The organism is Streptomyces sp. URMC 126, assembly GCF_051386555.1.
Taxonomy (GTDB): Bacteria; Actinomycetota; Actinomycetes; order Streptomycetales; family Streptomycetaceae; genus Streptomyces.
The window spans coordinates 1-41,960 of the sequence record NZ_JBPQTX010000021.1; the positions used below are offsets into that span (position 1 = coordinate 1).

At 73.5% G+C, this 41,960-nt stretch carries 23 protein-coding genes and 1 pseudogene; 17 read left to right on the forward strand and 7 right to left on the reverse strand.

What is annotated here, in order from left to right; translation table 11 throughout:
* Window positions 1-81 precede the first annotated feature (81 nt).
* Entirely contained in the window at window positions 82-1,413 is a 1,332-nt protein-coding gene (locus tag ACSNOK_RS04585) for a cytochrome P450 family protein (protein ID WP_436779274.1), read from the forward strand.
* 110 nt (window positions 1,414-1,523) lie between these two features.
* Window positions 1,524-2,483, forward strand: coding sequence for an L-tyrosine/L-tryptophan isonitrile synthase family protein (locus tag ACSNOK_RS04590; RefSeq protein WP_436779254.1), 960 nt, complete (start codon window positions 1,524-1,526; stop codon window positions 2,481-2,483).
* A 123-nt stretch (window positions 2,484-2,606) separates the two neighbouring features.
* Here ACSNOK_RS04590 and ACSNOK_RS04595 read toward each other — a convergent pair whose 3' ends face one another.
* Both ACSNOK_RS04595 and ACSNOK_RS04600 read right to left on the reverse strand, forming a co-directional pair.
* Window positions 2,607-3,491: an ABC transporter permease gene (locus tag ACSNOK_RS04595; RefSeq protein WP_436779255.1), complete on the reverse strand. Its 885-nt coding sequence runs from the start codon at window positions 3,489-3,491 to the stop codon at window positions 2,607-2,609.
* Complete coding sequence (locus ACSNOK_RS04600; RefSeq protein WP_436779256.1) at window positions 3,488-4,495, reverse strand: ATP-binding cassette domain-containing protein; 1,008 nt, start codon at window positions 4,493-4,495, stop codon at window positions 3,488-3,490. Before ACSNOK_RS04600 ends, ACSNOK_RS04595 begins: the two co-directional genes overlap by 4 nt.
* Window positions 4,496-4,766: 271 nt before the next feature.
* Here ACSNOK_RS04600 and ACSNOK_RS04605 point away from each other — a divergent pair, with 271 nt between their 5' ends.
* Entirely contained in the window at window positions 4,767-5,108 is a 342-nt protein-coding gene (locus ACSNOK_RS04605) for a PadR family transcriptional regulator (RefSeq protein WP_436779257.1), read from the forward strand.
* Complete coding sequence (locus ACSNOK_RS04610; protein WP_436779258.1) at window positions 5,105-5,851, forward strand: permease prefix domain 1-containing protein; 747 nt, start codon at window positions 5,105-5,107, stop codon at window positions 5,849-5,851. Before ACSNOK_RS04605 ends, ACSNOK_RS04610 begins: the two co-directional genes overlap by 4 nt.
* Before the next feature lie 104 nt (window positions 5,852-5,955).
* Here the strand turns inward: ACSNOK_RS04610 and ACSNOK_RS04615 are convergent, their stop codons facing one another.
* Window positions 5,956-10,410, reverse strand: coding sequence for a hypothetical protein (locus ACSNOK_RS04615; protein WP_436779259.1), 4,455 nt, complete (start codon window positions 10,408-10,410; stop codon window positions 5,956-5,958).
* 333 nt (window positions 10,411-10,743) lie between these two features.
* Window positions 10,744-11,208: a DUF2690 domain-containing protein gene (locus ACSNOK_RS04620; RefSeq protein WP_436779260.1), complete on the reverse strand. Its 465-nt coding sequence runs from the start codon at window positions 11,206-11,208 to the stop codon at window positions 10,744-10,746.
* Between the two features lie 294 nt (window positions 11,209-11,502).
* Here ACSNOK_RS04620 and ACSNOK_RS04625 point away from each other — a divergent pair, with 294 nt between their 5' ends.
* On the forward strand, window positions 11,503-12,897 hold the full coding sequence (locus tag ACSNOK_RS04625; protein WP_436779261.1) for an NAD(P)/FAD-dependent oxidoreductase: 1,395 nt from the start codon (window positions 11,503-11,505) through the stop codon (window positions 12,895-12,897).
* A 55-nt stretch (window positions 12,898-12,952) separates the two neighbouring features.
* On the opposite strand, the gene ACSNOK_RS04630 is transcribed toward ACSNOK_RS04625, so the two are convergent.
* On the reverse strand, window positions 12,953-14,089 hold the full coding sequence (locus tag ACSNOK_RS04630) for a questin oxidase family protein (RefSeq protein WP_436779262.1): 1,137 nt from the start codon (window positions 14,087-14,089) through the stop codon (window positions 12,953-12,955).
* A 397-nt stretch (window positions 14,090-14,486) separates the two neighbouring features.
* Here ACSNOK_RS04630 and ACSNOK_RS04635 point away from each other — a divergent pair, with 397 nt between their 5' ends.
* From ACSNOK_RS04635 to ACSNOK_RS04680, 10 genes are all read left to right on the forward strand, one after another.
* A complete protein-coding gene (locus ACSNOK_RS04635; RefSeq protein ID WP_436779263.1) occupies window positions 14,487-15,746 on the forward strand; it encodes an MFS transporter in 1,260 nt (419 codons plus the stop codon).
* Window positions 15,747-15,815: 69 nt separating this feature from the next.
* On the forward strand, window positions 15,816-17,123 hold the full coding sequence (locus ACSNOK_RS04640) for a non-ribosomal peptide synthetase (RefSeq protein WP_436779264.1): 1,308 nt from the start codon (window positions 15,816-15,818) through the stop codon (window positions 17,121-17,123).
* Window positions 17,124-17,266: 143 nt separating this feature from the next.
* Window positions 17,267-20,374 (forward strand): non-ribosomal peptide synthetase, encoded by a 3,108-nt coding sequence (locus ACSNOK_RS04645; RefSeq protein ID WP_436779265.1) that lies wholly within the window; start codon window positions 17,267-17,269, stop codon window positions 20,372-20,374.
* Complete coding sequence (locus tag ACSNOK_RS04650) at window positions 20,371-21,528, forward strand: acyl-CoA dehydrogenase family protein (protein ID WP_436779266.1); 1,158 nt, start codon at window positions 20,371-20,373, stop codon at window positions 21,526-21,528. The genes ACSNOK_RS04645 and ACSNOK_RS04650 overlap by 4 nt, the downstream gene beginning before the upstream one ends.
* 53 nt (window positions 21,529-21,581) lie before the next feature.
* The gene (locus tag ACSNOK_RS04655) at window positions 21,582-25,313 is read left to right on the forward strand and encodes an amino acid adenylation domain-containing protein (protein WP_436779267.1); all 3,732 of its coding nucleotides are present in this window, start codon (window positions 21,582-21,584) and stop codon (window positions 25,311-25,313) included.
* Window positions 25,310-27,919, forward strand: coding sequence for a condensation domain-containing protein (locus ACSNOK_RS04660; protein ID WP_436779268.1), 2,610 nt, complete (start codon window positions 25,310-25,312; stop codon window positions 27,917-27,919). The genes ACSNOK_RS04655 and ACSNOK_RS04660 overlap by 4 nt, the downstream gene beginning before the upstream one ends.
* Window positions 27,920-28,577: 658 nt before the next feature.
* Window positions 28,578-28,811 (forward strand): DUF5988 family protein, encoded by a 234-nt coding sequence (locus tag ACSNOK_RS04665; protein WP_436779275.1) that lies wholly within the window; start codon window positions 28,578-28,580, stop codon window positions 28,809-28,811.
* 14 nt (window positions 28,812-28,825) lie between these two features.
* Entirely contained in the window at window positions 28,826-34,246 is a 5,421-nt protein-coding gene (locus ACSNOK_RS04670; protein WP_436779269.1) for an SDR family NAD(P)-dependent oxidoreductase, read from the forward strand.
* 70 nt (window positions 34,247-34,316) lie between these two features.
* Window positions 34,317-35,669: an FAD-dependent oxidoreductase gene (locus ACSNOK_RS04675; protein WP_436779270.1), complete on the forward strand. Its 1,353-nt coding sequence runs from the start codon at window positions 34,317-34,319 to the stop codon at window positions 35,667-35,669.
* Window positions 35,670-35,730: 61 nt separating this feature from the next.
* Entirely contained in the window at window positions 35,731-36,699 is a 969-nt protein-coding gene (locus tag ACSNOK_RS04680) for a spirocyclase AveC family protein (RefSeq protein WP_436779271.1), read from the forward strand.
* 89 nt (window positions 36,700-36,788) lie between these two features.
* Here ACSNOK_RS04680 and ACSNOK_RS04685 read toward each other — a convergent pair whose 3' ends face one another.
* Window positions 36,789-37,496: an SDR family NAD(P)-dependent oxidoreductase gene (locus ACSNOK_RS04685; RefSeq protein ID WP_436779272.1), complete on the reverse strand. Its 708-nt coding sequence runs from the start codon at window positions 37,494-37,496 to the stop codon at window positions 36,789-36,791.
* Window positions 37,497-37,781: 285 nt separating this feature from the next.
* On the opposite strand from ACSNOK_RS04685, the gene ACSNOK_RS04690 reads away from it, so the two are divergent.
* Together ACSNOK_RS04690 and ACSNOK_RS04695 are read left to right on the forward strand one after the other, a co-directional pair.
* Window positions 37,782-39,188 (forward strand): family 2B encapsulin nanocompartment shell protein, encoded by a 1,407-nt coding sequence (locus ACSNOK_RS04690; protein ID WP_436779273.1) that lies wholly within the window; start codon window positions 37,782-37,784, stop codon window positions 39,186-39,188.
* Window positions 39,189-39,432: 244 nt separating this feature from the next.
* Window positions 39,433-41,562, forward strand: a pseudogene (locus ACSNOK_RS04695) (terpene synthase family protein); the annotation flags it as partial.
* 54 nt (window positions 41,563-41,616) lie between these two features.
* Here the strand turns inward: ACSNOK_RS04695 and ACSNOK_RS04700 are convergent.
* A complete protein-coding gene (locus ACSNOK_RS04700; RefSeq protein WP_436779276.1) occupies window positions 41,617-41,853 on the reverse strand; it encodes a hypothetical protein in 237 nt (78 codons plus the stop codon).
* Window positions 41,854-41,960: the final 107 nt, after the last annotated feature.

Consider the following 41,960-nt stretch of genomic DNA (forward strand, 5'->3'; position numbering starts at 1 on the left):
AGAGACAGCCCCAATGACCCCGCCGACCCCTCCTCCCACACCGTTTCCGGCGGGGACCGGCCGAAGCCGGAGCGGGCGCCCCTGCCGGACCCCGTGCCGCTCTACGGCGAGGCGTACAAGACCGACCCCTATCCGCTGTACACGCGCCTCCGCGAAGAGGGCCCCCTGCACCGGGTGCACTTCCCCAGCGGCGTCCACGCCTGGCTGGTGACCGGCTACGACGCGGCCCAGCAGGCGCTCACCGACGACCGGTTCGGGAAGAACCACGACCTCGGGAACGACGCCTGGCGGGCCAAGGCCGCCATCATGCCGGAGCCGCAGCACTCCCAGCTCCAGGTGCACCTCCTGCACCAGGACCCGCCGAAGCACACCCACATGCGCCGGATGGTCACCGACGCCTTCGCGCCCCGCGCCGTCGAGCGCCTCCGTCCGCGCGTCCAGGAGATCGCCGACGAACTCCTCGACGCCGGCCTCGCCGCCGGGGCGAGCGAAGGCGCCGGAGCGGGCGAGGGCGCGGGGGAGGCCGGCGGGCGGGCCTTCTTCGACGCCGTCGAGGGCTTCGCCGCGCACTTCCCCTTCCGCGTCCTGGCCGAGGTCATCGGCCTGCCCGACGAACTGGCCCGGGACTTCGACCGCGACTGGGGCAAGGTCGTCCAGCCCGTCGGCCCGAGCGACCCGCAGCGCCCGCGGTACGAGGGGCGGCTGCGCGCCCTGCAGACGTACATAGCCCGCGTCACCGAGGCCAAGCGCCGCGAGCCCGGCGACGACCTTCTGACCGCCCTCGTCGCCGCGCACGACGCCGGCTCGCTGACCACCGAGGAGACCGACTCGATCGTCTTCCAGCTGCTGGTCGCCGGACAGGAGCCCGTCACCAACCAGATCACCACCGCGCTGGTGGCCCTCCTCCGCCACCCCGAGCAGCTGGAGCGGCTCCGGAGCTCCCTCGCCGAGGAGGACGGGGGCCAGGCCACGCTCGCCCGCGCCGTGGAGGAACTGCTGCGCTACGACAGCGCCTTCGAGCTGACCACCTGGCGCTTCTTCGCCGAGGACACCGAGTTCCACGGCCGGACCGTGCCCGCCGGCGACTCCGTCATCGTCTCCCTCAGCGCGGCCAACCGGGACCCGCGGCGGTTCCCGGACCCGGACACCCTCGACCTCGGCCGCAAGCCCAACCCGCACCTCGCGTTCGGCCACGGCATCCACTTCTGCCCCGGAGCCGCCCTGGCCCGCATCGAGCTGCAGACCGCGCTGCGGACGCTGCTCACCCGCCTCCCCGACCTCCGGCTGGAGGCCGCCCCCGGCGAACTGCCCTGGGTCCACGCGGTCCTCGCCCGTGGGGTGAACCGGCTGCCGCTCAGCTACGCCCGGGACGCGGGACCGGACGCGGCGCCGCGCTGCCCCGTCCGCCACTGACCACCACCGCACCAACCACCCGCACCACCAGGACCACCCGACAACCCACCCATGGCCCGTGACGGCGATCCCGCCCCGGGCCGCCTTTTCACCAGGAAGCGAGACCACCCATGCCCGCCACCACCCCGTCGGCCACCGAGACCCTCACCGACACCGCCCACGCCGTCCTCTCCCTGCTCCTGCCCCACCGCCGGACCACCGAGCCGGACCCGGAGAACGACACCACCCACGACTTCCCGCATCAGATCCGTCAGATATCCCACCACCTGGAACGCCGGGAGCCCATCCTCTTCTCGCTGCCCGGCTTCCCCTGCAAGTCGCCGAACACCGCCAAGGTGATCAGCCACCTTCCCGACGAGGGCGAGCGGCTCGCGCTGCACTTCCTGCAGGAGCTCTGCACCCGTATCGAGAAGGTCTATTCGCCCGGCGCGCGGGTCCTCATCTGCTCGGACGGCCACATCTTCGGTGACGTCATCGGCGTCCCGGACGAGCACATCGACGCGTACGGCGACGCCCTGCGCACGATGATCGAGGAGGAGGGCCTGGACCACCTGGGCACCTTCGACCTGCGCGACGTGTACGGCCCCGACCTGGACTACGACGAGAAGCGCCGCATGACGGCCGAGCGGTACGCGCCCACCGTCGAGCAGCTGCGCGCGGAGGTGAAGACCGACGAGTCCACCCTGCGCATGTACCGCGGCATCACGCGCTTCCTCGTCGAGGACACCCCGGACTGGACGGGCAGCAAGGCCGCCCTCCAGCGCCAGTCCCGGCAGCGCGCCTACCACGTCATCGCCCGCAGCCGGGCCTGGGCCAGCCTGATCGCGGACTACCACCAGGACACCGTCCGGCTGTCCATCCACCCGCAGAACCGCAACGAGGCCAAGTACGGCATCAAGTTCCTCGACACCAACAACCCCTGGACCACCCCCTGGCACGCGACCCTGCTGGAGCACCCCGACGGGTTCCAGCTGCTCCCCCACACCCAGGCCGCCGAACTGGGCGAGCCCGTGCGGGACAAGGGGCGGATCACCCACTACCGGACCGCCGCGCCCATGCCGCGGGTGTAGCACGGGGTCCGGGCCCGGCGGCGGCCCAAGCGGGGGCGGGGCGGGCGCCGGGTGTGCGCCCGCCCCTGCCCCGGGCCGGGCGGCGGGCGCGTCCCGCCGTCCGCCCGGGGTCCCGGGCGGACGCTACTTGCGGGCGTAGAGCCGCATCGTGACCGGGCCGAAGACCAGGACGAACAGGGCCGACCAGCCCAGCGTCCAGGCGATGTGCGCCGACGGCGTACCGCCTTCCGTCAGGCCGCGCACCGCGCTGCACAGGTGGGTCAGCGGGCTGTTGTTGACGAACGCCTGGAGCCAGCCCGGCATGGTGCGCGGTTCGACGAAGACGTTGCTCAGGAAGGTCAGCGGGAAGATGACCGCCATCGACACGGCGATCACCGCCTTCTCGGTGCGCAGCAGCAGGCCGAACATCGTCCACAGCCACGAGAAGCAGAAGCTGAACAGGAGCAGCAGCGCCACCCCGCCCACCACGCCGCCGGCCCCGCCGTGCGGCCGGTAGCCCATCACCAGACCGATGGCCAGCATCATCACCGAGGCCAGGACGTACCGCAGCATGTCGCCGAGCAGGTAGCCCACCATGACCGAGGGGCGCCACACGGGCAGGCTGCGGAAGCGGTCCAGGACGCCCTTGGCGATGTCGGTGTTGACGGCCATCCCCGTGTACATGGTGATCATCACGACGGACGTCACCATGATCCCGGGCAGCAGGTACTGGAGGTACGCGCTGGTCGAGCCGGCCAGCGCGCCGCCGAACAGGTACGTGTACATCAGCACCAGCATCACGGGGAACGCCGTGACGTCGAAGAGCTGCTCGGGCACGTGTTTGATGCGCAGCACGGCCCGCCAGCCGAACGCCAGGGACGTCGTCAACGCGCCGGGGCGCGGCGGGCGTTCGCCCGCGACCAGCGCGCCGATCAGCGCGTTCGCCCCGGGTCCGGGCGCTTCGGCCGCGTCCGTTCCGGTGCCCGCGCCGGATTCCGACCCCGTCCCGGGGCCCGTCACCGTGGTCATACCCCCACCTTCCCCGGCAGCCGGCCGGCGCCGGAGCCGTCGTCCGTCAGCGTGAGGAACACCTCGTCCAGGCTGGGCTGGCCGAGGGAGAAGGACTCCACGCCGATGCCCGCCCGGGCCAGTTCGGCCAGGGCCCTGGACGCCTGTTCGGCCGCGGCCGTGCCGCCGCCGCCCAGGCGGACCGTGAGGGCCACAGGGTCGTCCTCCCGCTGGGTCACCCCGGCGAGGCAGGCGTCCAGTACGCCGGCGGCCCGGTCCCGGCATCCGGCGTCCTCCAGGCGGACGTGGACCGAGCCCGCGCCGACGGACGCCTTGAGCTCCGCCTTGGTCCCTTCGGCGATCACCCGTCCGCGGTCGAACACCGCGATGCGGGAGGCCAGCCGGTCGGCCTCGTCCAGGTACTGGGTGGTCAGCAGCACGGTGGTGCCGTGCGCCACGACGGCGCGCACCATCTCCCACACCTGGTTGCGGCTCCGGGGGTCGAGCCCGGTGGTGGGCTCGTCGAGGAAGAGCAGGTCGGGCCGGCTCACCAGAGAGGCGGCGATGTCGAGCCGGCGCCGCATCCCGCCCGAGTAGCCCTTGACCTGCCGGCCGCCGGCCTCGCTCAGGCCGAAGCCCTCCAGCAGCGCCGCCGCCCGCCGCCGCGCGCCCCGGGCCCCGTAGCCGAGCAGCTTTCCCAGCAGTACGAGGTTCTCCGTGCCGGTCAGGTCGTCGTCGAGGGAGGCGAACTGGCCGGTGAGGGACACCCGGGCGCGTACCCCCTCGGCGTCCCGCACCACATCGCGGCCGAACACCCGTACCTCGCCGCCGTCCGGGCGGAGCAGGGTCGCCAGGATCCTCACGAACGTGGTCTTGCCGGCCCCGTTGGGGCCCAGCACCCCGTAGACGCCTCCGGTGGGGACCGTGAGGTCGACGCCGTCCACGGCCCGCACCCCTCCCCCGAACTCCTTCACGAGCCCCGCTACTTCGACCGCCGCACCACTGCTCGGCGCCACCGCGGCCACCCCCCTTCCGTCTGCAGCACCCCTCCCGGACTCCCGCGCTCCGCGCAGCTTCATCCCCTCCTTCCGGCCGCCGGGCCATGCGAAGGCCGGCCCGGCCCAACCTGCCCGGCCGCGCCCGGCCAGGCAAGTGTTCGAGCGGTGATCAACACCGTTGATCCCAGGGGAGGTTCAGCGGGCTCCGGCGTCTTCCGCACCCTACACCCCCACGTGTCAATATGTTGGCTGGAAATACATAGCACACCGACAAGTCGCCTGAGTAGCCTGTCTACTTATGAGGCAGAACGCTGTACGGGGACATCTCGACGGGCTGCTGCTCGCCGTGCTGGAGACCGGCCCGCTCCACGGGTACGCGATCATCACGGCGGTCCAGCAGCGCAGCAACGGCATGCTGGAGCTCCGCACCGGCACCATCTACCCGGCGCTCAACCGCCTGGAGCGGCTGGGATTCCTGCGGAGCACCTGGGAGGCGGACGGCGAGCGGCGGCGGCGGCGCTACGAGCTCACGGACGCGGGCCGGCAGACGCTGGCGGCCGAGCGGACCGCCTGGCGCGAGTTCACCACGGCGATCGGCTCCGTGCTCAACCCCGTCGCGCGCCCCGGGCTCGCCTCGTGATCCCCGACAGCCCGGCGGACCGGCTCGCGGAGGGCCCGGAGGCCCCCGGGGCCGGCGCGTCCGCCGTTCTCCGCAAGGCCGGTGATCCCGTCGAGGAGCACTTGGCCGCCCTCGGCGCGGCGCTCCACGGCCCGCCCGCCGCCAAGGCGCGCCTGCTGGAGGAGTTGCGCGGCGGCCTGCAGGACGCCGTGGCCGCGCACGTCCAGGCGGGCGTGGACCGGGAGCGGGCGGCGGAGCTCGCCGTCCGCGAGTGCGGGGCCGTCGACGAGCTCCTCCCCGCCTGTCAGCACGAACTGACCATCGCCCAGGTCCGGCAGACCGCCCGCGCCACCGCGGCCGCCACCCCGCTCCTCGTCGCCGCCTGGTACCTTCTCCACACCACCGCCCCTTCCGGCGCCTGGCACCTCTCCCACACCGCGCATCTGCTGGCCACCCGGCTCACCACCTTCACCGCGCTCGCCGCGTTCCTCGCCTTCGCGGCGATCGCTCTGACCGGCACCCTGGCCCGCTGGATACCGACCCCGTCCCGGCTCCCCCGCACGGTGGCCTGGACGAGCACGGGGGTCACCGCGTCGATGGCGGTGTGCACCCTGGCTCTCGCCACCACCATGCCGCTCACCGGCCACTGGCCGCTGACCACCCTGGCGACCCTGCTCACCGCCGCGTCCCACGCCGTCACCGCGGGCCCGGCCCGGGCCAGCCGGCTCTGCGCGCGGCTGCCGGTCCCGGCCCTCCGCCCCTGACGACGGCGGTTCCGAGGGCAACGCGAAGAGGGGAGGGAGACCGGACCCTCGGGTCCGGCTCCCTCCCCTCAGCGGGATGTCATCTCACCGTGCCGGTCTCCCGGTCACCGGGTGAGGTTGACCTTGAACTGCTGCTCCGGCTCGTCGCAGTGGGCGACCTTGTCCGGCCGGTTACCGGGTCCGTCACCGAAGACCGGGACCGGGGCGTCCACGCCCCACGGGTTGCCTCCGCTGCCCCGCGTCCCCACGCTGCACCAGGCGTAGGCGTTGCCGTTGGGCGCGGTGGCGGGGAAGTTGGAGAAGTTCTTCCAGTCGCCGATGTTGATCCGCTGGTTGGACGGGCGGCCCAGGTTGTCCGTCATGCGGTCGTCGACGTACAGGTAGAGGTCGGGCATGTAGGACTGGTAGACGATGCCGTCGGACGGGTTGGCGTCCTTGTTCTTCAGGTAGTGCGTCGGCTTGACGGACCCGTCGGCGCAGAACGCGGCCGCGACGTCCTGCCAGATCGGCGGCGCGTTGCCGATCATGGAACCCCACATGTTGTTGTTCCACGAGCCGCTGTTCTTGAAGAACATCGAGTAGACGTCCCCGGCGAACCGCCGCACCGCGTGGTTGGTCTCCGTGTTGTCGTTGATCTGGTCGACCCACTTCTTGACGTTGTCGTTGACCGACTTGTGGCCGATCATCGCGCGGTAGCCGTGCACACCGCCGCCGACCGCGCGGAAGTCCACGCACTGCTTGGCGTCGTCGAGGCGCGCGGCGCGGAAGTGGGGGAAGTACGCCTGCCCGGGAGTGTCCCCGTCCTCATAGGGGCGGGAGTACTTGACGTTGCCGTACTCCAGCGCGTCCTGCGTGCTGTAGTCGATGTCCGGGGCGGGGATGCCGTAGTCCGCCTCGATCGCCTTCATGATCTTCGTGACGAAGTAGGGCAGGTGGGCGTTGCCGACGCGGTTCCGGTAGTCGGACCCCACGCTGCCGTCGACGATCTTCCCGTCCTCGCCGACCACGAAGGTCACGCTGACATCGGACTTGATCTTGTAGCTGTTCGGGTCCTTGAACATCTCGGACGCCGGCTTGGACGCGTCGGGACGCTGCGGGTTCGCCATGGCCATCCAGATCGGAATGGACATCGCGGGGACGGAACCGTCGGCGTTCGGCTTCCAGCCGCCCGCCTTGATGTCCTTCGCCCACTTCTCGGCCTCGTCGTACGTCTTCTGGCCCGTGCACTCGCCCACGGCCTTGGCTTCCTTGCAGCGGGCCTCGTAGGTGAGGCCGAACGCCTCGACGCCGTTGCCGTTGTTGTTCCACAGCGGGCCCCGCTCGGCGAGCCCCAGGCCCCACTCGTAGAGCGACTTCATCGACCGGACGGGCGTCTCCAGCGACGTCACCGGGGAGTTGGAGTTCAGCTCCTGGTTCGGGTCGAAGACCGCCGCGGCGGTCAGGGAGCGGCGGACGAACTTGCCCTTGATCGGCTTGAAGGCCACGGAGTTCCAGGCGACGTCCTCGTCGGCGGTGCCGCCCTTCGCGTAGTTCGTCAGCTTCACCTTGGGCGTGGAGGTGAACTTGTAGGCGCCCAGCGGCACCCACTTGCCGTTGTTGGCGTTCTGGTCCACGACCCGCTCGTACGGGCCGCCGACCGCGCCGCTGATGACGTACGTGGCCCGCTCGGTCTGGGCCCCGGTGTCGGGGATGTACGCGTAGACGGCGGCGATGTCGTACGTCTTGCCCGCCGTCCACTCGCCCTCGATCGTCATGCGGTTGCCGTCGCCGCCGAGGTGGTCGTCGTCACGGGTGTGGGTGTACCAGAAGTGACCCCCGTGGCCGCCGCCGATCGAGTGCAGGTCGGCCTTCGCCTCGTAGTGCTTGTCCCAGTCGGGGTGGAAGGTGAACTCGAACTTGCCCGTCGACGACGCCTTCCCGCAGCTCGACCACGTCTCCGTGCCGGCCGGGATCGAGGCGACGACGTCCGCGCCGCCCGGCGCCCCGCCGCACACCGGCTCACCGTTCTTCAGCCGGTAGCCGCGGCCGGGTTCCTCGCGCAGGGTGACGTACTTGATCTTCTCGTTGCCGCACGAGTCCTTGCAGTCGGCCTTCCAGGTGGCGTTCGCCTGGGTCCACCAGAACTGCCGGTAGCACGCCTCGTCCGGGCAGTCGACCGGGTTGCCGGGGTTGCAGCCGTTGTTCTTGTTGCAGAAGGTGTCCAGCGGGGGGCTGACGCGGGAACGGCTCTGGACGCTGAGCCACCAGGCCGGCTGGAAGCCCGCGGTGGAGTAGCCGGACTCGCCCTTCCAGCCCTGCTTGCCGTCCGTGTCATAGGAGAAGCCGGTGTCGATGGACCAGGCGGCCCAGCCCATCACCTTCTCCTCGTACGGCCAGTTCTGCGGGTGCGCCGCGTCGGTGATGTTCTTGGCGTTCAGGGAGGTGTCCATGAAGGGGTGGTCCCAGGCGCCCTCCTTGTACATGGGGTTCGCCGGGTTGTTGTACCAGCCCAGGCCCCAGCGGCCGCCGTTCTTGCCCGCCTCCGACTTCGGGTTGAAGCCGAGGTTGTAGTTCCAGACGGCGGTGAACCAGTTCTCCACGCGGGACGGGTCGTCGTTGTTGACCGTGATCTTCTGGCCGTCCTTGTGGACCTCGTTCCACTTGTCGGCGAGGATCTTCATCGAGGCCGCGATGTTGGTGGCGTAGTCGACCGCGATGATCTTCTGGAGCTTGGGGTCGAGGCTCGTCTCGGTCTTCTGGCCGGTGGCCTTGTCCGTCTTCTCGTGCCCCTTCATGCGCATGCCGTCCGTGACCTGGCCCACGCCGTAGCCGCAGTCGGACTTGTCCCAGTTGATGCGCCAGTAGCCGAGCAGGGTGTCCTTGGTGTTGTGGCCGTAGTAACCGTCCACGGCGGCCAGCGGGTTGCCCATCTGGCCGGGGATGGCCCCGGACTCGGCCTGCCACATGTTGGACTCCTGGGCCAGGATGCCGAGGAGGACGTTGGCCGGGATCCGGCCGCCGCCGTTCAGCGACGGGAGGGGGAACAGCCCCTGCGGGTCGATCGTCCCCAGCCCGGCCTGGTCACGGTAGCCGCCCTGGCGGATCCACTTGCCGCGCAGCTCGCCGCGGACGGCCATGTCCGCCGCCCACTCGACCTGGTTCGGCGTCGGCTGCAGCGCCTGGACGCTCATGTCGTTGCGGGAGACCGAGCACCAGCGGTCGGTGTCGGTCGGATCGTGCGAGACGGGCGCGGGCGCGGGGGCGGGCGCCTTCACCGCAGGCCCGCCGGCCAGCGTCCGCGGCTGGGTGCCGCCGGTCAGCGCGGGCGAGAGGCCCTCCTTGAGGCGCGGCTGCGCCGACGCCACCCGCTGCTCCACCTTGTCGCCCGTGGGCGTGGCGGTCGAGGTGACGGTCAGCGTGGTGGCGGCGTCCGCCACCCCTGGCGCCTTGCCGGAACGGGACCGCACGCCCGCCTCCGGCTCGTTCGCCTTGTCGAAGCTCTTCCCGCCGCCCTTGATGCGGGTCAGACCGGCGCGGACGCCAGGGGTGAGCACGGGGTCAACGGCGAGGCGGCCGAGCGACGAGACGTCGGTGTCGGCCGGCGCGTCGATCCGGGTGATCCCGCTCCCCTCGGTCTTCACGTCCTTGGGGCTGCCGGTGAGGAAGGCACGGCCCTGCGCGCCCTGTACCAGGTCGAGGTCGCCCAGGGGACCGGTGGCCACCGTGCGCGGTGCGCCCTGTCCGCCGGCCACCTTCACCTGCGCCGTCTTCGTGCCCTTGCGGTCCATGAAGCCGACCCTGCCGTCGGCCAGGGGGCGGATGTCGAAGGGGACGCTGTCGCCCTTGGCGAGCCGGCTGGTCTTCCCCCGGCCGTCGATCCGCACGAGGTCGCTGCCGAGACCGGCGACGACGCCGTCCTTGACGGGGGCGGCCGACGACACCTGCCCGCGCACCTCACCCGTCTTCAGGACCGTCTTGCCGGACGTGTCCACGGTGATCACGCGGGTCTTCGTCCGCGACAGGTCGTTCATGTCGCGGTACTGGGTGAAGGCGGCCGTGTGGGTGGTGGTGTTGCAGGTGGGGTCGAAGTACGCGAGCGTCGCCGTGAACGGCAGCTTCGTCACCGCGCCCGTCGTGGTGTTCACGATCGCCGTGAACGCGCCGCCCTGCATCAGGTCGGGCTTGTTGGTGAAGGCGCGCGGGGCGTACACGGCGGCGACATGGGAGTCGTCCATGACGCACTGGTTGCCGATCCACGTATCGGCGGGCATGCCCGGCTCGTTGAGGACGGCGGCCGTCTTCCACGCGTAGGCCCGGCCCGACTCCGCGGCGAGGATGCGCAGGCCGGCCGAGTCGGCGGCGGCGGTGACGGCCTGGTCCTTCGAGGTCTTCCAGTCCTTGCCGAGGTGCTCGTCGGGGTCGGCGACCGCCCCCGAGTCCGCCGGCGCGCCGACGGGCTTCGTCTCGGCGGGCGGGGCGTCCGGTGCGGCGAGCGCCGCACTGCTCTGTATCAGCCCGGCCAGGACGGCGGCGGCCGCAAGCCCCGCGATCCCGGCACGGGCCGGTCTGAACGATGTCAACTCTTCCGTCTTTCTTCGCAGTGGGCACGCGACGGAAGGGAGTAATGATGCGCGATGCACCGTATCCGCGCCTCCCCCTGGCGTCGGTGCGACGGCGGACCGGCCGCGAGGGCGCGTCCGCCGAGTGATCGCGCTCATCTAAGACCGGAATAAAGCCCTTGCGCAAGAGGGAATTTGAGGGGCTGGAGCGCACACCAGACATTCCGGTGCGCTTCTTTCGCCGAGTGTTGTCGAAGAGAAAACGGAGAGCGGCCGGGCCGCGTCGCACACGCCGGCCCGGCCGCTCTCGCTCCGCCCGATATCAACCGGCGTCCGGAGCGGAACCCGGGGACATTACCCCCACTTGTTGGTGCACTGGACGCCGTAGGGCGCGCCGCTGTCCTTCTTGAAGCCGACGCAGGCACGGTAGGAGTAGTCGTTGCCGCCGAGCATGTTCGACCAGTCCGACTCGTTGTACTTGCCCGGGGTGTCGACGCTCAGCGAACGGACCAGCTTGCCGTGCGTGTCGTACTTCTCGATCGTGGCGTAGGAGTCGTAGTAGGACGGGGTGGCCTTCTGCGTCGTACGGACCCAGGCGGCGCGGCACTTGTTGGACCAGCGCAGTTCGGCGACCCGGCCGTTGTTGTTCACGGTGCCGTGACCGACGGCGTCGTCCTCGCAACCGGTGCTCTTGGGGCCCTTGTTGTCGCAGGCGGTTCCGTAGCAGCCCGCCGCGTAGGAGGTGCCGGCGAGCGGGATCAGGCCGAGGACGACGGTCGCGGCGGAAACGGCGGCGACACGAGAAGCAATCTTGAACATGGGTTACCTTTGCGTGCGTTGACGTGGGTCACGAAGGACCCGCAGGCGCGACAGCCGGAGGGAAATACGCGAATCCGGCTCGATGTACGCTCGCCACGACCACAAACCCCCCGGCTCGTGAAATCACCGGCACGTATGCTGGATCAGGGTCATGTGGCGGCGCTGATCAATATAGGGTCCCCCGACACCACTGTCCACCATGGACATGACCATCCAGTCGTCAACTACTGTGCCGCCACGGACCGCACGGCGTCCGAGGACTACCTTCGCCGCCGAGCGAGCACACGTCAGACCATGACGACGCATACGACCACCACGGAGGCGGCCCGCACGGCGGACCGCCCGCGGATCCTGATCGTCGGCGGCGGGTTCGCCGGAGTGGAGTGCGCCCGGCGGCTCGAACGCCGGCTCAAACCCCATGAAGCGCTGATCACTCTGGTCACGCCTTTCGACTACCAGCTCTACCTGCCGCTTCTGCCCCAGGTGGCCTCGGGTGTTCTCACCCCGCAGTCGGTGGCGGTCTCGCTCCGCCGCGGGCTGCGCCGGACGCGGATGCTGCCGGGGGGCGCCATCGGGGTGGACGCGGCGGCCAAGGTCTGCGTCGTACGGAAGATCACCGACGAGGTGGTGAACGAGCCGTACGACCTCATCGTGCTGGCACCGGGCAGCATCACCCGGACGTTCGACATCCCCGGCCTGGCCGAGCAGGCCCGGGGCATGAAGACCCTGGCCGAGGCCGCCTACCTGCGTGACCACGTCATCGCCCAGCTGGACCTGGCCGACGCCGCCACCGACGCCGCGGAACGCGAGGCACGGCTGCGCTTCGTCGTGGTCGGCGGCGGCTACGCCGGCACGGAGACGGCCGCCTGCCTGCAACGGATCACCACGGCGGCCTGCCGGCGCTACCCGCGGCTCGATCCCCGCGACATCCACTGGCACATCGTGGACAAGGCCCCCAAGCTGATGCCCGAACTCGGCGACCGGCTGGGCGCCGAGGCGGCGCGCACCCTGCGGCGGCGGGGCATCGAGGTCTCGCTGGGCGTCTCGGTGGCCAAGGCCACGGAGGACCGGGTGACGCTCACGGACGGCCGGGAGCTGCCGTGCCGGACGCTGATCTGGACGGCCGGGGTGGCCGCCAGCCCGCTGGTCGGCACGCTGGGCGCCGAGACCGTCAAGGGGCGGCTGGCCGTCACCGACCGGATGACGCTGCCCGGCTTCGACGGCGTCTTCGCCCTCGGCGACGCGGCGGCCGTGCCGGACCGCGCCAAGGGCGACGGCGCCGTCTGCCCGCCCACGGCCCAGCACGCCCAGCGCCAGGGCCGGGTGGCGGCCGACAACGTGGTGGCGTCGCTGCGCGGCGAGCCGCTGCGCCCGTACGTCCACAAGGACCTGGGCCTGGTCGTGGACCTCGGCGGCAAGGACGCCGTCTCCAAGCCGCTCGGGGTGCAGCTGACGGGCCTGCCGGCGCAGGCGGTGGCCCGCGGCTACCACCTGCTCGCCCTGCGCACCAACGTCGCCAAGGTCCGGACGGCGACCAACTGGCTGCTGAACGCGGCGGCCGGCGACGACTACGTCCGTACCGGCTTCCAGAGCCGCCGCCCGGCCACGCTGCGGGACTTCGAGTACACGGACGTCTATCTGACGCCCGAGGAGATCCGCGCCTACACGGCGTCCGCCGCCCGGGGCTGACGGCGGACGGGCCGCCGCCCGGGGGCCGGGTGCCCGGCCCGCGAGCGGCGGCGGGTCAGGTCCCGGGCCGCAGCGTGCTCGCGCCGCCGCCCGCGTCCAGGCGGGGGATCCGCCGCTGGGCGACGGCCGCGGCGGCGAGGTAACGCAGGTCGGGCCGCAGGGCGTACTCGCGCAGACAGGCCTCGGTCAGCTTGATGACGTGCTCGTCGCCGTGTTCGGCGGCCCGGGCGGCCAGTTCCCCGGTCGCCGGCAGGTCCGGCACCTCCTCGCGCCACGCCGTCGTGCCCTCGCCCCGCCGGTCGGTGGTCAGCGCCAGCAGGAAGGCGGAGTGCACCTGCCAGAGCCGGGCCAGCGTCGGCCCGTGCAGCGCGTGCGGCAGGTGCGGCAGCACCAGGCGGGCGGCGGCCGGGGCGGTGACGCCGTGCACCAGCGGCACCGGGTACACCTCGGGGTGCCCGAGGTAGACGTCGGCGAACTGGACGGTCATCTCGGTGAGCAGGCGGGACGCCTCCTCCGGCGCCAGCCACTCCAGCGCCTCCCCGTAGACCGGAAGGTCGCCCAGGGCCGCGAACCGGCCGCCGACCACCCGGGCGTTCAGCGCCCCCTCCGCGGGCGTGCGCGGCAGGGCGGCGACGGCGGTGGGGACGGTGTACGTCCCCGCGAGGCGCGGCGAGCCGGGCAGCTCGGTGTAGCGGGCCGCCCAGTAGGCGAGCCCGCGGGCGAGTTCGCGGTGCTGGTACGCCGTCGGCCGGTCGCCCGCAGCGTAGAGGCCGCGCACGGCGTGCGCGGTGCGGATCAGACCGTGGGTCAGCCCCGCGAACAGCCCGGGGAGCAGCCGGGGCCACCAGCGGGCGAGCACGTCCCGCCAGGGCGCCTCGGCCAGTTCGCGGGTGAACAGGCCCTCCCAGTCGCCGGCCCGGTGGAAGGCGCCGAGGGCGGGCCGCCAGGAGCTCTCGTCGGTGTCGAGGGGGAAGCGCTCGGACGGTGGCTCGTGGTGCTCCATGGCCTTGCGGTACCGGACGACCCAGCGGGCCACCTCGTCCCCGTGGCCGAGCAGGGCGAGCGCCTCGGCCCCCATCGGTCCGTGGTTGGCGAGGTCCATGCCCTCCCCTCGTTCGTAGCCGAGGTCGTCGAGCCGTTCGAGGGCGTCGTTGAGGGCGTCGTGATAAGTGACCGGCGACACGTGGGACACCAACCCTTCGGGTTTCCGCGCGGTTTGTGCATCCGGGACTCTTCGTTCCGCAGTATGCCGCACACGGATCACGCTCCGCGCCCGGCCCCTTACTTGATGAATTCTCAACCGCTTACGGACGGGGTGTTCGCCTCCCGCCGCGACGCCCGGAGCCGTGGGCACCACCCTCGAACACCGAGATCCGGCCATCCGCACGACCCGTCCCCTTTTGGGCCGCGCACCCCCTCGGTCACGCAGCGCACCGGGCGTTACGTCACGTGTCGTTCACCTGACGGACCGCAGTCCTTCACCGCTACCCCGGTCATCACTGTCCGCAATCCGAACACAACTGACCGAAAATATTCGCAGTTTTTGACTGAAGCCGCCGCTGTAGCCAAATGTCTGTCAAATGTTGTCAATGACGTCCGAGAGCCGCGACGGCCTCTTACGCGGCAGGGCCTCCCGGGACTTCCGGCTGCTGCTGTCCGGCGCGGCCGCGGGCCAGCTGGGCGCGCAGGTGACGCTCGTCGCCCTGCCCCTGGTCGCCGTGGTGGAGCTCGACGCCTCGCCGCTGCAGACGGGGATCCTGACCGCCGCCGAGACCGCCGCGTTCCTGCTGGTGGGCCTGCCGGCGGGCGCCTGGGTGGACCGGATGCGCCGGCTGCCGGTGCTCGTCCGCGCCGACCTCGTCCGCGCCCTCGCGATGGCGGCCCTGCCGCTCGCCGCCTGGGCCGGCGTCCTGACGATGACCCAGCTCTACGTGGTCGCCCTGATCACCGGCGTCGCCACGGTCTTCTTCGACATCGCGCACCAGAGCTACCTGCCGTCCCTCCTCCCCCGCGAGAAGCTGGTCGCGGGCAACGGCGCCCTGGAAACGGTCCGTTCCTCCGCCCAGATGGCGGGCCCCGGAGTGGGCGGCGTCCTGGTGCAGGCCGTCGGCGCGCCCCTGACCCTGCTGGCCGACGCGGTCGGCTACCTTCTCTCCGCCCTCTGCCTGCGCGGCATCCGCACCCCCGAACCCCCGCCCGCCCCCGCCACCGGCGAACCGCTGCGCGCGCAGATCCTCGAAGGGCTCGCCTTCGTCTTCCGCGATCCCGCCCTGCGCATGATCGCCTGCTCGACGGCGGTCGCGAACTTCTTCGCCGCCATGCTCACGGCCGTGCAGACGGTGTTCCTGGTCCGGGTGCTGGACCTGCCGCCGGGCCTCGTCGGGCTGATGCTGTCGGCGGCCGCCGTCGGCGGGCTGGCCGGGGCGCTGTGCGCGGACGTCCTGGGACGGGCCGTCGGCAGAGCCCGCGTCATCTGGCTCGCCCCGCTCCTCACCGGGCCGTTCGCCCTGCTCTGGCCGCTGGCCGGGCGCGGCGCCGCGGCGGCCTGGTTCGCCGTCGGCGAGGCCGTGGTCTTCTTCGGCGCCGTGGTCTACAACGTCGCCCAGGTCAGCTTCCGCCAACTGCTCTGCCCCGACGCGCTGCTGGGCCGGATGAACGCCACCCTGCGCTTCGTCGTCTGGGGCACGATGCCCTTCGGCGCCCTCGTCGGCGGAGCCGTCGCCGGGGCGTACGGCGCCCGTACCGCCGTCTGGCTGTGCGCCGCGGGCTTCCTGCTGGTGCCGCTGCCGCTCCTGCTCTCGCCCCTGCGACGGCTGCGCGACCTGCCGGCCGTTCCCACCGCGGGCTGAGCCCCCGCTTTCCCCGCTCCCCCGGCCCTTACGAACCGCCGCGCCGTCCCCGGCGCGCGGGAGGTCACCGTGCAGTCCCCCAGCATCACCTCGTCCTACCTCGACCGCTACCGCCGGCTCACCGGCCCGGACGGCCCCGGCGGCGCGCCCGGTGCCCCGCTGCCCGTCACCGGGGCCCAGCGGAGGTTCCTCCTCGCCCGCCGGCTGGACCCGGCCGGGCGGCCCACGCTCGTCCCCCTGTTCTTCGCCTTCCCCGCCGGGGCGGTCGACCCCGCGCGGCTACGGGCCGCCGCCGGTCACCTGGCCGCGCTGCACCCGGCGCTCCGGGCGCGCCCGGAGGTGTCCCGGGGCGTGCCCGTGCAGCATCTGGGCGCCCCGGAGGGGTGGGTCCGCGAGGTCCCGGTCCCGCCCGGCGCGACGGCGGCCGAGGTGCTGCCCCGGGCGCTGGCCGACTGGCCGGCCGACGGGCCGCCGCTGCGGCTGTTCCTCGCCACGGGCGACGCCGGAGCCGGGGGCGCCGGAGCCGGGGGCGCCGAGGACGTCCTGGCGCTCGTCCTCGACCACGCCGTCTGCGACGAGCAGTCGCTGGGCGGCATCACCGACGGCCTCACCCGCGCCTACGCCGAGGGGCTCGGCCCCGACGACGTCCCGGACGAGCGGGTGGCGGCGGGCACGGCCGCCTACCGCGAGGCGGTGACGCTCCAACTCGCCGCAGAGGAGCGGGCGTCGGCCCCCGCGGCCCGTGCCTACTGGGCCCGCCGGCTGGCCGGGCTGCGCCCGCCGCCCCCGCCGGCGGCCCGTCCCGGGGCGGCCGGCACCGGCAGCGCCCGGTCGCGGCTCCCGCTGCCGGCCGGCGACGGACGGGCGGCGGCCTTCCCCGCCGCGCTCGACGCCTGTGCCCGCGCCGCCCACGTGCTGTACGGCCCGGAGCACGTCCCGGCCCTCGGCTACCCGTGGGGCGGCAGACCCGCGGCGGCCGGGCCGGTGCTGGGCTGCTTCCTCAACACCGTCGTCCACCCGGCCGGCACCGAGAGCCCGGAGGCGCGCACCGACGCCTGGTGGGACGACCTGGACCACGCCGACGCCCCCTTCGACGAGGTGGTGCACGCGGCCCGGGGCGCGGGCGTCCCCTGGACCGGGCGGTTCGACGGGCTGCTGACCTTCGAGGACCTCGGCCGCCGGCCGCCGCTGCGGCTCGGCGGCGCCACCGGCCGCGAGACGCACCTCGACGACCGGCCGCTGCAGGCGCCGTTCGCGGTGTCCGTCTCCTACGGCGACGACCTGCTCGTCCGCATGGCGTGGCGGCGTTCGGACGTCGCGGACGACCGGGCCGAGGACGCCTTCGCGGCCCTGGTCTCCGCCCTCGCCACCGCCTGACCCCGCCCGCTCCCCCACCACCCGTGCGGCGCTCCGGCCCACCGGCCGGCCGCCGCGGCGGCGCGCCCCCGTCCCACCCGACGGGACCGCGACCGCGCCCCTTCCGATCCGCCACATCCCCCACCCCTACGGAAAGGCAGACCGTGTTCGCGCTCTCCACCTCGCAGGAGATCGTGTGGCTGCACGAGCAGATGCTCCCCGGCAGCCGCGCCTACAACTTCACCGCCACCCTCGACCTCCGCGGCGACCTCGACGAGGACGCCCTGCGGGCCGGCCTCGCCGCCGTCCTGGACCGGCACCCGGGCCTCCGCCTCGAACTCGTGGAGACGGCCGCGGGCCTGCCCGGGCAGCGGATCAGGGAGAGTTGTCCGCCACGCCTGCGGACCGTCGATCTGAGCGGGGAGGAGGATCCCGAGGCCGCGTTCGCCCGGCTGCTGCGCACCGAGGCGGAGACGCCGCTGGACGTGTGCGAGGCGCCGCTGCTGCGCTGGACCTTGGCCCGGCTGGGCGACGGCCGGCACCGGCTGGTCCACGTCGAGCACCACCTCGTGCACGACGGGCACTCGTTCGCGATCCTGCTCCGCGACCTGTTCACCGTCTACCGGGCGCACCTCACGGGCGAGCCCGTCGTCCTGCCCGACGCCCCGTCGTACGCCGAGCACGTGGCGGCGGCCGAGGGGCCGGGCCGTGACGAGCGGCGGGCGGCCGGGCTGGCGCACTGGCGGCGCGAGCTGGACGGCGCCACGTTCGACCTGCCGCTGCCCGGCCTCGCCCGGCCGGGGGTCCGCCGCCGGCACGCGGGCGCGCAGTTGCGGCAGACGGTGGAGCCGGAGCTGGCCGAGCGGCTGCGGGAGCACAGCCGGGCCATGGGCCACACCCCGTTCTCGACGCTGCTGGGCCTGTTCGCCGAGCTGCTGCGGCGGTACAGCGGGCGGACGGACCTGGTGGTCGGTACGGCGGTCGGCAACCGTCCGGCGGGCTTCGAGGAGACCGTCGGCATGTTCGTGAACACCATCCCGCTGCGGCTCCGCCTGGACCCCGAGGCGGGCGCCGACGAGCTGGTGGACGAGGTCACCGACGGGCTGATCCGGGCGCTGCCGCACCAGGACGTGCCGGTGCAGGTGCTGACCCGGGAGCTGGGCCTGCACACCTCGGGCGCGGACAACCCGCTGTTCGACGTGATGTTCAGCGCCCATGACGCGGTGCTGCCGGAGACCGAGGTGCCGGGTCTGGAGGTGTCGCTGTTCGAGGGCTTCAACACCGGGACGACCCGCTTCGACCTGGACCTCGTGCTGATCCCGGACGACCGGCGCGTGGTCGGCCCGCGCTCGGGGGCCGGCGGGATGACGCTGGTGTGGGACTACGACCGGGACCTGTTCGACGAGGAGACCGCCCGGCTCCTCGCCGACCGCTTCCTGAGCCTGGTCCGCGCGTACCTGGACGCGCCGACGGCGCCGGCCGCCGCGCTCGACCCGGAGCCGGCGCCGGCGGCCGTCGCCGCTCCGGTGGAGGGCGCCGACGACGTGCTGGACCCGCTCGCCCGGCACGGTGCCGGCCGCGTCGCCCTGCTGAGCGGCGCCCGCAAGCTCACCTACGGCGAACTCCACAGCATGACCGACGAGCTGGCGGGCCGGCTGACGGCGGCCGGGGTGCGGCGCGGGCAGCCGGTGGCGGCGGTCCTGCCGCGCGGCGTCCACAGCGTGGTGACCCTGCTGGCCTGCCTCCGGCTGGGCGCGGTCTACTGCCCGCTCTCCCCCAACGACCCGGCGGACCGGCTGGAGACGCTGCTGCGCCGGCTGCGTCCGGCCCTGGTGCTGACCGACCGGGAGAGCGCCCTGGCGCTGCCCGCCGAAGGGCTGCCGCTGGCCCTGCTGGACGGCCCGGACTTCCCGGCGGCGGAGCCGGCCGAGCCGCTGGCCGACGCGGCGTACGTCATCCACACCTCGGGCTCCACCGGCCTGCCGAAGGCCGTGGTGGTCGGCCGGGCCGCGCTGGCGCACCACGCGCGGGTGGCGGCGGAGCGGTACGCGCTGTCGCCGGAGGACCGGGTGCTGGTGTTCGCCCAGCCGTCGTTCGACGTGGCGCTGGAGGAGGTGCTGCCGTCGCTGCTGGCCGGCTGCTGCCTGGTGCTGCCGCAGCGCGAGGTGCCGACGGCGGCGGAGCTGGTCGCCGTCCTCGCCTCGCGGCGGGTGACCGTGGCGAACCTGCCGACGAGCTATCTCCTCGCCGTCCGCGCGGAGTTGACGGAGGCGCTGCGGGACGGCATGTGGGCACCGCGGCTGCTGGTGGCGGGCGGCGAGCGGCTGCCGGCGGCGGCGCTGCGCGAGTTGCTGGCCGCGACGGACGCGCCGCTGCTCAACGCGTACGGCGTGACGGAGGCGACGATCACGTCGACCGTGCACGAGGTGGACCGCGAGGGTCTCGACGACGCGGCGGAGGTGCCGCTGGGCACCGCCCTGCCGGGCGTCGGCGTGCACGTGCTGGGCGCGGGCCTGCGCCCGCTGCCCGTCGGGGCGGTCGGCCAGCTGGCCGTGTCCGGCGCCGCGCTGGCCGAGGGCTACCTGGGCGACGAGGAGACGACCGCGGCCCGGTTCGTCCGCGTGCCCGCCCTCGGCGGCGAGCGCGTCTACCTGACCGGCGACCTGGGCTTCACCGGCCGGGACGGGCTGGTCCGGTTCCTCGGCCGGCACGACAACCAGATCAAGCTGCGCGGCTACCGCATCGAGCTGGAGGAGATCGAGGCCGCGGCCTCGGCCGAACTCGGCGGCCGGTCCTGCGCGGTGGTGCTCGGCCGTTCGGCGGCCGGTCCGTGCCTGATCGGGTTCCTGGACGGGGGCGCGGAGCCGGACCAGGTGGCGCTGCACCGGGCGCTGTCCGAGCGGCTGCCGGCCGCGCTGGTGCCGTCCCGCTGGATCCGGCTGGAGTCGATGCCGCTGCTGTCCGGGGGCAAGCCGGACCGGACGGCGCTGACCCGGCTCGCCGAGACCACCGAGGAGGCGGCCCCGGAGGAGCCGGAGACCGCCGGGGACCCGGCCGTCGCCCTGCTGGCCGAGGGCTGGCGGGAGGTGCTGGGCCACGACCGGTTCACGCCGTCGTCCCACTTCTTCCAGGTCGGCGGCCATTCGCTGCTGGCCGCGCAGCTCGCCGCGTGGCTGGAGCCGCGGCTGGGCGGACGTCCGCCGCTGCGGGTCCTGTTCCGGCACCCGGTCCTGTCCGAGCAGGCGCACGCGGTGACGGAGGCCGTCCGATGAGCACCTCCCCGTCGTCGGTCCTGGAGGCCGGCCACCGCGAGATCGTCGACTCGTTCGCCTCGTTCGTCCGCCGCGAACTGGTGCCGCTGGCCGCCGAACTGCCCGAGAGCGGCGACCTGCCCCCGGCCGAGATGCGGGACTACGTCCGGCGGCGGTCGGCGAAGCTGGGCTTCTACGCCGCCGACCACCCGGAGGAACTGGGCGGCTCCGGCATGCCGTTCACCGCCGTCGTGCAGCTGCACCACGCGGCGGGCAGCAGCGGCTGCCCGCTGGCCCCGTACGCCCTGGCGGGCTCGGACGGGCCCAGTCCGCTGCTGCGGCAGGGCACGCCCGAGCAGATCGAGCGGTACCTCAAGCCGCTGGTGCGCGGCGAGGCGACGCGCTGCCTGGCGCTCACCGAGCCCAACGCCGGGTCCGACGCCTTCCGGCTGACCAGCACGGCCGTCCGGCGGGACGACGGCGGCTGGGTGCTGTCCGGCCGCAAGACGTTCGTCAGCAACGCCGGGCACGCGGACTTCGCGCTCGTGGTGGCCCAGGCGGAGGCCGGGCCGACGGCGTTCGTCGTCGGCATGGACCACCCCCGGCTGCGGATCGGCCAGCGCTACGCCGGCATGTCCGGCGAGGAGCTGTACGAACTGGTCCTGGACGGCGTGGAGTTGCCGGCCGACGCGGTCGTCGGCGGCGAGGCGGGGATCGGCGCGGCGCTGGGCCACGGCATCGACAGCCTCTCCCGGGGCCGGCTGGTGGTGGCCGCGATGTGCAACGGCATCGCCGAGTACGCGCTGCGGCTGGGCGTCGAGTACGCCCGCGAGCGGCGGGCGTTCGGCGAGCGCATCGGCGCCTACCAGCACGTCCAGGAGCACCTGGTGACCAGCCGCGCCGAGGTCGAGGCGGCCAAGCTGCTGACGCTGGCCTGCGCCCGGCTGGTGGACGACGGCACGGAGACCCCGGAGAACGCGGCGCTGGCCAAGCTCACCGCCTCCGAGACGGCGGTGCGCGTGGTGGACCGGGCGCTGCGGGTGCACGGGGCCACGGGGTGGGTGCGCGGGCACCCGCTGGAGTTCCTGTACCGGTACGTCCGGATGATGACGATCATCGAGGGGACCTCGGAGATCCAGAAGGTGATCGTCGCCCGGGCCATGGGGCTGGGATGACCGGCGCTCGGACACCGGACTTCGCCTCCCTCTCGAACACGATCGAGGACACCATGACCACTGCATCTGTCGCATACGGCGCCGAGCGCGCCGAGCGCGGGCCGGACGACGTCCTGGCCCGCTTCGCGGACCGCGTCCTGCGGGACCCGTCCGCCCCCGCCGTCGAGGACGGCGACCTGACCTGGAGCTACGCCGAACTGGACGCCCTGGCCGACCGGACCGCCGACGCGCTGCGCGACCGGGTGCGGCCGGGCGACCTGGTCGGGGTGTGCCTGGACCGCTCCGCCGCCCTGGTCGCGACGGCCGTCGCGCTGGCCCGGCTGGGCGCCGTCTACCTGCCGCTGGGGCCGCGCCCCGGCGAGCGGCGGCTGGCGGTGGTCGCGGACGTGCTCCGGGTGACCTGCCTGGTCGGCACGGCCGACGCGCTGCCGGCGGCGGCCCGGGAGGGCGGCACGCTCGCGCTGCCGCTGCCCGCGGCCGGCGCCAACGTCTCCGGCGAGCCCGTCGCGGCGTTCCCCGCCGCCCCCGCCGGCACCCGGCGCGGCGCCCCGGAGGGCACCTTGTACGCGGTGCTCACCTCGGGCACCACGGGCGTGCCGAAGGCGGTCGCGGTGGGCTCCGCCGCGCTGGCCGCGCGGCTCGACTGGTACACCGGGCGCACCGGCTGCGGGCCGGGCGACCGGCACGGCCTGCTGGTCGGCGTGGCCTTCGACCCGCATCTGATGGAGCTGTGGGCGGGCCTGACGTCCGGGGCCACGCTGAGCGTCGCGCCGGACGACGTCCGCTGGGACCCGCGGGCGCTCACCGACTGGTGGCGCCGGGCCGGGGTGACGGTGGCGATCCTGCCGACCCCGCTGGCGGAGCTCGTCCTGGAGCGGCCCTGGCCGCGTGACCTGCCGCTGCGTCACCTGAGCACCGGGGGCGACCGGCTGCGCCGCGTCCCCGGCCCGGACGTCACCGCGCGCGTGGACAACAACTACGGCCCGGCCGAGGCGACCGTCCTGGTGACGGCGCACGCCCTGAACGGCGCCGACGCGTCCGCCCCGCCGCCCATCGGCACGCCGCTGCCGGGCGTCGTCGCGTGTGTGACCGACGCCGACGGGCGGCCGGTGCCGTACGGCGAGCCGGGCGAACTGCGCGTCGGCGGCGACGGTCTGGCGATCGGCTACCTGGACCCGGAGCTGACCGCGCGGCGCTTCGTGCCGCCGCCGGCCGGGGTGACGGGCACCGACCGGGTGTACCGCACCGGGGACCGGGTGCGGATGCGGGAAGACGGGGTGCTGGAGTTCCTGGGCCGGCTGGACGCCCAGCTGAAGGTGCGCGGGGTGCGTGTCGAACCGGCCGAGGTGGAGGCGGCGTTCGAGCGGGACCCGCGCGTGCTGCGGGCGGTCGTCGCGGCGGACACCGCCGCCGGGGGCGGCGTCCGGCTCGTCGCGTTCGTCCGGCCCGCCCCCGGTACGGCGGCGCCCGCCGCGGACGACCTGCTGGCGGCGGTGCGCGGCTGGCTGCCGGAGCAGGCGGTGCCGGCGGCGGTCCGGTTCGTGGACGCCTTCCCGGTGGACGCCAACGGCAAGGTGGACCGCGAGGCGCTGCTCGCCGGGCGGCGGGACGGGGAGCCGGCCGCCGCGGCCCCCGCCGAGGCCGCGCTGTCGGCCACCGAGGAGCTGGTCGTCGGCCTGTGCCGGGAGCTGCTGGGCCGGCCGGACCTCGGCCCGGACGCCAACTTCCTGGGCTCGGGCGGGGATTCCCTCGCGGCGGCCCGGCTGCTGACCGCCCTGGAGGAGCACTGCGGCGTCCGGCTGCGGGCGCCGCAGGTGCTGCGCCAGCCGGACCTGCGGGCGCTGGCCGCGCTGCTGGACGCCCGGCGGGGCCCGGCGGCGGAGCCCCTCCGGCCGGCGGCGCCGGCCGAGCCCGCCGCTCCCGCGGAGGGTTCGGCCCGCCCCGGCGGCGTCCTCGGCCGGGTGCTGGCGCACGCCGGCGCCACGCCGTCCGCGCTCGCCGTCCGGGACGGCGACGACACCCTCACCTACGCCGAACTGACCGACGCCGCCCGGCGGCTGGCCGGTGTGCTGCGCGCCCGGGGCGTCGGCCGGGGCGACGCGGTCGGCGTGCTGCTGCCGCACTCGACCGGCGTCGTGGTGACCCAGCTCGCCGTCTGGTGGGCCGGCGGCCATTACGTCCCGCTCGACGCGGCGTACCCGCGGACCCGTATCGCGGCCATGCTGGCGGACGCCGGAGTGGTCCTCACGGTGGGCCGCAAGGACCTGCTGGAGGCGGCCGGGGTGCCGGCCGGGCGGATGCTGGCCGTCTCGGCGGGCGGTGCGGCGGACGAGCCCGCGCCCGGCACGGAGCGGGAGCTTCCGGAGCCCGCCGGGTACGACGCGGACGCCGTCGCGTACACCATGTTCACCTCCGGCTCGACCGGCCGGCCCAAGGCCGTGGCGATTCCGCACCGGGCCGTGGCGGAGCTGGTGACGGAGCCGGAGTTCCTCACGGTCACCCCGCGCGACCGGGTCCTCTTCCACTCCCCGCTGGCCTTCGACGCCTCGCCGTTCGAGCTGTGGACGGCGCTGGCCAACGGCGCCGCCGCCGTGGTGTCCACCGCGGACCGGGAGTCGCTGGAGAGCCTGGCACGGGACGTGGAGCGGCTGGGCGCCACGGTGGCGCTGTTCACCACGGCCCTCTTCCACCACCTCGCGGCCCGCGGCTCGGCGGTCTTCGGCGTCCTCCGGAGCGTGATCGTCGGCGGGGAGGCGCTGTCCGGCCGGCTCGCCCAGGCCGTGCTGCGCCGCCACCCCTGGCTGGAGCTGGTCAACGGCTACGGCCCCACCGAAGCGACCAGCTTCGCCACCGCCCACCGGGTGCTCCCGGCCGACGGCGAGGGGCCGCCGCCCATCGGCCGGCCGGTCGCCGGGGCGACGGCGGACGTCCGGGACGAGCACGGCGCGCCGGTGCCTCCGGGCGTCCGGGGCGAGCTGTGGATCGGCGGCTCCCGGCTGGCCCTGGGCTACCTGGGGCAGCCGGAGCGCACCGCCGAGGCGTTCATCGAGGAAACCGCCGGCCCCGCGCGCGGCCGGTTCTACCGGACCGGCGACCTGGTCTCGGCCCGCCCCGACGGCACGCTGGAGTTCCACGGCCGGCTGGACGACCAAGTGAAGGTGCGCGGCTACCGGATCGAGCCGGGCGAGATCGAGCACGCGCTGCGCTCGCACGCCGGGGTCGCGGACGCCGCGGTGACCGTGCTGCGGCCGGACGCCTCGGAAGCGTCCGACGGCGCCGGCACGGTGGACGCGCGCCTGGCCGCCTTCGTCGTCCCCGCCGACGGGTCGCGCCCCTCCCCCGCCGCGCTCCGCGAGCACCTGGCCGGGCTGCTGCCCGCGCACATGGTCCCCTCGGCCTGGTCGCTGGTGGACCGGCTGCCGGTGACGGCCAACGGGAAGGTCGACCGGGCCGCGCTCGCCGGCCTGCCCCTGGCCGGGTCCGCGGGGACGGGTGACCGGCTGGCCCGCGCGCTGACGCCTCTCCAGGAGGCGGTGGCGGCGGCCTGGGGCCGTGCTCTGGACCGCGAGGTCACCGACCCGGACGCCGACTTCCTGGCGCTGGGCGGCCACTCGCTGCTCGCCCTGGGCATCGTGGACGACCTCCGCGAGGACTTGGGGGTGGAGCTGTCGCTCGCCGCGTTCTTCGCCTCTCCCACGGTGGCGGGCCAGGCCGAGCTGGTGGAACGCGAACTGGCCGCGGCCTTCGGCCCGGACGCCGAAGAGGGCGCGGAGGTGCAGCGGTGACCACCGCCCAGGATGTCGCGCGGCAGCGGGAACTGCTCCTCAGGGCCCGCCGCCGCGCCGCCGGCACCCGCCCGTCCCCCGGCTCCGTACCGGAGGACACCGGGCCGGCCCCTCTCTCGCACGCCCAGCACCGCATGTGGCTGATGGAACGGCTGGGGCACACGGGCGCGTTGTACAACGTGCCGTTCGCCACCCGGGTCCGCGGCCCCTTCGACCGGGAGGCGTTCGCCAAGGCGCTGGCCTGGCTGGTGGAACGGCACGAGGTGCTGCGCACCCGCTACCGGCGGGACGACGGCGAGCCGTACCAGGAGGTGCTGCCGCCCGCGCCGGTGCCGCTGCCGGTGGTGGAGGCCGCCGCCGACGCGGCCGGTCCCCTGCTGCGCGCGGAGGCGGAACGCCCCTTCGACCTCGCCGAGGGCCCGGTCCTGCGGGCGCTGCTGCTCCGGCACGCGCCGGAGGACCACACCGTCCTGCTGACGATGCATCACATCGCCGTGGACGGCGGGGGGTTGGAGATCATCGCGCGTGAGCTCGGCGAGCGGTACCGGGCGGTCGTGGAGGGCCGCCCGGACGGCCCCGAGGAGGCGGCGCCGCGCTACACGGACTTCGCCCGGCGCGAGCGGTCGGCGCCGCCGGACGAGGAGGGGATCGCCTACTGGACCCGGCGGCTCGCGGGGGCCCGCCCGCCCGCGCTGCCCGGTCCCGCCGGCGGCGCTCCGGGCGCCCGGGGCGAGGGACGCGTCCTCACGTCCCTGCTCCCGACGGGCACCGTCGAGCGGCTGCGGGAGGCCGGACGGGCCCACCGCGCCACTCTGTTCACGGTCGTGCTCGCGGCGGCCTTCGGCGCCCTGCTGGAGACGACGGGACGGGACGACCTGGTCGTCGGCTGCGCGAGCGGCCACCGCGACCGGGCCGCCGACCGCGACCTCGTCGGCCTGTGCGTCAACACCCTCCCCGTCCGGCCCGACCTCGCCGGTACGCAGGACTTCGCCGGCCTGCTGGACCGGGTGCGGGACGAACTGCTGCGGGCCCAGCGCCACCGGCACGTGCCGTTCGACACGATCGTGCGGCGGCTGGACCCGTCCGCCCGCGACGCGGACGGCGGGGCACTGGTCGGCGTCACGGCGGACGTCGTGTCCGGCCCCCTGGGGCTGCGGCTGGCCGGGGCGGACTGCGCCCCGGTCGACGTCCCGCTGGGCACGGCCAAGTTCGGCCTCGGCTTCTTCCTGGAAGAGGCCACGGACGAGCGGCCCGCCCGGTGCGCGGTGCAGTACGACACCGGGCGGCTGGACGGCGGGGCCGCGCGCCGGCTCCTCGACGGCTTCACGGGGTTGCTCACCGGCGTGGCCGCGTCAGGGAACGCCCCCCTCCGCCGCGAGGCGGCCCTCCCGGACGCGCCGGCCGGGACACCGGAACCGACGCCCGCGTCCGCACCCGCTCCCCTCCCCGGGCCGACGCCCGAGGTGGAGGCGGTCTTCACGGACCTGCTCGGCGAACGTCCGGGCCCCGACGGGGACTTCTTCCTCCTCGGCGGCCACTCGCTGCTCGCGGTGCGGGTCGCCGAACGGCTGCGGGAGCGCTTCCGCGCGCCGCTCACCGGCCTCGACGTGCTGGAGCACCGGACGCCCCGGGCGCTGGCAGCGCTGCTGGAGGAGCGGACGGCCCGGCGCGCGGCGGCCCGCCCGGCCGCCGGGCGGCGGACGGCCGCCCGGGAGGGAACGGTCCTGGTCACCGGCGGCACGGGCGGCGTGGGCGCGTTCGTCCTCCGGGAACTCGCCGCGCGCGGGCGCCCGGTACGGGTGCTCGTCCGGCCCGAGTCGGCCCACCTCGTGCCCGAGGGGCCGGACGTCGAGATCGCCGAGGGCGACCTCACCGACACCGACAGCCTCCGGGCCGCCGTCCGCGGCGTGGACGCGGTCATCCACTCCGCCTGCACCTTCACCTCCCCCGAGGTGGACGTGGCGGCGATGCGCGCCCTGCTGGCGGACCGGCGGCCGGGGCCGTTCGTCTTCGTCAGCAGCGTCGACGCCTACGGCTCGCCCTCGGTGGCCGACGTCGCCGAGGGCGCGCCCTCGGAGGAGCCGCTGAGCGCGTACGGGCGGGGCAAACTCGACTGCGAGCGCCTGCTGCTGAAGGCCGCCGGCCCCCACGGCGGGGCGAGCGTGGTCCGCGCGCCCATCGTCTGGGGCGACCACCCGCGCCTGCGCGACCAGTTGCGCTGGGGCGCGACCGGCGACCTCTACCAGGCGGCCCGGGCGGGCGACCCGGTCGTCCTGCCGGCCGCCGGGGCCGTGCCCGCGTCGGGCGACGCCTGGGCGGGCGCGCCCTGGGTGCACGCGGCCGCGCTGGCCCGGGTGCTGACCCACTGCGTGGAGCGGCCCGTCGACGGCGTGGTCAACGCGATCGGCGGCCATGTGTCCTGGGCCGAGTTCGCGGACGAGCTCGTCCGCCTCCTCGGCACGGGCGCTCCCGTCGTCGCCTCGGAGTCCTCGGCCCCCGGGCTGCGCCACCGGCACCGCTACCGCGCGGAGGCGCTGGCCGAACTGCTGGTGGAGCGACGGGGAGAGGGATGGCGCGAGGTGCTCGCCGCCATGCTGCGGGCCTGACACCCGGGACCCCGGACGCGAGCCCGGCGCGGCAGCCCGAAGGCGGACGCCGCCTCGGCTGCCGCGCCGGGCATTCTCCTCCGACGCGGGCGAACCGCCGCCCGCGCGTGCGGGGTGCCGGAGCGGAGGCACTCAAGTCCCCCATGAGGGTGGGGGATACGGCGGATCGGCGCGTTCCGTGGTGTCTCGCACGAGCGAGTGCGGCGGCTGCCTGCCGAGCGGCAGGCCGGGGGCGGCTCTCCGGTCAGCTGACGACGGTCTCCCGCGTGCGGCGGAGAGGCGAAGCTCACCGGCGGCGGGGATCGGACGAGAGCCGGAAGCGGTAGCGGCCGAACACGCGGATGCGGCCGTGCCGATGCGGCCGGGGGCCGGCGATTGAGCCGGCCCTGGTCGGCCGTCGGGGCGGCGCCGACGACAAAACCTGGGCCGGCCGGCCTTACGGCTTCTCGGCGCGCGGCCTTTCGCACCGGCGCGCGGGGAATCGCGGTGAAGCACTGGTGCGCAACCGTCATATCCCGGGGACTGGAGTGCTGCGCGTGCCCCCTGCCGCGCGACTTGACAGTCGGTCCAATGTGGTTCCAACTGCCAGAAAGAGAGGAAAACCCGGCCATGTCGCCGAGGGCGACCGCGGTCCGGCACTGAGGTGGGAGGCGTGGAGATGACCGGTGAGCCGACCAAGGACTCGGAGCGGCTGGTCGTGCTGGTGGGCGGCCCGCCGGGGATGGACCGCGTGCATCGGATATCCGACCGGACCACCGGCGATGCCACGCGGATCGTCGTGGCCTACTACGGGCGGCATCAGCACTTCGAGCCCACCGGTGGGACGGAGCTGGTGGAAGGCCGCCGGGTGCCGGTGTTCCGGTTCGTCTCCAGCACGGCGATCGCCGAGTAGGCGGGGGTGGCGAGATGTCGGCATCGAGTGCGGAACCCGTCGCGATCATCGGAATGGGCTGCCGCCTGCCCGGTGGTGTCTGCTCTCCGACGGGGTTGTGGGACCTGATTCTCTCCGGCCGCGACACCGCCGTACCGATCCCGTCGGACCGGTGGGACGCGGCCGGCATCGCGCTCTACCAGGCACCGGAGTTGGTCGACCGGAGCAGGCGGGCGTGCTTCGTGGAGGGCGACGTGCGGGCGTGGGAACCGGAGGCGTTCTCGGTCGCGCCGACGGAAGCCGCGGCGGTCGATCCGCAGGTCCGCATCCTGCTGGAGGTGGCGTGGGAGGCGGTGGCACACGCCGGTATCCCGCACGACCGGATCCGCGGTACCCGCACGGGTGTGTACGTGGGCGCGTACACGACGGACAACCTCATCCGGGAGACGAGGTCGCCGGAGAACACGCTGGGTCTGACGTACTTGGCCGGGAACCTCATCGCGACCCTGGCCGGGCGCGTCGCGTTCGGCCTGGACCTGCGGGGCCCCGCCCTCGCCGTCGGCACGCACTGCTCGTCGGGCATGGTCGCGCTGGACCTGGCCTGTTCGCAACTGACCCTCGGCGACTGCGACCTGGCGTTGGCGGGCGCGTCGATGCTGATGATCGTGCCGCAGACGCACCTGGCGGAGTCCCGCCTCCTGCTGTCACCCCACGGGCAGAGCCGCCCGTTCGACTCCGGCGCGGACGGGTACGTCCGCGGTGAGGGCGCGGGCGTGCTGCTGCTGAAGCGGCTCGCCGACGCGCGCCGGGACGGTGACCACGTGCTGGCGGTCATCCGCGGGTCCGCGGTGAACAACGACGGGCAGTCCGGGCGGTTCACCGCTCCGTCGGCGCGGTCGCAGGAGGCGTTGTTCCGCTCCGTGGTGGATCTCGCCGGGATCGACCCCGCGTACGTGGGCCTGGTGGAAGCGCACGGGCCGGGAACGGTGGTCGGTGATCCCGTCGAGTTCCGGTCGCTGGACGCCGTCTACGGACACGGGGTCGGTGGATGCGCGCTGGGATCGGTCAAGAGCAACATCGGGCATACCGAACCCGTCTCCGGCATCGCGGGCATGATCAAGGCGGTACAGGCACTGCGCCACGGCCGGATCCCCCCGAACCGCAACTTCCGGGAGTGGAACCCCCAGATCGAGCGGCGGGAAGGATCACGGCTGTTCGTGCCGACCGAATTGACCCCCTGGCCTGTTCCGGAGGGGACGAGACTCGCGGCGGTGTCCTCGTACGGCATCGTCGGCACCAACGGGCACGTCATCCTCGAACAGGCCCCCACCGACCGTCCGGTGGCACGTTCGGTGGCGCGGACGCCCGTCCCCGACCGGGCCGGCGGGAAGCCGGCGGCGGTCGTGTATCCGCTGTCGTCGTTGTCGCGGACCGTGGTGCGCGCCAACGCGACCATGCTGGCCGACTGGCTGGAAACCGGTCCGACGCTTCTCGCCCCGGACGGCAGCACGCCGCCGGTGTCGGCGGGGGACCTCGCGCACACGCTCTCCACGCGCCGCCGGCACGGCCCTTGCCGGGCCGGCCTCATCGCCACCGACCTCGGCCAACTGGCGCGGGCCGCACGGAGCCTCGGGGCGAACGTGGACGACAGCCGGGTGGTCACCGGCGACGTGGTCCTTCCCGATGACCACCCCGGCCCGGTGTTCGTCTACACAGGGCACGGATCGCAATGGCCCGGGATGTGCCAGGACCTGCTCGACGACAATCCCGAATTCACCGGCGTCATCGACGCGTTGGAACCGCTCATCCGCGCGGAGAGCGGGTTCTCGGTCCGGAGGATGATCACGCACCCGGAGGAGATGACGGGCATGGCCCGGGTGCAGCCCACGCTGTTCGCGATCCAGCTGGCCCTGACGCGGATGTGGCGGTCGTGGGGAGTCCGTCCCAGCGGCGTGATCGGGCATTCGATGGGCGAGGTCGCCGCCGCGGTGGTCGCCGGAGCGTTGTCCCTCGGCGACGGGACCGCCGTGATCTGCCGCCGCTCGAAGCTGCTGTCCACCCTGCCCGGTGGCGCGATGGCGTCGGTCCGGCTCGCGGCCGAGAAGGTCGCCGAGGACCTCACGGCAGCGCGCGCCGACCGGGTGTCGGTGGCCGTGATCGCCTCCCCGGAGTCGACCGTCGTGTCCGGCGACGCCGCCCAGATCGACGAACTGGTCGCGCGGTGGACCGCACAGGGGCGGATCGCCGCCCTGGTGCGGGTGGAAGTCGCGTCGCACTGCTCGCATGTCGATCCTCTGCTCGACGAGCTGCGCACCGTTCTGGCGGACCTTTCCCCGCGACCGCCCCGGGTACGGTTCTTCTCCACCGTCGCCCCGGAACCGGGGCTCCTGGGCGCGGACTATTGGGTGGACAACATCCGCGAGCCGGTCCGGTTCGCCGGCGCCTGCCGCGCGGCGTTCGAGGCGGGACACCGCCTGGTGGTCGAGTGCTCGCCCCATCCGATCGGGGTACGGCCGGTCGCCGATACCGCCGCCCACAGCGGGGTGGGTGACGCGGTGACGCTCGGCACCCTCTACCGGGACGCCCCCGGGGAACACGCGTTCCTCACCAGCCTGCTCACCGCGTACTGCGCGGGCGCGACGGTCGACTGGGCCGGCCGCTACGGGACCGGCGAACTCGTCGAACTGCCGCCGACCGCGTGGAACCGCAAGCGCTGGGATTCCGGCGAGCCACAGCACGAGCTCGTGTACCCCACCTTGGTGGGCGCCGCTCAGCACGCGCTGCTCGGCGGCCACGTCCAGGACCCGCACGCTCCGGACCGCGCCCTCTGGCAGACCCCACTCGGCCCGGAGCGGGTGCCGTGGCTGGCCGACCACCAGGTGGCCGGTGTGCCGGTCATGCCCGGCGCCGGGATCGCGGAAATGATGCTCGCCGCCGCGGTGTCGCTCTTCGGCACTCCGCGGGTCGCCCTGTCCCGGCTCGCCCTGTCGGCGCCGCTGGTGCTCGACCCGGAACCACTCGTGACCACCACGCTCATCCGCGAGGCCGGCACCGGTGGCCGGGCGGAGGTGCTCTCGACGTCCGGCCAAGGCCCCTTGATCCACGCCTCCGGCACCGTGCGGCGACTCACCCGTGCCCCCGAGCCCCCGCCGGACGGCCCGGCCGCGGACAGCGCCGAATGGGAGGACCGCCGCCCCGAGGAGGTCTACCGGTGCTTCCGTGAACGACACCGCGTCCTCCACGGAGAGTCCTTCCAGGGGCTCGACCACGTCCTGCTGCACCGGGACGGACACCGCGCGATCGCGACGGTCCACATCCCGGAACCGGCACGCATGGCGGCGGGGAGGTTCGTGCTCCATCCCGTCCTGCTGGACAGCGTCATCCACGCGATCGCGGCGGTCTGGCTGTTCCGGCACACCACCGAAGCGGGCCCGGTGATGGTCTCCGGTATCGGCGAGATCCGGGTCCACGCCCCCACCGGCCATACCCGGAAGGCTCACATCGAAGTCACCCGGGTGAATGTGGGGGAATGCGTGGCCTCCGCGGTCCTCACCACGGCGGACGGGACGGTCACCGCCGAGATCGACGACCTTCGCATCGTGAACGTCACCACCCCGGCCGAGCGGTTCGAACAGCGCCTGCTGCACCAGACCTGGGTTCCCGCCCCGCTACCGGTTCCCGGGCCCGGCGACCACGCCGGGACGGCAAGGGATGTCGTATCGCCCGGCCGATGGCTGCTGATCGCGGACCGGCGCCATCCCTGGGCGACCGGGACTGCCGAAACCCTGACCCGGTACCCGGGTGTCGACGCCTGTCTCGTGGTGAGCTCCGGCGACCCGGACACGTTCCGGACCGACGTCGCCGCGGCCCTGCGGAAACCGGGCCCGGACGGACGGAACACCTGGGCCGGGGTGGCGCTGCTGGTCGACGGACGACCGGCCGGCGAGGCGGACGAGCCCGCCGTGACCGCGCGCTCCCACGTGACCCGGCTGGCCGTCCTGCTCCCGCTGGCCGCCGGACTGCCGGAGCCTCCCCGTGTCCGGGTCGTGGCCTCCGGCCCGGACACCGGATCGCTCACCGCGGGCGGCCTGTGCGGCATGCTGCGGACCGCCGCCTACGAGTACCCACACCTCACCCCCGGCCTGATCCACACCGGCGACACCACCGACCCGGTCGCAGTGGCACACGATCTGCTGGCCACCCCGCGTGTGCCCACCGAGATCGCCTGGCGCGACGGCGTACGGTACGTGGCTCGCCTGCGCACCGGCCCGCCGCCCGAGACACCGGCCGTCGTCACCGCCGGCGAGGCGGGCGAGGGCGAGCCGGGCGAGGACGATCCGCCGGCCGTGCGCCGGAACGGCACCTACCTGGTGACCGGAGGGCTGGGCGCGCTGGGTATGGCGGCGGCCCGATGGCTCTGCGAGCAGGGTGCCGGGCACGTCGTGCTCTGCGGACGGACCGGCCCCACGCGGGAGGTCGAGCGCCGTCTGGACGAGCTGCGCGCCGACGGCACGGTCGTCACCGTGGTCCTGGGTGACCTGGCCGACCCGGTGACCGCTCGCCGTGCCGTGACCGCCGGCCCGCGACTGCGGGGCATCATCCACACCGCCGCGGTGGTGGAGGACGCCACGCTGGCCACGCTCACCCCCGAGCTGATCGCCCGAGTCTGGCGCGGCAAGGCCGAAGGAGCGTGGGCCTTGCACCTCGCCACCCAAGGCCTCGGCCTCGACTTGGACTTCTGGGTGAACTACTCCTCCGCCGCCGCGTTGCTGGGCTCACCCGGGCAGGCGGCGTACGCCGCCGCGAACGCGTGGCTCGACACGTTCACCGCCTGGCGCCGTCGGCACGGCCTCGCCGCCACGAGCGTCCAGTGGGGCGCGTGGGGCGAGATCGGCCGGGGACGGCATATGGACGAGCGCGGCTTGTCACTCATCAGCCCCGCCGACGGTATCGACGCCCTGCGACGGTTGATCCACCTCAACCCCGTGCACTGCGGCTACACACCGGTCGACCTCGACCGATGGCTGCGCCCGTACCCCGACGCGGCGCGCAGCGCCCTGTTCGCCGAACTGCGGACCACGCTCTCCGATCAAGACGGCAGTGAGGTGCTCGACGCGGTGCTGGCCGCGACGACCCTCCAACAGCGCCGTCACATCATCGAACAGCACATCATCGCGTGCGTACGCGAGATCATGCACATCACCGACCGGCCCCTCACCCCGACCACCAGCCTGCTGCTGGTCGGTCTTGACTCGATGGGAGCCGTCCAATTGCAGAACCTGCTCAACCGCACGCTGCGGATCGTGATCGGGCCGGAGGTGATGTGGATCCGGCCGAACGCCGCCGCCATCGCGGCGTCGGTCCTGGACCGGATGGGGTTCGCCGCCGCTGCCGACTCCCCCGCCCGCGGCGCCACCCAGCGGCCGACCGACGCGAGGCAAGGAGCGACCACGTGACCGTCGCCGTTCCCACCTCGCCGTCATCGGCGATCAGCGCTCGCCTTGGTCGGCACCGGCCGTGGGCACCGTGAGCCGCGACACCGCCGGCCGGGCGGTCGTGATCGGCGCGGGAATCGCCGGCCTCCAAGCCGCCCGGGTTCTGCGCGACCGGTTCGAACAGGTGACGATCGTCGAACGCGACACGCTGCCTTCCGAGCCCATCCCGCGTCCGGGCGTTCCGCAAGGCCGTCAGGCCAATGCCCTGCTGGCCAGAGGCCGCGCCGTCATCGAGGAACTGTGCCCCGGCTTCACCACGCGTCTCGCCGCCGCGGGCGCCCGGACGCTGGACATGTGCCGCGACATACGCATGCGGTTGGATACCGGGCTCGCACCGGTGACGCAACCGGGGCCCCTGTTCCAGCCGTCCAGCCGACCACTACTGGAAACCACACTGCGGTCGTTGGTGACAGAGGCCGCGAACGTGGACGTGGTCGACGGACAGACCGTCACCGGGCTTCTCACCGACAGCACCGACAGCACCGACAGCACACCGTCGCGCGTCACCGGTGTCCGGCTCCGCTCCGGGGACCGGCTCACCGCGGATCTCGTGGTCGACGCGTCCGGCCGCACCAGCCACCTGCGGGACTGGCTGACCCAGCAGGGCATGCCCCGCGTACGGGAGACCACCGTCTCCGCGGGCACCTCCTGCACCACCGCCTTCTACCAGGCCCCCGAGGCTCCGGCCGGGTGGACGGGGTTCGTCGCGGCGCAGCGGGCCCCGCACCGGCCGGTGGGCGCTTACATCCTGCCCATCGAACACCATCGGGTCGTCGTGAGCCTGTACAGCGCCGAAGGACACGATCCGCCCACCGACGACGGTTTCCTGCGGGCCGCGCGCGGTCTGCACGAAGTGTGCGCCGACATTCTCGACCCCCTGCGCCCGCTGACCCGCCCCGTCCGGTACGGCCACTGCGCCAACCGGCTGATCCACTACGACCGGGCCACATGGTGGCCGGACGGCCTGATCGCGCTCGGCGACGCGGTGTGCACGCTCAACCCTGTCTACGCACAAGGAATCACCACCGCCGCACTGCAGGCCCGCGTCCTGCGGAACATCCTGGCCGGTGCCCCGGACAGGCACTGGACGCGCCGATTCCAGCGCCTCGCTCGCCGCGAACTCGCCTGGCCATGGCTCCTGGCCACCGCCGCGGACCGGGAATGGATCAGTCAGGCCCATCCGGGGAGCGATCGACGCCGCGGTCTGCCCGACCGCCTCGCCGACTGGTACATCGCACGCTGGCGCGAGCACGTCCCGACGAGCCCGTACCTCTACCGCGAGTTCGCCAGGATGATGAACCTGCTGGACGGCCCGGCATCGCTGGCGCGTCCCGGTCTCGTGATCCGCGTTCTGCGTCGTCCGCCACTCGTGCCCACGGACTGACAGTGCCGCACCGCCTTGCAGCAGCCGTCCGGAAGCGACCCGTACACCCCGAGGGGGCGCCATGACGAGTCGAGAATCCAGCGCCGCACCGGCCCCGGCGTCGTCCCCCGCGCGCGGCAGGTGGAGGTGCCCCTCGGTCCGCTGGGCCTGCCTGGGGCTCGCGTGCGTCCTGTTGCAGACCTGGGTACTCGCCCGATGGGCGCTCGACGGCAACCTCCACGCCTATCCGGCCACCGGCTACACCATCCCGGGCACTCTGCGCGTCCGCACCCACGTCATCCAAGCCGTCACGGTCTTGCTGATCGCCGGACTGGCGATACGGTGCCGGCGCGAATCGCGGAAGCAGCACGCCGTCAGCCTGACCACCGCGCTGTTCATCGGATGCTGCCTGTGCTGGTGGACCAACCCTTACGCCAGCACGTTCCATTACGCCGCCGCACCCAACCGATACGACCTCAACGTCCCGTCCTGGGGGCCCTACCTTCCCGGCTGGCACGGCGAGACGCCCGTCCTCGAATCGTTCGTCCTGACAGCGGCCTACATGCCCCTCGTTCTCTGGCCCCTCGTAGGTCTCGCCTGCTGCCGGTTCCTACGCCGCCACCGACCGCACTGGAGCGTGGCCCGGGTCATTGCCACAAGCGTGCTTCCGCTGATCGTGTTCGACACGATCGTGGTGCAAGTCTTCGTGCTCTTCGGCGGTTTCGGCTATCCACGAGCCGTGCCCGGGGTGACGCTGTTCGAGGGCGAGTGGTATCAGCAGACGGTCACGAACGTCTTCTCGATCTGCGTCCTCTGCGCGACCCCTATGTTCGCGATGGCCTTCAGCGCCGAGGTCCACGGCAGGACCGTGCACATCTTCCGCGGCGACGCTCTCCTGCCCCGGCGCGTACGGCCCTGGATTCGGATCCTCGCGGGTATCGGCCTCGTCAACCTGTGCATCCTCGCCTTCCAGGCGGGCGAACTGATCGCCTCACTCTTCGGATACCCCAACCCGGCAACACCGAGCTGGTACCAACGCCCCCCACTCTGAACTCCGAACACGGCGACCCGCTTCCGCTGCTATGTCGGCAAAATGACGGGCATGCTCCGGCGCGTGAGCGAGGGCCGAGGAGGCCCCGCCTACCAGGCCAGCGGTTCGCCGTGGCGGAAGAAGCCGCCGGTGGGGCCGGAGTCGGGCAGGGTGGCGGCCCAGACGACACTGGCGGCGCCCCGCTCGACGGGGCCGCCTCCGGGGCCGCCCATGTCGGTGGCGATCCAGCCGGGGCAGACGGCGTTGACCAGGATTCCCTCGGCGCGCAGCTCGTCGGCGAGCTTGCGGGTGAGGGCGTTGAGGGCCGCCTTCGAGACCCCGTAGGCGGGGGTTCCGCCGGCCATGTGCTCCAGGGAACCGGATTCGCTGGAGACGTTGACCAGCCGGGGGTGGGCCGAACGGCGCAGGAGCGGCAGGAACGCCTGTGCGGTCCGCCAGGCCCCGAAGAGGTTGGTCTCCAGGGTGCGGCGTACCTCGTCGAGGTCAACCGAGGCGGCGTACCGGGCGGTGTCGTAGTCGACGGCGGCGTTGTTGACGAGGACGTCGAGTCGCCCGAACTCCTCCTCCACGTCGCGGACGAGAGCACGGACGCCGTCGGCCTCGGTCACGTCCAGCCGGCGGGGCGACAACGTGCCGGGCACACCGGCGGCCAGGTCGGCGGCGGCCTGTTCGGCGTCCTCCGGGCGGCGGGCGCACAGCAGGACGGTGTGGCCGAGCGCGGCGAGCTGACGCGCGGTCTCCCGGCCGATCCCCCGGTTGGCACCCGTGACCAGCGAAACCGGCGCGGTGGTGGTCATGTGTTCTCTCCTCGGCACGAACGATCGTTCCAGGGTGGCACGTTATGCGGTGACCCCTCGCTTACGGATCATGCGCGAGTCGTACGCGCGCCGCGCCTTTGGACGTAGTCTCACGGCCCCGGCCCGCCTCCCCGACCGGCCACGCACCGTAACCTCGAACGCCCCTCTCGAAACCCTCACCGTAATCTCACTCACTTGTGTGAGGATACGACCACGCTCCGCGTTGGAAGTCTTCCCTTGGCACACCCATGCCGCTATCGCCATGCAACCCGGGAAGGCACGCACATGTCCGTAGGCGAAGAAGTCCGCACCGAACAAGACCGTCCGCAGCAGAGCCTCGGAACGGCCGCGGCGCGGAATCTGGCCACGACCACCAAGTCCGAGCCGCAGATGCAGGAGATCACCTCCCGCTGGCTCCTGAAGATGCTGCCGTGGACCCAGGTACAGGGCGGTACTTACCGGGTGAACCGCCGGCTCACCTACACGGTCGGCGACGGCCGGGTCACGTTCGTCAAGACGGGAGACCGCGTCGAGGTCATCCCGGCCGAACTCGGCGAACTGGCGGTGCTGCACGGGTACGAGGACACGGACGTGCTCACCGAACTCGCCCGCCGCTGTGAGCAGCGCGAGTACGGGCCGGGCGACATCCTGGCGCGGAAGGGCGACGCCGTCGACGGCGTGCTGCTGCTGGCGCACGGCCGCGTGGAGAAGGTCGGCCAGGGGCCGTACGGGGACGACGCGGTGCTCGGCGTGCTCGCCGACGGCGACCACTTCGGCGGCGACTGCCTGCTCGTCGCCGACGGCACCTGGGAGTACACGGCCCGCGCCGCGACGGCCTGTACGGTCCTGGTGCTGCCGAAGCTCGCCTTCGACCAGGCCGTGGAGCGCTCCGAGTCGCTCCGCGGCCACGTGGAGCGGATGCGCTCGCTGCCGGCCCAGCGGACCAACAAGTACGGCGAGAAGGAGATCGAGCTCCGCGCCGGCCACCGCGGCGAGGCCGACATCCCGGCGACGTTCGTCGACTACGAGGAGCACCCGCGGGAGTACGAGCTGAGCGTGGCGCAGACCGTCCTGCGCATCCACACGCGCGTCGCCGACCTCTACAACCAGCCGATGAACCAGATGGAGCAGCAGCTCCGGCTGACCGTCGAGGCGCTCAAGGAGCGCCAGGAGCACGAGCTGATCAACAACCGGGAGTTCGGGCTCCTCAACAACTGCGAGTACGACCAGCGGCTCCAGCCGCACGACGGCGTCCCCAGCCCCGACGACCTGGACGAACTGCTCAGCCGCCGCCGGGGTTCCAAGCTGTTCCTGGCCCACCCCCGGGCCATCTCGGCGATCGGGCGCGAGTTCAACAAGCGCGGCCTGGTGCCGGAGACGATCGACATGGGCGGGCACCGCATCCCGACCTGGCGCGGGGTGCCGATCTTCCCGTGCAACAAGATCCCGGTGACCGAGGCGCGGACCACGTCGATCATCTGCATGCGTACCGGCGAGGCCGAACAGGGCGTCATCGGGCTGCGGCAGGCGGGCATCCCGGACGAGATCGAGCCGAGCCTGTCGGTGCGGTTCATGGGCATCAACGAGCAGGCGGTCATGTCGTACCTGGTGACGGCGTACTACTCGGCGGCCGTGCTGGTGCCGGACGCGCTCGGGGTGCTGGAGAACGTCGAGATCGGCCGGTGGCGCTGACCGTACCGCCCCCGAACCACGGCGGGGACCCGGGGCCCGGGGAGCGGACGCTCCCGGGGCCCCCTCCCCGTCCTCCCGGGCACCGCCCGGTGACGTGCCGGTGCCGCGCCGGACCTCCGGCGACCGTCCGGGGCGCCGGTCCGGCCCGCGCCCCGGCCGAGGAAGCGCCGACGGCCGCCCGGCCCGCCGGCAACAGGAACGCGCCGGCCGCCGCCACGGCGCGGACCGGACGAGGAGTCTCGCAGTGACCCAGCCCTTCACCCTGCCCGCCTTCTACATGAACCACCCCGCCCGGCTCAATCCCCACCTGGAGGAGGCACGCGCCCACGCACGGGAGTGGGCCCGTGGGATGGGCATGCTGGAGGGGTCGGGCGTGTGGGACCAGGCGGACCTCGACGCGCACGACTACGCCCTGCTGTGCGCCTACACCCACCCCGACTGCGACGGCCCGGCGCTGTCGCTGGTCACCGACTGGTACGTGTGGGTGTTCTTCTTCGACGACCACTTCCTGGAGCTGTTCAAGCGGACGCAGGACCGCGAGGGCGGCCGCGCCTACCTGGACCGGCTCCCGGCGTTCATGCCCATGGACCCCGGCGCCGCCGTGCCGGAACCGACGCATCCGGTGGAGACGGGCCTGGCGGACCTGTGGGCGCGCACGGTCCCGCACATGTCCGCCGGCTGGCGGGCCCGGTTCGCGGAGAGCACCCGCAACCTGCTCAACGAGTCGCTCTGGGAGCTGTCCAACATCAACGAGGGGCGGATCGCCAACCCGGTCGAGTACATCGAGATGCGCCGCAAGGTGGGCGGCGCGCCCTGGTCGGCGGGGCTGGTGGAGTACGCGGCCGGGGCCGAGGTGCCGGCGTCCGTGGCCGGTACGCGTCCGATGCGCGTCCTGTCGGACACCTTCGCCGACGCCGTGCACCTGCGCAACGACATCTTCTCCTACCAGCGTGAGATCGAGGACGAGGGCGAACTCTCCAACGGCATCCTGGTGCTGGAGACGTTCCTCGGCTGCGGGACCCAGGAGGCCGCCGAGTCCGTCAACGACCTGCTGACCTCGCGCATGCAGCAGTTCGAGCACACGGTCGCCACCGAACTCCCGTCCCTGTTCGTGGAGTACGGTCTGTCGCCGGACGAGTGCCGGGACGTCCTCGCCTACGCCAAGGGCCTCCAGGACTGGCAGTCCGGCGGCCACGAGTGGCACATGCGGTCCAGTCGCTACATGAACAAGGAGGCGCCCAAGGAGGCGGCGCTGCTCCCCGGCCCCACCGGGCCCGGCACGTCCGGCCTCGACCTGAGGCACCTGTTCGCGGCGACCGGCTCCCAGCGCCTCCGCGCCCACACGCACGTCCCCCACCAGCACGTCGGCCCGTCCGAACTCCCGGACTTCGACGTGCCGTTCACCCTGCGGCTCAGCCCGCACCTGGACCGCGCCCGGCCGCGCGCCGTCGAGTGGGCCCGGGAGATGGGCATGCTCGCCCCGCAGCCCGGGGTCCCGGCATCGTACGTCTGGGACGAGCGCAAGCTGTACGGCTACGACTTCCCGCTGTGCGCCGCCGGACTCCACCCGGACGCCACCCCCGAGGAACTCGACCTGGCCTCGCAGTGGCTGACGTGGGGCACCTACGGCGACGACTACTACCCCGTGGTCTACGGCCGGCCCCGCGACCTGGTCGGCGCCCGGCTGACCCATGCCCGGTTGCTCACCCTGATGCCGCTGGACCTGACGGGCGCGCCCGCGCCGCTGACCGCCCTGGAACGCGGCCTCGCCGACCTGTGGGAGCGCACCGCCCGGCCGATGGACGCGGCGGGGCGGTCCCAACTGCGGGACGCCATCGAGGTGATGTGCGAGAGCTGGCTGTGGGAGCTGCGGAACCAGGCCGAGCACCGCGTCCCGGAACCCGTCGACTACATCGAAATGCGCCGCGCCACCTTCGGCTCGGACCTGACCATCGCGCTCTGCCGGGTCGGCCACGGGCGCGCGGTGCCGGACGAGGTGTACCGCAGCGGCACGGTCCGCTCCCTGGAGAACGCGGCGATCGACTACGCGACGCTGCTCAACGACGTGTTCTCGTACCAGAAGGAGATCGAGTACGAGGGCGAGGTGCACAACGCCGTCCTGGTGGTGCAGACGTTCTTCGGCTGCGACCGGCACGCGGCGCTCGGCATCGTCGACGATCTGATGCGCGGCCGGATGAACCAGTTCCGGCATGTGGCCACGCACGAACTGCCGGTGCTGTACGAGGACGCCGGGCTGGGGCCGGAGGCGCGGGCGGCGTTGGAGGGGTATGTGAAGGAGCTGGAGAACTGGCTGGCGGGGATCCTCAACTGGCACCGGGGGTGCCGGCGGTACCGCCAGGAGGACCTGGAGCGGAATTTCCGGTTCCTTCCGGTGGCGGAGCCGTCCGCGTTCCTGCCCGCCGGCGGTTCACACCCGGTCCACGAGCCCCACCTTGCCGGCCTCGCGTGCGCAGTGGGCGCCGCAGTACCACTGCCCGCCGGCCTCCACGCCGTGCCCGATGACCCGGACCCTGCAGTGTTCGCAGATCGGGGCCATGCGGTGGATGGCGCAGGAGAAGGAGTCGAAGACGTGCCGGGCGCCGTCCTGGGTCTCGACGAAGAACGCCATGTCGTAGTCGTTGCCGCAAACTTCGCATCGTGCCATGCGCCGCATGCTCCGGAGTGCGGCGGACGCTGGCAAGCGCCCGCCGGGCGCGTCGAACGGGCTGTACCCGCCCGGCGGATCGGACGCCGCCCCGATCCCCCCGGTCG

Excerpts from the sequence above, each read along its gene's own strand:
- ACSNOK_RS04595 (WP_436779255.1), bottom strand. The coding sequence starts at position 3,491 with ATGACCACGGTGACGGGCCCCGGGACGGGGTCGGAATCCGGCGCGGGC.
- ACSNOK_RS04625 (WP_436779261.1), top strand. The coding sequence starts at position 11,503 with ATGACGACGCATACGACCACCACGGAGGCGGCCCGCACGGCGGACCGC.
- ACSNOK_RS04635 (WP_436779263.1), top strand. The coding sequence starts at position 14,487 with ATGACGTCCGAGAGCCGCGACGGCCTCTTACGCGGCAGGGCCTCCCGG.
- ACSNOK_RS04700 (WP_436779276.1), bottom strand. The coding sequence starts at position 41,853 with ATGGCACGATGCGAAGTTTGCGGCAACGACTACGACATGGCGTTCTTC.
- ACSNOK_RS04605 (WP_436779257.1), top strand. The coding sequence starts at position 4,767 with ATGAGGCAGAACGCTGTACGGGGACATCTCGACGGGCTGCTGCTCGCC.
- ACSNOK_RS04655 (WP_436779267.1), top strand. The coding sequence starts at position 21,582 with ATGACCACTGCATCTGTCGCATACGGCGCCGAGCGCGCCGAGCGCGGG.
- ACSNOK_RS04690 (WP_436779273.1), top strand. The coding sequence starts at position 37,782 with ATGTCCGTAGGCGAAGAAGTCCGCACCGAACAAGACCGTCCGCAGCAG.
- ACSNOK_RS04685 (WP_436779272.1), bottom strand. The coding sequence starts at position 37,496 with ATGACCACCACCGCGCCGGTTTCGCTGGTCACGGGTGCCAACCGGGGG.
- ACSNOK_RS04680 (WP_436779271.1), top strand. The coding sequence starts at position 35,731 with ATGACGAGTCGAGAATCCAGCGCCGCACCGGCCCCGGCGTCGTCCCCC.
- ACSNOK_RS04665 (WP_436779275.1), top strand. The coding sequence starts at position 28,578 with ATGACCGGTGAGCCGACCAAGGACTCGGAGCGGCTGGTCGTGCTGGTG.
- ACSNOK_RS04670 (WP_436779269.1), top strand. The coding sequence starts at position 28,826 with ATGTCGGCATCGAGTGCGGAACCCGTCGCGATCATCGGAATGGGCTGC.
- ACSNOK_RS04620 (WP_436779260.1), bottom strand. The coding sequence starts at position 11,208 with ATGTTCAAGATTGCTTCTCGTGTCGCCGCCGTTTCCGCCGCGACCGTC.
- ACSNOK_RS04650 (WP_436779266.1), top strand. The coding sequence starts at position 20,371 with ATGAGCACCTCCCCGTCGTCGGTCCTGGAGGCCGGCCACCGCGAGATC.
- ACSNOK_RS04590 (WP_436779254.1), top strand. The coding sequence starts at position 1,524 with ATGCCCGCCACCACCCCGTCGGCCACCGAGACCCTCACCGACACCGCC.